Source organism: Aeromonas sp. 11P, assembly GCF_051920165.1.
Taxonomy (GTDB): Bacteria; Pseudomonadota; Gammaproteobacteria; order Enterobacterales; family Aeromonadaceae; genus Aeromonas; species Aeromonas veronii.
In genome coordinates, this window is sequence record NZ_JBQBDJ010000004.1 from 2,830,172 (window position 1) to 2,887,842 (window position 57,671).

49 protein-coding genes and 4 pseudogenes (2 of these 53 running past the window's edge) are annotated in these 57,671 nt (G+C 57.8%); 35 read left to right on the forward strand and 18 right to left on the reverse strand.

Annotated features, from left to right (window positions below):
* Positions 1-938, reverse strand: the 5' portion of a protein-coding gene (locus ACTG1P_RS13055) for a multidrug effflux MFS transporter (protein WP_440001443.1). Its footprint begins 190 nt before the window's first position; 938 of the gene's 1,128 nt are visible here — the first part of the coding sequence; it begins with the start codon at positions 936-938; the stop codon falls past the left edge of the window.
* Between the two features lie 92 nt (positions 939-1,030).
* Here ACTG1P_RS13055 and ACTG1P_RS13060 point away from each other — a divergent pair.
* Positions 1,031-1,855 (forward strand): annotated as a pseudogene (locus ACTG1P_RS13060) (AraC family transcriptional regulator).
* On the opposite strand, the gene ACTG1P_RS13065 reads toward ACTG1P_RS13060, so the two are convergent.
* Positions 1,785-2,018 carry a hypothetical protein gene (locus ACTG1P_RS13065; RefSeq protein WP_440001444.1) on the reverse strand — a complete coding sequence of 78 codons (234 nt, stop codon included), beginning with the start codon at positions 2,016-2,018 and terminating at the stop codon, positions 1,785-1,787. The pseudogene ACTG1P_RS13060 and the gene ACTG1P_RS13065 sit on opposite strands and share 71 nt — an antisense overlap.
* Before the next feature lie 292 nt (positions 2,019-2,310).
* Between ACTG1P_RS13065 and ACTG1P_RS13070 the strand changes: the two genes are divergently transcribed.
* The gene (locus tag ACTG1P_RS13070; RefSeq protein ID WP_440001445.1) at positions 2,311-3,561 is read left to right on the forward strand and encodes a valine--pyruvate transaminase; all 1,251 of its coding nucleotides are present in this window, start codon (positions 2,311-2,313) and stop codon (positions 3,559-3,561) included.
* A 72-nt stretch (positions 3,562-3,633) separates the two neighbouring features.
* Here the strand turns inward: ACTG1P_RS13070 and ACTG1P_RS13075 are convergent, their stop codons facing one another.
* Both ACTG1P_RS13075 and ACTG1P_RS13080 read right to left on the reverse strand, forming a co-directional pair.
* Positions 3,634-4,074 (reverse strand): Hsp20 family protein, encoded by a 441-nt coding sequence (locus ACTG1P_RS13075; protein ID WP_005357182.1) that lies wholly within the window; start codon positions 4,072-4,074, stop codon positions 3,634-3,636.
* A 92-nt stretch (positions 4,075-4,166) separates the two neighbouring features.
* A complete protein-coding gene (locus ACTG1P_RS13080; protein ID WP_005339298.1) occupies positions 4,167-4,580 on the reverse strand; it encodes an Hsp20 family protein in 414 nt (137 codons plus the stop codon).
* A 280-nt stretch (positions 4,581-4,860) separates the two neighbouring features.
* On the opposite strand from ACTG1P_RS13080, the gene ACTG1P_RS13085 reads away from it, so the two are divergent.
* Both ACTG1P_RS13085 and ACTG1P_RS13090 read left to right on the forward strand, forming a co-directional pair.
* Positions 4,861-5,631, forward strand: a complete 771-nt coding sequence (locus tag ACTG1P_RS13085) for an MBL fold metallo-hydrolase (RefSeq protein WP_440001446.1) — start codon at positions 4,861-4,863, stop codon at positions 5,629-5,631.
* Between the two features lie 91 nt (positions 5,632-5,722).
* Positions 5,723-6,682 carry a helix-turn-helix domain-containing protein gene (locus tag ACTG1P_RS13090; RefSeq protein ID WP_440001447.1) on the forward strand — a complete coding sequence of 320 codons (960 nt, stop codon included), beginning with the start codon at positions 5,723-5,725 and terminating at the stop codon, positions 6,680-6,682.
* Between the two features lie 103 nt (positions 6,683-6,785).
* Here ACTG1P_RS13090 and gyrB read toward each other — a convergent pair whose 3' ends face one another.
* The 4 genes from gyrB to dnaA all read right to left on the reverse strand — a co-directional run bounded on the left by gyrB (position 6,786) and on the right by dnaA (position 12,857).
* A complete protein-coding gene (gyrB, locus tag ACTG1P_RS13095) occupies positions 6,786-9,197 on the reverse strand; it encodes a DNA topoisomerase (ATP-hydrolyzing) subunit B (RefSeq protein ID WP_076494165.1) in 2,412 nt (803 codons plus the stop codon).
* The gene (recF, locus tag ACTG1P_RS13100) at positions 9,194-10,297 is read right to left on the reverse strand and encodes a DNA replication/repair protein RecF (RefSeq protein ID WP_005339305.1); all 1,104 of its coding nucleotides are present in this window, start codon (positions 10,295-10,297) and stop codon (positions 9,194-9,196) included. Before recF ends, gyrB begins: the two co-directional genes overlap by 4 nt.
* Before the next feature lie 2 nt (positions 10,298-10,299).
* Positions 10,300-11,403, reverse strand: a complete 1,104-nt coding sequence (gene dnaN, locus ACTG1P_RS13105; protein WP_005339306.1) for a DNA polymerase III subunit beta — start codon at positions 11,401-11,403, stop codon at positions 10,300-10,302.
* An 83-nt stretch (positions 11,404-11,486) separates the two neighbouring features.
* Positions 11,487-12,857 carry a chromosomal replication initiator protein DnaA gene (dnaA, locus tag ACTG1P_RS13110; protein ID WP_005339307.1) on the reverse strand — a complete coding sequence of 457 codons (1,371 nt, stop codon included), beginning with the start codon at positions 12,855-12,857 and terminating at the stop codon, positions 11,487-11,489.
* 311 nt (positions 12,858-13,168) lie between these two features.
* On the opposite strand from dnaA, the gene ACTG1P_RS13115 reads away from it, so the two are divergent.
* From ACTG1P_RS13115 to mnmE, 8 genes are all read left to right on the forward strand, one after another.
* A complete protein-coding gene (locus tag ACTG1P_RS13115) occupies positions 13,169-13,927 on the forward strand; it encodes an amino acid ABC transporter substrate-binding protein (protein ID WP_019445519.1) in 759 nt (252 codons plus the stop codon).
* Positions 13,928-14,596, forward strand: coding sequence for an amino acid ABC transporter permease (locus ACTG1P_RS13120; RefSeq protein WP_013724235.1), 669 nt, complete (start codon positions 13,928-13,930; stop codon positions 14,594-14,596).
* A 12-nt stretch (positions 14,597-14,608) separates the two neighbouring features.
* A complete protein-coding gene (locus ACTG1P_RS13125; protein ID WP_184237116.1) occupies positions 14,609-15,343 on the forward strand; it encodes an amino acid ABC transporter ATP-binding protein in 735 nt (244 codons plus the stop codon).
* A gap of 270 nt (positions 15,344-15,613) precedes the next feature.
* Complete coding sequence (gene rpmH / locus ACTG1P_RS13130; RefSeq protein ID WP_005307156.1) at positions 15,614-15,748, forward strand: 50S ribosomal protein L34; 135 nt, start codon at positions 15,614-15,616, stop codon at positions 15,746-15,748.
* A complete protein-coding gene (gene rnpA / locus ACTG1P_RS13135; protein WP_005339313.1) occupies positions 15,748-16,107 on the forward strand; it encodes a ribonuclease P protein component in 360 nt (119 codons plus the stop codon). Before rpmH ends, rnpA begins: the two co-directional genes overlap by 1 nt.
* Positions 16,074-16,322: a membrane protein insertion efficiency factor YidD gene (gene yidD, locus ACTG1P_RS13140; protein ID WP_010672280.1), complete on the forward strand. Its 249-nt coding sequence runs from the start codon at positions 16,074-16,076 to the stop codon at positions 16,320-16,322. The genes rnpA and yidD overlap by 34 nt, the downstream gene beginning before the upstream one ends.
* 5 nt (positions 16,323-16,327) lie before the next feature.
* Positions 16,328-17,974 (forward strand): membrane protein insertase YidC, encoded by a 1,647-nt coding sequence (gene yidC, locus ACTG1P_RS13145; protein WP_005355794.1) that lies wholly within the window; start codon positions 16,328-16,330, stop codon positions 17,972-17,974.
* Between the two features lie 98 nt (positions 17,975-18,072).
* The gene (gene mnmE, locus ACTG1P_RS13150) at positions 18,073-19,434 is read left to right on the forward strand and encodes a tRNA uridine-5-carboxymethylaminomethyl(34) synthesis GTPase MnmE (RefSeq protein WP_440001448.1); all 1,362 of its coding nucleotides are present in this window, start codon (positions 18,073-18,075) and stop codon (positions 19,432-19,434) included.
* A gap of 69 nt (positions 19,435-19,503) precedes the next feature.
* Here mnmE and fhuB read toward each other — a convergent pair whose 3' ends face one another.
* The 5 genes from fhuB to ACTG1P_RS13175 form a co-directional block, all read right to left on the reverse strand.
* Positions 19,504-21,486, reverse strand: a complete 1,983-nt coding sequence (gene fhuB, locus ACTG1P_RS13155; protein WP_440001449.1) for a Fe(3+)-hydroxamate ABC transporter permease FhuB — start codon at positions 21,484-21,486, stop codon at positions 19,504-19,506.
* On the reverse strand, positions 21,483-22,367 hold the full coding sequence (locus tag ACTG1P_RS13160) for an ABC transporter substrate-binding protein (protein ID WP_440002305.1): 885 nt from the start codon (positions 22,365-22,367) through the stop codon (positions 21,483-21,485). The genes fhuB and ACTG1P_RS13160 overlap by 4 nt, the downstream gene beginning before the upstream one ends.
* Positions 22,368-22,400: 33 nt before the next feature.
* Positions 22,401-23,165: an ATP-binding cassette domain-containing protein gene (locus ACTG1P_RS13165; RefSeq protein ID WP_064339077.1), complete on the reverse strand. Its 765-nt coding sequence runs from the start codon at positions 23,163-23,165 to the stop codon at positions 22,401-22,403.
* A 46-nt stretch (positions 23,166-23,211) separates the two neighbouring features.
* Entirely contained in the window at positions 23,212-24,858 is a 1,647-nt protein-coding gene (locus tag ACTG1P_RS13170) for a multidrug ABC transporter permease/ATP-binding protein (RefSeq protein ID WP_440001450.1), read from the reverse strand.
* A gap of 78 nt (positions 24,859-24,936) precedes the next feature.
* Positions 24,937-27,033, reverse strand: a complete 2,097-nt coding sequence (locus tag ACTG1P_RS13175) for a TonB-dependent siderophore receptor (RefSeq protein WP_440001451.1) — start codon at positions 27,031-27,033, stop codon at positions 24,937-24,939.
* A gap of 396 nt (positions 27,034-27,429) precedes the next feature.
* Between ACTG1P_RS13175 and mioC the strand changes: the two genes are divergently transcribed.
* From mioC to glmU, 15 genes and pseudogenes are all read left to right on the forward strand, one after another.
* Positions 27,430-27,879, forward strand: coding sequence for an FMN-binding protein MioC (mioC, locus tag ACTG1P_RS13180; RefSeq protein ID WP_005339325.1), 450 nt, complete (start codon positions 27,430-27,432; stop codon positions 27,877-27,879).
* 508 nt (positions 27,880-28,387) lie between these two features.
* A pseudogene (gene mnmG, locus ACTG1P_RS13185) lies at positions 28,388-30,275 on the forward strand (tRNA uridine-5-carboxymethylaminomethyl(34) synthesis enzyme MnmG).
* Between the two features lie 8 nt (positions 30,276-30,283).
* Positions 30,284-30,910, forward strand: coding sequence for a 16S rRNA (guanine(527)-N(7))-methyltransferase RsmG (gene rsmG, locus ACTG1P_RS13190; protein ID WP_440001452.1), 627 nt, complete (start codon positions 30,284-30,286; stop codon positions 30,908-30,910).
* Between the two features lie 26 nt (positions 30,911-30,936).
* The gene (locus tag ACTG1P_RS13195) at positions 30,937-31,740 is read left to right on the forward strand and encodes a ParA family protein (RefSeq protein ID WP_440001453.1); all 804 of its coding nucleotides are present in this window, start codon (positions 30,937-30,939) and stop codon (positions 31,738-31,740) included.
* Positions 31,737-32,645, forward strand: a complete 909-nt coding sequence (locus ACTG1P_RS13200) for a ParB/RepB/Spo0J family partition protein (RefSeq protein WP_440001454.1) — start codon at positions 31,737-31,739, stop codon at positions 32,643-32,645. Before ACTG1P_RS13195 ends, ACTG1P_RS13200 begins: the two co-directional genes overlap by 4 nt.
* A 190-nt stretch (positions 32,646-32,835) precedes the next feature.
* Positions 32,836-33,246 carry an ATP synthase subunit I gene (locus ACTG1P_RS13205; RefSeq protein ID WP_440001455.1) on the forward strand — a complete coding sequence of 137 codons (411 nt, stop codon included), beginning with the start codon at positions 32,836-32,838 and terminating at the stop codon, positions 33,244-33,246.
* 8 nt (positions 33,247-33,254) lie between these two features.
* A pseudogene (atpB, locus tag ACTG1P_RS13210) lies at positions 33,255-34,036 on the forward strand (F0F1 ATP synthase subunit A).
* A gap of 58 nt (positions 34,037-34,094) precedes the next feature.
* Positions 34,095-34,337: a F0F1 ATP synthase subunit C gene (gene atpE / locus ACTG1P_RS13215; protein WP_005307205.1), complete on the forward strand. Its 243-nt coding sequence runs from the start codon at positions 34,095-34,097 to the stop codon at positions 34,335-34,337.
* 54 nt (positions 34,338-34,391) lie between these two features.
* A complete protein-coding gene (gene atpF, locus ACTG1P_RS13220) occupies positions 34,392-34,862 on the forward strand; it encodes a F0F1 ATP synthase subunit B (protein WP_005339336.1) in 471 nt (156 codons plus the stop codon).
* A gap of 13 nt (positions 34,863-34,875) precedes the next feature.
* Entirely contained in the window at positions 34,876-35,409 is a 534-nt protein-coding gene (gene atpH, locus ACTG1P_RS13225) for a F0F1 ATP synthase subunit delta (RefSeq protein WP_005339341.1), read from the forward strand.
* A gap of 15 nt (positions 35,410-35,424) precedes the next feature.
* Positions 35,425-36,966, forward strand: a complete 1,542-nt coding sequence (gene atpA, locus ACTG1P_RS13230) for a F0F1 ATP synthase subunit alpha (RefSeq protein ID WP_005339342.1) — start codon at positions 35,425-35,427, stop codon at positions 36,964-36,966.
* A 43-nt stretch (positions 36,967-37,009) separates the two neighbouring features.
* Positions 37,010-37,875: pseudogene (gene atpG / locus ACTG1P_RS13235) on the forward strand (F0F1 ATP synthase subunit gamma).
* A gap of 33 nt (positions 37,876-37,908) precedes the next feature.
* Entirely contained in the window at positions 37,909-39,297 is a 1,389-nt protein-coding gene (atpD, locus tag ACTG1P_RS13240; RefSeq protein ID WP_005339344.1) for a F0F1 ATP synthase subunit beta, read from the forward strand.
* 18 nt (positions 39,298-39,315) lie between these two features.
* Positions 39,316-39,744: a F0F1 ATP synthase subunit epsilon gene (locus ACTG1P_RS13245; protein WP_005339345.1), complete on the forward strand. Its 429-nt coding sequence runs from the start codon at positions 39,316-39,318 to the stop codon at positions 39,742-39,744.
* 93 nt (positions 39,745-39,837) lie between these two features.
* On the forward strand, positions 39,838-41,199 hold the full coding sequence (gene glmU / locus ACTG1P_RS13250) for a bifunctional UDP-N-acetylglucosamine diphosphorylase/glucosamine-1-phosphate N-acetyltransferase GlmU (protein WP_440001456.1): 1,362 nt from the start codon (positions 39,838-39,840) through the stop codon (positions 41,197-41,199).
* Between the two features lie 52 nt (positions 41,200-41,251).
* Here the strand turns inward: glmU and creD are convergent, their stop codons facing one another.
* The 5 genes from creD to blrA all read right to left on the reverse strand — a co-directional run bounded on the left by creD (position 41,252) and on the right by blrA (position 46,276).
* Entirely contained in the window at positions 41,252-42,628 is a 1,377-nt protein-coding gene (gene creD, locus ACTG1P_RS13255) for a cell envelope integrity protein CreD (protein ID WP_440001457.1), read from the reverse strand.
* A 117-nt stretch (positions 42,629-42,745) separates the two neighbouring features.
* The gene (locus ACTG1P_RS13260) at positions 42,746-43,225 is read right to left on the reverse strand and encodes a DUF1566 domain-containing protein (protein WP_429214195.1); all 480 of its coding nucleotides are present in this window, start codon (positions 43,223-43,225) and stop codon (positions 42,746-42,748) included.
* An 83-nt stretch (positions 43,226-43,308) separates the two neighbouring features.
* Positions 43,309-44,103: an OXA-12 family class D beta-lactamase gene (gene blaOXA, locus ACTG1P_RS13265; protein ID WP_181270121.1), complete on the reverse strand. Its 795-nt coding sequence runs from the start codon at positions 44,101-44,103 to the stop codon at positions 43,309-43,311.
* 80 nt (positions 44,104-44,183) lie between these two features.
* Complete coding sequence (gene blrB / locus ACTG1P_RS13270) at positions 44,184-45,605, reverse strand: beta-lactam sensor histidine kinase BlrB (RefSeq protein ID WP_429214197.1); 1,422 nt, start codon at positions 45,603-45,605, stop codon at positions 44,184-44,186.
* On the reverse strand, positions 45,602-46,276 hold the full coding sequence (blrA, locus tag ACTG1P_RS13275) for a beta-lactam response regulator transcription factor BlrA (RefSeq protein ID WP_013724228.1): 675 nt from the start codon (positions 46,274-46,276) through the stop codon (positions 45,602-45,604). Before blrA ends, blrB begins: the two co-directional genes overlap by 4 nt.
* A 122-nt stretch (positions 46,277-46,398) precedes the next feature.
* Here blrA and ACTG1P_RS13280 point away from each other — a divergent pair, with 122 nt between their 5' ends.
* From ACTG1P_RS13280 to ACTG1P_RS13315, 8 genes are all read left to right on the forward strand, one after another.
* Complete coding sequence (locus ACTG1P_RS13280; RefSeq protein ID WP_064335026.1) at positions 46,399-47,172, forward strand: DeoR/GlpR family DNA-binding transcription regulator; 774 nt, start codon at positions 46,399-46,401, stop codon at positions 47,170-47,172.
* Between the two features lie 56 nt (positions 47,173-47,228).
* Positions 47,229-49,061 carry a glutamine--fructose-6-phosphate transaminase (isomerizing) gene (gene glmS / locus ACTG1P_RS13285; protein WP_005355853.1) on the forward strand — a complete coding sequence of 611 codons (1,833 nt, stop codon included), beginning with the start codon at positions 47,229-47,231 and terminating at the stop codon, positions 49,059-49,061.
* A gap of 142 nt (positions 49,062-49,203) precedes the next feature.
* The gene (locus ACTG1P_RS13290) at positions 49,204-50,031 is read left to right on the forward strand and encodes a heteromeric transposase endonuclease subunit TnsA (RefSeq protein WP_041218323.1); all 828 of its coding nucleotides are present in this window, start codon (positions 49,204-49,206) and stop codon (positions 50,029-50,031) included.
* A complete protein-coding gene (locus ACTG1P_RS13295) occupies positions 50,018-52,105 on the forward strand; it encodes a Mu transposase C-terminal domain-containing protein (protein ID WP_440001458.1) in 2,088 nt (695 codons plus the stop codon). The genes ACTG1P_RS13290 and ACTG1P_RS13295 overlap by 14 nt, the downstream gene beginning before the upstream one ends.
* Positions 52,098-53,711, forward strand: coding sequence for an ATP-binding protein (locus ACTG1P_RS13300; protein WP_440001459.1), 1,614 nt, complete (start codon positions 52,098-52,100; stop codon positions 53,709-53,711). The genes ACTG1P_RS13295 and ACTG1P_RS13300 overlap by 8 nt, the downstream gene beginning before the upstream one ends.
* A 1-nt stretch (position 53,712) precedes the next feature.
* Positions 53,713-55,212 (forward strand): TnsD family Tn7-like transposition protein, encoded by a 1,500-nt coding sequence (locus ACTG1P_RS13305; protein WP_440001460.1) that lies wholly within the window; start codon positions 53,713-53,715, stop codon positions 55,210-55,212.
* Positions 55,209-56,810 (forward strand): Tn7-like element transposition protein TnsE, encoded by a 1,602-nt coding sequence (locus tag ACTG1P_RS13310; RefSeq protein WP_440001461.1) that lies wholly within the window; start codon positions 55,209-55,211, stop codon positions 56,808-56,810. Before ACTG1P_RS13305 ends, ACTG1P_RS13310 begins: the two co-directional genes overlap by 4 nt.
* Positions 56,811-56,882: 72 nt before the next feature.
* Positions 56,883-57,671, forward strand: partial view of a hypothetical protein gene (locus ACTG1P_RS13315; RefSeq protein WP_440001462.1) — the 5' portion only. It continues 672 nt past the right edge of the window; only the first 789 of its 1,461 coding nucleotides appear in the window; its start codon is at positions 56,883-56,885; its stop codon lies beyond the right edge, outside the window.

Consider the following 57,671-nt stretch of genomic DNA (forward strand, 5'->3'; position numbering starts at 1 on the left):
GGGATAGCCAGCCCGAAGGCCACCACCACACCCATCATGGGCAACAGGAACCAGAGGCTGGACTGACTCGCCCAGACCAGCGGCCCGGCGACCAGCGCCAGAGCGCAAGCCAACCTGACCAGAGAGGACGGCAGCCACCCCCTCCCCAGCAGATGCTTGTTGAGCAAGCTGCCGAGCAGAGTCGCCAGCGCCAGCAAGATCCCCGAGTAACCAAACTCGCCGGTGCTCAATCCCAATCCGGCAAACAGGAATGGGGCCAGACTGTAGTAGCCAAACAGCATGGTGTTGAACAGGGCGACCAGCATGGTACTGCGCCAGAGTCCGCCATCCTTGATCATCCGACACGCCAGCGGCCAGAGCGCGACTCGCTGGCTGGTGGCCGGACGGGTTTCCGGCAACTGCCAGCAGGTCACCAGCAGCAAACCTACCGCCAGGACCAGCAGACCGCTGAACACCCCGAGATAGCCGAACCCGCTCGCCAGCTGGCCGCCACTGAGCAACCCCAGCACCGGACTGAGTGAGAGCGCAATGCCCATCACCGAAAAGACCCGCGCCAGATCGCTGCCCTGATAGCTGTCGCGCAGCATGGTCTGGGTCACAACGGATCCCACGGCGGCGCCAAAGGCCGAGATGACCCGAGCCAGCAGCAGGGTTTCGAACTGATTGGCCAGCAGCGCCAGCAAGGTGCCGACATCATAGGTGAGCAGACCCGCCAGCATGGCGGGACGGCGCCCAATCAGATCGCAGAGCCGTCCCCAGCAGACCACGCCCACCGCAAACGCCAGAAAATAGACCGACAGGGTCTGGGATGCCTGCCCTTCGCTCACCCGAAACTGGGTAGCAATGTGGGTCAGGACCGGGCTGTAGATGGTCTCCACAATTTGGGGAAACATCATCAATCCCACCACCAGCCAGAGCGGTGGCAACTTGTTGTTCATGACAAACCTCCTTCACAAGAGGTCGCCATTCTAGAGAGATACCGATTGTCTGATTATAATAATCAGGACTATAAACATCAAAAATCGGACATATGGCCTTTATTCTTCCCGATCACCCTTTTGACCCCGACCAGCTGACCGGCAGCGTGATCGGCATCGCCTCCGCCCTCGGTTGGCACGACTCGGGCCTGCATCAACATCAACGCCATCAGCTGCTGTTCGCCCAATCCGGTTGCATGACCATGGAGCTGGAAGGTCGGGTCTGCCTGCTACCACCCACCCGCGCGGCCTGGCTGCCTGCGGGCACTGCCCACCGGGTACTGATGCGTGGTGTGGTGGCCTACCGTTCACTCTACTTCCAGCCGCACCCCGAGTTGTCCGGCACGGTGGAGGTGCTGGCGGTCAATCCGCTGCTGCACGAACTGATCGAGCGGATGGCGCTCTGGCCGTGGGACAAACCGCAAGAGCAGCAACAACGGACGGTGGCACTGTTTATGGAGGAGTTGGGGCAGGCGCCGCGGGAGTCGTAGCAATTGCCGCTGCCGACCGATCACAGACTGGGCGACTGGCTACAGCAGTTGAAACAGGGGGATGCCCTGCCCGATCGGCTCAACCGGCTGGCCGAGCGGGTGGGTGCCAGTGACAAGACCATTGGCCGCATCTTCATGCGAGAGACCGGCATGAGCTATCAGGCGTGGCGTCAGCAGTGGCGGCTGTTGCGCGCCATGGAGCTGCTGGCAGAAAGCGAGCCCATCAGCCGGATTGCCGCTGCGCTGGAGTTCTCCAGCGACAGCGCCTTCATCAGCTTCTTCAAACAACATACGGGACAGACCCCCCTGCGCTACCTCAACTCTCGGGGTGAGTCGCCACAGCCTGACTCGCCTCCACCACCAGGGTATCCAGCGCCAGCGGCTTGAGATTGTGCAGCGCATCCTGCACCACGGCGTGGGATGCCTGTTGCAACTCGCTCTGCACATCCTGCTCCAGCTGGGCACTCTCCAGCTCGGGCCGCGGGTTTTCGTTGGCCATCACGTTCAGGCTCAGGGCACTCACAATCAGGGTAGCGATCAGGCTGTTCATCTGGTTTGCTCCGGTATGGTTGAGATGACCAGATAGCTATTCCAATAGTTGTGCCAATCCTCAAGCAATTCATAACATGATGATTTTGTTTAAATTAACCATCTTTCGATACCAAATTGAGTCGCAAAATGCATCCTGCTCGGTCATTTTTAAACCAACAGTTGGTACTTTTAACCACGCTTGATTTTTGCACCATGTTCCACGTGGAACGTCCCATCTTTTTGATCGACACCCGCTTTTAAACTGAGCTATGGTGCTACATCTTCGTAACTGACTCTGGATCTGTCACCGAATGGAATTTTCCTTGTTCGGCGAGAAGTTCACTCGCCACGCCGGTATTACCCAACTCATGGATGACCTCAATCAGGGGCTGACCAATCCGGACGCCATCATGCTGGGTGGCGGCAATCCGGCCCCCATCCCCGCCATGCTGGAACGCTTTCAGGCCGAGGCCAAGAGCCTGCTCGACAACGGCGATCTGGTCAAAGCGATGGCCAACTACGATGGCCCGCAAGGCAAAGACAGGTTCACCAAAGCGCTGGCCGCCCTGCTCAGCAAGGAGCTGGGATGGGATATCTCGGCTCGCAATATCGCCCTGACCAACGGCAGCCAGAATGCCTTCTTCTACCTGTTTAACCTGCTGGCCGGTGAATTTGCCGATGGCCGCAAGAAGAAGGTGCTGTTCCCGCTCGCCCCCGAATACATCGGCTATGCCGACTCGGCGCTGGCGGACGACTACTTCGTGGCCTACAAGCCCACCATCGAGAAGCTGCCCGATGGCCAGTTCAAATACCATGTGGATTTTGAGAGCCTGCAGGTAGGTGACGATATCGGGGTGATCTGCGTCTCCCGCCCGACCAACCCGACCGGCAACGTGCTGACCGACGAAGAGATCGAACACCTCGACCAGATCGCCCGCGACAAGGGAATCCCGCTGCTGATCGACAACGCCTACGGCGTTCCCTTCCCGGGCATCATCTTCAGCGAAGCCAAGCCGTTCTGGAACGCCAACACCATCCTCTGCATGAGCCTCTCCAAGCTGGGATTGCCGGGCACCCGCTGCGGCATCGTCATTGCCGACGAGAAGATCATCCAGGCCATCACCAACCTGAGCGGCATCATCAATCTGGCACCGGGCAGTCTGGGCCCCGTCATCACCATCCCGATGATCGAGAGCGGCGATATCATCGCCCTCAGCGAACAGGTGGTGAAGCCCTTCTATCAGCAGAAGGCTGAGCTGGCGGTGCAGCTGCTGCGTGAAGCGATCCCTGACCCGCGCTTCCATATCCACAAGCCGGAAGGCGCTCTCTTCCTCTGGCTCTGGTTTGAAGGCTTGCCGATCCACTGTCAGGAGCTGTACGAGCGACTGAAGGCGAAAAACCTGCTGATCGTGCCGGGTCACTACTTCTTCCCCGGCATTGATGACCCCGAGTGGCGTCACAGCCAGGAGTGCATTCGCCTCAACTACTCCCAGAGCGAGGAGCTGGTTCGTCGCGGCATCGCCATTCTGGCCGACGAGATAAACGCTCTCTACGCTGGTTAATCCAATCCGGCGATACAAAAACATAAAGGCCTGCAGATGCAGGCCTTTGTTGTTTCTCGCGATCCGGTTTGTTTAGCCGGGCAGCGCCAGCTGCTCGGGTTTGCCGATGGGGATGGCGCGAGGCTTGAGCGCCTCCGGCAGTTCGCGCGCCAGATCGATGGTCAACAGACCATGCTCCAGCTTGGCGCCCTGCACTTCCACGTGCTGGCTCAGCTTGAAGGCGAGCTCGAAGTCACGCTCGGCAATCCCCTGATGGAGGAACTGACGCTCACCGGCCGCAGCCCCTTTGCGCCCCTTCACCTTGAGGGTGCCGTTTTCGGTCTCGAGCTCCAGCTCTTCGCGCTCGAAGCCAGCCACGGCGACCGTGATGCGATAGCCATCCTGATCGCGCTTTTCAATGTTGTACGGGGGGTAAGCGGCGGTCTTCTGATCGAACAGACCTTCCAGCTCACGGGCCATCCGCTCGAAGCCGACGGCGTTGGAATAGAGATGAGAAAAATCGAGGTTACGCATAATCCTATCCTTCTAATAAGCAACAGGTTCAACTCTCCACAGGCCCGTCATCGGCACCCGGGAAATTTTAAAATTTCAGTAAATTCAGGCTATCAGCCATTGATCTCGATCTTGCGCGGCTTCATCGCCTCGGGCACTTCACGCACCAGCTCGATGTGCAACAAGCCATTTTTCAGGTCAGCCCCTTTCACCCGCACATAGTCGGCCAGCTGGAAGCGGCGCTCGAAACCACGTTCGGCGATCCCCTGATAGAGATAGTTGCGCCCGGTGTCGGCCTGCTTGTTGCCCTTCACCGTCAGCAGATTTTCCTGGAAGCTCAGCTCCAGCTCTTCCTGGGTAAAGCCCGCCACCGCCATGCTGATGCGGTAGTCGTTGTCACCCAGCTGCTCGATGTTGTAGGGGGGATAACCGGCATTGCCATTGCTGGCCGCAGATTCGATGAGATTGGCCAGACGATCGAAACCGATGGCAGAACGATAGAGCGGAGAAAAGTCGATAGAACGCATAGTATTACCCTCTTGTGAGCGATAACGGATTGTTTGCCCTCCTTATGGACGGGCGCCTGGTCGAAACCTCTGTCGAGCGTTCCGGCCTTGTTACCTATATAGGGGCTCACTTTTTCCTTTCAAGGGGATTTTTTCAAATTTTTTAAATGGCCGCGCCGACCTGTAGAACATCAACTTGTTGGCCCGATAGTGATGATAATCGACCCGTGGGCCACTGATGGCAACTCGCTTAGCGCCCCATAATTGGTTGCATATCCACCAGCCAACATGGAGCCATCCCATGAAGATTACCCAGGTTCGCAACGCCACCTTGCTGCTCGACTATGCCGGAACCCGCTTTCTGATCGACCCCATGCTCTCGGCCAAAGGGGCCTTCCCCGGCTTTGAGGGCACCACCAACAGCCAGCTGCGCAATCCGCTGGTCGAGCTGCCGCTGCCGCTCGATGAGCTGGTCGATGTGGACGCCGTGATCGTCACCCACGACCATCCCGACCACTGGGATGACGCCGCCAGAGCCCTGATCCCCAAACATCTGCCGCTCTTGGTACAACATCAGAAAGATGCCGATGCCATTCGTGCCAGTGGCTTTGAGGATGTGCGCCTGCTGAGCGACCAGCCCGAGTTTGCCGGCATTCGCCTGCAGCAGACCGGTGGCCAGCACGGCAACGACCAGTTGATGGCGGTACTGGGCGAGCGCATGGGAGAAGTGTGCGGCGTGGTCTTCTCCCACCCCGATGAACAGTGCCTCTATCTGGTCGGTGATACCATCTGGCATCCCCGGGTCGAGCAAGCCCTGCAACAGCATCAACCCGAGGTCATCATCCTCAACTGTGGCGATGCACAGGTGCCCGGACTCGGTTCAATCATCATGGGCAAGGAAGATGTCGCCGCCGTTTATCAGGCCGCACCGCAAGCCACGCTGATCGCCAGCCATATGGAGGCGGTCAACCACGCCGTGCTGTCACGCCAGGAGCTGCGCAACTATCTGGCGAAACGGGGCATGACGGATCGGGTACGGGTGCCGCAAGATGGCGAGGCGATATGGCTGTGACTCGCAGGAGGGCCATGCCAGACATGGCCCTTCGGCTTTCACTGCCGAACGCTTATGATGAGTGGTCTGAGCGCAGAGAGGAGCCAACACCATGACCACCCCGATCGTTGCCGTGGTGACCTTCGATCACTTCAGCCCTTTTCACTGCGCCGTCCCTTGTCTCATCTTCGGCGACATCCTGCCGGGCCAGCCGCTGTTCGAGCTCAAGATCTGCTGCGGTGATGGCAACCCTCATTCACGCTCGGCGCAAGGCTTCACCATTCAGGCTCCCCATGGGCTGGAGGTGCTGGCCGAGGCGGAGATCATCGTTATTCCCTTCTGGCACGACCCGACAGCACAGCCACCCGCAGCGCTGCTCGATGCCCTTATCGCCGCCAGAGCCAGAGGTGCCCGACTGGTCGGGCTCTGTCTTGGCACCTATGTACTCGCCTACACCGGGCTGCTCAATAGTCGCAAGGCATCGACCCACTGGGAGTATGAGCAGGATTTCTGCCACCGCTTTCCCTGCGTGCAGCTTGATACCAACGCCCTCTATGTGGATGACGATGGGCTGGTCACCTCGGCAGGCACTGCCGCCGGGCTGGACTGCTGCCTCTATCTGGTGCGCCAGTACCACGGCTCGGCCATCGCCAACAAGGTGGCGCGGCGGCTGGTGATCCCGCCCCACCGGGAAGGGGGTCAGGCCCAGTTTATCGAGCAGCCGGTGCCCGCCTCCACCCGCGATGTCCGGATGAACCAGTTGCTCGATCACCTGCGTGCCCATCTGGCCGAGCCTCACACCCTGGACTCTCTGGCGGCCCATACCCTGATGAGCCGACGCACCTTTACCCGCCGCTTTCATCAGGCTACCGGCCTCTCGGTGGGTGAATGGCTGCTGGCGGAGCGGCTCAGGCGCAGTCAGGAGCTGCTGGAGGTAAGCGGCCATTCCATCGAGCGCATCGCCGAGCTGGTCGGCTTCAAGAGTGCCACCTCTCTGCGCAATCACTTCCGCGGCCGCTTTGCCATCTCCCCCAGCGAGTGGCGACGATCTTTTCGTGGCCAAAACCACTGATACACAGACTCGATGTTTCACGTGGAACGTGCAACTTCTTCCGCCCAAAAACAAAAAGCCGCTCACAGGGAGCGGCTTTTTTATATCGGGCTGACAGCGTTGATTAGACGTCGAGGTTGGCCACGCGCAGGGCGTTGGTCTCAATAAAGTCACGACGGGGCTCAACGGCATCACCCATCAGGGTGGAGAAGAGCTGGTCGGCACCGACGGCGTCGTCGATGGTGACGCGCAGCATGCGACGGGCTTCCGGATCCATGGTGGTTTCCCACAGCTGGTCCGGGTTCATCTCGCCCAGCCCTTTATAGCGCTGGATGTAGATGCCGCGCTTGCCTTCGCCCATCAGCCACTCGACGGCTTCTACGAAGTTGGCAACCGGCTTGACCTTCTCGCCACGCTTGATGAAACCACCTTCCTCGATCAGGTTGGCGATCTCCTTGCCCAGCGAAACCAACTGACGGTACTCACCGGACTGCAGGAAGTCGTAGCTGAGCGGATATTCGCGGTCAACACCGTGCTGACGAACCACGGCGTGCGGAACGTACAGGCTGCGCTCTTCATCACGACGAACCTGGATCTGGTACTGAATACCGTGGTTGCTCTCGTTGAGCACGGCTTCCATACCCTGACACCAGGCCAGCAGATCGCTCTCGCTGTTCAGCAGCGCTTCGTTCAGCTCCGGCTGATAGATCAGCTGGGTCAGAACCGCTTCCGGCGCACGACGAGACATGCGGGTGATCAGGTGAGTCACCGAGCGGTGCTGGTTGACCAGACGCTCCAGCGCCTCGCCACCGATGGCCGGGGCAGACTCGTTGACGTGCAGGGTCGCACCATCCAGCGCCATGGCGGTCTGGTACTGCAGCAGCGCATCTTCGTCTTTCAGATACTGCTCCTGCTTACCCTTCTTCACCTTGTAGAGCGGCGGCTGGGCGATATAGACATAGCCACGCTCGATGATTTCCGGCATCTGACGATAGAAGAAGGTCAGCAGCAGAGTACGGATATGTGCACCATCGACGTCCGCATCGGTCATGATGATGATGTTGTGATAACGCAGCTTGTCCGGGTTGTACTCGTCGCGACCGATACCGCAGCCCAGTGCGGTGATCAGGGTGCCCACCTCTTGCGAGGAGATCATCTTGTCGAAACGGGCCTTCTCCACGTTCAGGATCTTGCCCTTGAGCGGCAGAATGGCCTGGTTCTTACGGTTGCGACCCTGCTTGGCGGAACCGCCAGCAGAGTCCCCTTCCACTATGTAGAGTTCGGAGAGTGCCGGGTCTTTTTCCTGACAGTCAGCCAGCTTGCCGGGCAGACCGGCGATATCCAGCGCGCCTTTGCGGCGTGTCAGTTCGCGGGCTTTGCGGGCCGCTTCACGGGCACGGGCCGCATCGATGATCTTGTTGACCACGATCTTGGCATCGCCCGGGTTTTCCAGCAGGAAGTCCGCCAGCTTCTCACCCATCGCCTGTTCAACGGCGGTCTTCACTTCGGAAGAGACCAGCTTGTCTTTGGTCTGGGATGAGAACTTGGGATCCGGCACCTTGACGGAGATAACGGCAATCAGACCTTCACGCACGTCGTCGCCACTTGCGGCAGACTTGGCCTTCTTGCTGTAGTCCTCTTTGTCCATATAGGAGTTCAGAGTACGTGTCAGCGCGGTACGGAAGCCAACGAGGTGAGTACCACCATCCCGCTGCGGGATGTTGTTGGTGAAGCAGTAGACCCCTTCCTGATAGGCGTCATTCCACTGCATCGCCACTTCAACGCCGATACCATCCTGCTCGGTGGTGAAATGGAACACCTTCGGGTGGATCGGGGTCTTGTTCTGGTTCAGGTATTCAACGAACGCCTTGATGCCACCTTCGTAGCAGAAATGCGCCTCACGGCCGTCACGCTCATCCATCAGACGGATGGAAACACCGGAGTTGAGGAAGGAGAGCTCACGCAGGCGCTTGGCCAGGATCTCGTAGTGGAACAGGGTGTCGCTGAAGATGGTCGGGCTCGGCCAGAAGCGAACTTCAGTACCGGTGCCGGTGCTGTCGCCAATCTGCTTGAGCGGCGCCTGCGGCTCACCCAGATGATAGGTCTGCTCGTAGACGTGACCGTTACGACGAATGGTCAGCAACAGCTTGTCAGAGAGGGCGTTAACGACGGAGACGCCGACGCCGTGCAGACCACCGGAAACCTTGTAGGAGTTGTCATCGAACTTACCGCCAGCGTGCAGCACGGTCATGATGACTTCGGCAGCGGAGCGGCCCTCTTCCGGGTGAATATCGACCGGAATACCACGGCCGTTATCGCGCACGGAGACGGAGCCATCGGAATGGATCTTGACCTGAATATCGGAGCAGTAGCCAGCGAGCGCCTCGTCAATGGAGTTATCGACGACCTCGAACACCATGTGGTGCAGACCCGAGCCATCATCCGTATCGCCGATATACATCCCCGGGCGCTTGCGGACCGCATCCAGGCCCTTCAGCACCTTGATATTCGAGGAGTCGTAAGTATTTTCACTCATAGCTTACTCTCTGCCTTCTCTAACGTTTCGGAGATTTTACCCTGTTCCACGTGGAACAACTTGCAGTCATTCGCATCCATCATGTCTGCGAGCTGACCGGTGTCGATGGCGGTAATAAACACCTGGGACGCGCACTGCTTCAGCCTTGCGGCCAGCAAGCGGCGCTTGTCGACATCCAGTTCAGAGGCAAAATCGTCAATTAAAAAAATACAGCCACGGCTGCTATGTTGATTCAAATAGAGCCCTTGGGCCAGTCGCATGGCGCAGACCAGCAACTTCAGCTGACCCCGGGACAAAATATCCTGAGCGGGTACCCCGTTCGCCTTGAGGCGCACATCGGCTTTCTGTGGACCGACACCGGTATAGCCCAGCGCCCGATCCCGCTCAAACCCCGCCTCCAGCAGATCGCCGAGGGGAGTATCTTTCTCCCAGCCCCGGTAAAAGCCGAGACTGATATCGAATTCCGGCAGAAAATCCGCCGTCATCTCCTTGATCAGGGGCGTAATGGCCTGACAATAACTGGCGCGAAACTCGGCCAGCTCCCCCCCGAGCCGCACCAGCTCCTGATCCCAGAACGCCAGCTGGCGGTACTGGGTGCTCTGGCGCAGCAGCGCATTGCGCTGTTTCAGCAGCCGCCGCACTCGTCCCCACAGGGCAAAGAAGGTCGGCTCCTGATGGAAAACGCCCCAATCGAGCCAGGCACGGCGAGCCTGAGGCCCGCCTGTCAGCAGGTTGAAACCATCGGGATGGATCAACTGCACCGGCAACAGCTCCGCCAAATCGGCCAGCCGCTGGGCCTGCGCCCCGGCAATCTTGAGCTGGGTCTCGCCACTCTTGTCTTTGGCAAGACCGATCGGTACCTGACGCCCCTCCAGCTCGCATTGGGCAAACAGGGTAAAGGCCCTCTCCCCCTGGCGGATGACCCGCCCGGTCAAATGAGTGCGAAAGGAGCGCCCCAGACCAAGGTAGTGAATGGCTTCCAGCACGCTGGTCTTGCCGCTGCCATTGCACCCGACCAGAATGTTGAGGCCGGGCGACAGCTTGAGACTGGCTTGCTGGATATTGCGAAAGTCGCTGAGCTGGAGTTTGACCAGGGACACGACTAGATCCGCATCGGCATCACCACGTACTGAGCATCCTGATGTTCAAAATCCTCAATAATGGCACTGCTGATGGAATCGCTCAGGCTAATCCGAATTTGGTCACATTTTAACGTATTCAGCACGTCGAGCACATAAGAGACGTTAAAGCCGATCTCCATCTCGCCAGCGGCATATTGTACGTCAAGCAGCTCTTCGGCTTCTTCCTGTTCCGGGTTGTTGGCGGTGATGCGCAGCAGGTTTTCCTGCAGATTGAGACGCACCCCACGGAATTTCTCGTTGGAGAGGATGGCGGCGCGGGCAAACGCCTGACGCAGATCCTCACGGCCGGCGATCAGGGCCTTGTCGCTGTTGCGCGGAATGACGCGGCGCCAATCCGGGAAGCGGCCATCCACCAGCTTGGAGGTGAAGATGAAGCCGTCCAGCGCAGCACGCAGGTTGCTGCGACCGATCTGCAGACGTACCGGCTTATCTTCCGCTTCCAGCAGACGCACCAGCTCCAGTACCCCTTTGCGCGGCAGGATAACCTGATGATCGGGCAGCGATTCCCCTACTACCTCGCGGCGGCAGGTGGCCAGACGGTGACCGTCGGTCGCCACAGTGCGCAGACCGTGACCTTCGCTCTCGAACAGCATGCCGTTCAGGTAGTAACGTACATCCTGGCTGGCCATGGAGAACTGGGTCGCATCGATCAGCTTCTTCAGCTCCAGCTGGCTGATATCGAACTCGAGCACGGATTCCCAATCCTCGATGTTCGGATATTCGGTCGCCGGCAGGGTCGAGAGGTTGAAGCGGGAACGACCGGAGCGGATGATCAGGCGCTCGCCTTCGGTATTGAGACGGATCTCGGCGCCTTCCGGCAGACCACGGCAGATATCCAGCAGCTTGCGCGCCGGTACTGTGGTGCGGCCATCTTCGCTGGCTCCGTTCAGATAGACCTGACCGATCATCTCTACTTCGAGATCGGTACCGGTCAGTGACAGCAGACCGTTGCTGACATCAAGCAGCACGTTGCCGAGGATCGGCAGGGTCGGTCGGCCGCCGAGGGCGCCGGACACCAGTTGCAGAGGACGTAACAGGGCCTCACGGCTAATTTCGAGCTGCATCTGTGCTCTCCGTTGTGATTAGGAGGAAAAGATTCGGATCAGGTTGGAATATTCACGCTGCATCTGTCCACTCAATTCCGTTATCAGGAAGAAAGGGTACGGATCAGGTTGGAATAGTCCTCCTTGATGTCGTGACTCTCCTCCTTCAGCTGCTCGATCTTGCGGCAGGCATGAAGAACGGTAGTGTGGTCACGGCCACCAAAGGCATCACCTATCTCCGGCAAACTGTGGTTGGTCAGCTCCTTGGCCAGTGCCATCGCCAGCTGGCGCGGACGGGCAACGGAGCGGGAACGACGCTTGGAGAGCAGATCCGCCAGCTTGATCTTGTAGTACTCCGCCACCGTCTTCTGGATATTGTCGATGGTGACCAGCTTCTCCTGCAGTGCCAACAGGTCGCGCAGCGCTTCGCGCACGAAATCGATGTTGATGGCACGGCCGGTGAAGTTGGCGTTGGCGATCACCCGGTTGAGGGCGCCTTCCAGTTCACGGACGTTGGATCGCAGACGTTTGGCAATGAAGAAGGCCACTTCGTCCGGCAGATGGATCTGGTTCTCGTCTGCTTTGCGCATCAGGATCGCGACACGGGTCTCCAGCTCCGGCGGCTCGATCGCAACGGTCAGGCCCCAGCCGAAGCGGGACTTGAGGCGATCCTCGACACCGTTGATCTCCTTCGGATAGCGATCCGAGGTCAGGATGATCTGCTGGTTACCTTCCAGCAAGGCATTGAAGGTATGGAAGAACTCCTCCTGGGAGCGCTCCTTGTTGGCGAAGAACTGGATGTCATCGATGAGCAGGGCATCAACGCTGCGGTAGTAACGCTTGAACTCTTCAATGGCGTTGTTTTGCAGCGCTTTCACCATGTCCTGAACAAACCGCTCGGAGTGCATATAGATGACTTTGGCATCTTTTTTACTCTCCTTGATGGCATTGCCAACGGCGTGCAGCAGGTGGGTTTTACCCAAACCAGTGCCGCCATAGAGGAACAGCGGGTTGTAAGCACCACCCGGATTGTCCGCTACCTGACGGGCAGCCGCACGCGCCAACTGGTTGGACTTACCCTCGACGAAATTCTCGAAGGTATAGTTCACGTTGGTGTTGCTCTTGTGGTTCGGCTCGGGCTTGGCTTCAGCCTTGCTTTCCCAGCTCTTCTGCAAGTTATTCACAGGCGCGGCACCCTGTACCGGCGCTCTGGCGACAGCAACAGGATGGGGACGATTGCCTATATCAAAACGCAGGGCGGGGCCGTCGACCCCGCAGAGTTCGTTGATGATGCCGTTAACCCGGATGAGATACTTGTCTCGTACCCAGTCCAGAACAAAGCGATTCGGTGCATACAGGGTCAGAGTATTGTCACTCAACTCCGCTTGAAGCGGCCGGATCCACATGCTGAATTCTGCCGAGGGCAACTCATCTTGCAGCCGGTTAAGGCACTGCTGCCATAGCGAAGCAGTCACTCTAAACTCCTGTCGATTGATTAACTAAAGACCGGCTATTCTACGTTTTTAGCCGCCGGATCTCCAGCCATCGCCCGGTGGATCCAGCAAATAAGATCCTTGACTTTCAAGGATCCAGCGCCTTTGGATCGGATTTCATCCCCAAAGTTACCCACAGCTTGATCCACCGTCCGGATTGGTCGATCCCGTGCTTCTCTCCTGTTATTTCATATAACCAAATGTCATTTATTTTTTAAATTTTATTCCAATAACATCAGGGCCAAACCAGTTATTACAACTACAAATACAAGACATTGAGAGAGAGAAACACCATGAAAACATCCATCAAACTGATTTCCGGCGCAGCCATCCTGCTCGCCACCCTGTCCGGTCAGGCCATCGCCCAGGAGACCATCAAGGTCGGCATGTCTGGCAAATATTTCCCGTTCACTTTCGTCAAGCAGGACAAGCTGCAGGGCTTTGAAGTGGATATGTGGAACCAGATCGGCGAGCGCACTGGCTACAAGGTCGAATTCGTGACCGCCAGCTTCTCCGGCCTGTTCGGCATGCTGGAAACCGGCCGCATCGATACCATCTCCAACCAGATCACCATCACCGACGAGCGCAAGGCGAAGTACGACTTCTCCCAACCTTACGTCTATGACGGCGCCCAGATCGTAGTACGCAAGGGCAACAGCACCATTCACGGTATCAAGGATCTGGAAGGTAAGAGCGTTGCCGTGAACCTGGGTTCCAACTTCGAAGAGCTGCTGCGCAAGAACGACCCGAACAAGAAGATCGACATCCGCACCTATGACTCCGCCTTCGAGCAGGATGTCGCCCTGGGTCGCATTGATGCCTTCGTGATGGACCGCGTCTCCACTGCCCAGCTGATCAAAGAGTCCAAACTGCCGCTGCAACAGGCTGGCGCACCGTTCGAGACTATCGAGAACGCCCTGCCCTTCCTGAAGACCCCGGAGAAACAGGCGCTGCTGAAGAAGGTCGACGAGGCCCTGACCGCCATGCGCAAGGATGGCTCCCTGCGTCAGATCTCCGAGAAATGGTTCGCTTCCGACATCACCGACAAATAAATGATGGAATTTGACCTCGAATACACGCTGGGGCTGTTTCCCATCCTGCTCAAATATCTGGGCACCACGATGGAGATGGCCCTGTGGGGATTCGTGCTGGCACTCGTACTCTCGCTGGCCCTGGCGATAGTACGGGTGTTTCGCGTCCCCGCGATCCACTGGCTGGCGATGCTCTATATCTCGTTCTTTCGGGGTACACCGCTACTCGTTCAGCTGTTCCTGCTCTACTACGGACTGCCGCAACTGTTCCCGATCTTCGTGGGGATGGATGCCTTTACTGCCGCCATCGTCGGTCTGACCCTGCACTTCGCCGCCTACATGGCCGAGTCGATCCGCGCAGCCATCCTCGGCATTCACAAAAGCCAGATGGAAGCGGCGCTCAGTATCGGCATGAGCCGTTATCAGGCGATGCAGCGGATCATCCTGCCGCAGGCGGCCCGTATCGCCACCCCGTCGCTGATGAACTACTTCATCGACATGATCAAGAGCACCTCGCTGGCCTTTACCCTGGGTGTGGCCGAGATCATGGGCAAGGCGCAGATGGAAGCCTCCTCCTCCTTCAAGTTCTTCGAGAGCTTTATGGCGGTGGCGCTGATCTACTGGGTAGTGGTGATCTTCTTTACCCGCTTGCAGCATCTGCTGGAAATTCGTCTCAACCGTGCCTATTAAAGGAGGGCTCTCATGATCAAGCTAACCGGCCTCTCCAAGGCATATCACGGCAATCAGGTGCTCAACGGCATCGATCTGGAGGTCAAAAAGGGGGAAATTGTCGTCATCATCGGCCCCTCCGGCACCGGTAAGTCGACCCTGTTGCGCTGCCTGAATCTACTGGAGACCCCGGATGCGGGCTCGCTTGCCATCGACGATCTGCAGCTCAATCTGGCAGATGCCAGCGAGCAGCAGGCGATCGAGCTGCGCAAGCGGGCCTCCTTCGTGTTCCAGAACTACGCCCTTTTTGCCAACAAGACGGCGCTGGACAACATCGCTGAAGGGCTGATCACCGTCTGGAAACAGCCGAAGGCGGAAGCTCGTGCTACCGCCCTCGGCATCCTGGAGGACATTGGTCTTGCCGAGAAGCGGGACGCCTATCCGGCCTCCCTCTCCGGCGGCCAGCAGCAACGGGTCGGCATCGGCCGCGCCATGGCGGCCCACTCCAAGGTAATCCTGTTTGACGAGCCCACCTCGGCGCTCGATCCGGAGTGGGTCGATGAAGTGCTCGGGCTGATGAAAAAGCTGGCTAGCCAGCACCAGACCATGGTGGTGGTAACCCACGAGATTGAATTCGCACGGGATGTGGCCGATAGGGTGATCTTCATGGAAGGTGGCCGGATCGTCGAGCAGGGCCCGCCGGATCAGATATTGGTCGATCCCAAGGATCCCCGTACCCGGGAGTTCTTGCGGAAAGTACTTAAATAGCTCTCTCTTTGGCGGCCTGGCCGCCTTTTTTATTGAGGGATCCCTTGTTTAACCCCGGGTTGCCAGTATAATCCGGAGCCCTTGATCCTCTGGATCCTCACGCTCGGCAGCGGCCTTTTCAAGACCACGGCAGGATGAGAGGGAACGGCGGATTGACTAAAAGCCGAACTCTGTTTAGAATTCGGCCTCTTTTGCTAGTCGTCACACGCTATAGCTGGCGCGTCGGCTAAGTGTGACAATCAAAACTGTACAGAAATACGGAATCGAATCATGAAACGTACTTTTCAACCGTCCAACCTGAAGCGCAAGCGCTCTCACGGTTTCCGCGCCCGCATGGCAACTGCCAACGGTCGTAAAGTTCTGGCCGCTCGTCGTGCCAAGGGTCGTGCCCGTCTGGTAGTTTAATGCCTACCCAGCACACCTTCTCTCGGGAGTTACGTCTGTTAACTCCCGAACACTTCAAACGCGTTTTCGCCGAGCCTGTCCGGGCTGCTTCCCCGCAAATTACGCTTCTCGCCTGCCCCAATTCACTCGAACACTCTCGTCTTGGTCTCGCTGTGCCCAAAAAAGCACTCAAGCGTGCCGTCTGGCGTAACCGTGTCAAACGGGTGGTCCGGGAAAGTTTCCGCCTCAAACAACATCAGCTGCCCGCTATCGACATCGTGGTGATCGCCAAAGCCGGTGTGAAAGAGATGGATAACGAGGAACTGTTCAAGTTACTGGAAAAGCTATGGCGCACTCTGTCACGCCGTTGCAATGGGTAGCTATCAAACTGATACGCCTGTATCAGCTAATCATTAGCCCTCTGCTCGGGCCGCGCTGCCGTTTTACTCCAACTTGTTCCCAATTTGCGATAGAAGCCATCCGACTTCACGGTTTCATAAAAGGCGTTTGGTTAGCTAGCAAACGTCTATTAAAATGCCATCCCTTATCCGAGGGTGGTTATGACCCGGTTCCGCAACCAAAGCGAAGAAACTGAAGACTATGGAATCACAACGCAATCTACTCCTGATCGGTTTGCTGTTCGTGAGCTTTCTGCTCTGGCAACAGTGGGAGTCCGACAAGGCTCCGAAGCCGGCCCCGACTACCGTGGCCCAAACCGAACATTTCGTACCTGAAGCCGGTCAGACCGGTGATATTCCTCAGGTTTCCGAGCAAGCCAACGCGACTGCCGCACGCAAGCTGATCACCGTCTCCTCTGACGTGCTCAAGCTGACCCTGGATACCCAGGGTGGTGACGTCGTGTCTGCCGAACTGCTGTCTCACAAACTGGAAGAGGGCAAGGACCAACCGTTCGTGCTGCTGACCAGCAAGCCTGAGCACCTCTATATCGCCCAGAGCGGTCTGGTGGGTCGCAACGGTCCGGACAGTCAGGCCGAAGGTCGTCCTACCTATGAAGCCGCCCAGACCAGCTATCAGCTGGCCGATGGTCAGGATCAAGTCGTCGTTCCGATGACCTGGACCGACAGCAAGGGCGTGGTCTTCACCAAGGAGTTCATCCTCAAGCGTGGCGACTATGCCGTTGGCGTTGATTACAAGATCGACAACAAATCTGCCGAGCCGGTTCAGGTGCAGTTCTATGGTCAGCTGAAGCAGACCGTAGCCACACCGAAGGATCAGGAAGGTCATGCCATGGTAGCCAGCGCTTACCGTGGTGGTGCCTTCTCCACTGAAGATACCCGTTACAAGAAGTACACCTTCGACGAGATGAAGGATGCCGACCTGAACAAGACCACCAAGGGTGGTTGGGTCGCCATGCTGCAACACTACTTCGTCTCTGCCTGGGCACCGAATGCCGACGATACCAACAGCTTCTACAGCCGTGTGATCCCTGGTAAAGGCCAGGCCATCATCGGTTACAAGGCGCCGCTGGTTGACGTGGCTGCCGGCCAACAGGCTGAAGTAACCAGCAAGCTGTGGGTCGGTCCCAAGCTGCAAGACCAGATGGCCAAGGTGGCTAACCACCTCGACCTGACTGTCGACTACGGCTGGCTGTGGTTCATCGCCCAACCGCTGCACTGGCTGCTGACCGTGTTCCACGGTTTCGTCCAGAACTGGGGTCTGGCCATCATCATGCTGACCCTGCTGGTGCGCGGCATCATGTTCCCGCTGACCAAGGCCCAGTACACCTCCATGGCCAAGATGCGCATGCTGCAACCTAAGATTGCGGCCCTGCGCGAGCGCTTCGGCGATGACCGCCAGAAGATGTCTCAGGGCATGATGGAGCTGTACAAGAAGGAGAAGGTCAACCCGCTGGGTGGCTGCCTGCCGATCCTGGTTCAGATGCCGATCTTCATCGCCCTTTACTGGGCACTGATGGAATCCGTTGAACTGCGTCACGCGCCGTTTGCCCTGTGGATCACTGACCTGTCAGTGAAGGACCCCTTCTTCGTGCTGCCAATCCTCATGGGTGCCTCCATGTGGTATCTGCAGAAGATGAGCCCGACCACCGTAACCGACCCGATGCAGCAGAAAGTGATGCAGTTCATGCCGATCATCTTCACTTTCATGTTCCTCTGGTTCCCGGCTGGCCTGACTCTCTACTGGCTGGTGAGCAACGTCATCTCCATCATCCAGCAGACCATCATCTATCGTCAGCTGGAGAAGAAAGGACTGCATTCACGCAGCTAATCTTCCCGTGATGACAAAAGAGGCGGCCTTCGGGCCGCCTTTTTTATTACAATGTCCCCACTACGTTTTCCTATCAGCGAACAAACGAGCCAAGCAAGATGACAACAGATACGATCGTGGCCCAGGCCACCGCGCCAGGCCGTGGTGGCGTCGGCATAGTCCGGGTCTCCGGCCCCGCCGCCGAACAGGTCGCCGGGATAGTGCTCGGCAAGCTCCCGCGGGTGCGCTACGCCGAATATCTGCCGTTCAAGGATGAGCAAGGCCAGGTACTGGATCAGGGCATCGCCCTGCTGTTCAAAGCTCCCAACAGCTTCACCGGCGAGGATGTGCTGGAGCTGCAGGGCCACGGCGGCCCCGTCATCATGGACATGCTGATCCGCCGCATTCTGAAAATCGATGGCATCCGCCCTGCCCGCCCCGGCGAGTTCAGCGAGCGTGCCTTCATCAACGACAAGCTGGATCTGGCCCAGGCCGAAGCTATCGCTGACCTTATCGAAGCCTCCAGCGAACAGGCGGCCCGCAGCGCTATGCACTCCCTGCAGGGGCAGTTCTCCAGCAAGATCCAGCAGCTGGTGGAAAACCTGACCCGGCTGCGCATCTATGTGGAAGCGGCCATCGACTTCCCGGACGAGGAGATCGATTTCCTCTCCGATGGCAAGGTGGCGGGCGACCTCTACGCCATCATGTCCGAGCTGGACGACGTGCGTGGTGAAGCCAAGCAGGGCGCCCTGCTGCGGGAAGGGATGAAGGTGGTGATCGCCGGTCGTCCCAACGCCGGCAAATCGAGCCTGCTCAACGCACTGGCAGGCCGTGAGTCTGCCATCGTTACCGAGATTGCCGGTACCACCCGCGACGTGTTGCGCGAGCACATCCATCTCGATGGCATGCCGCTGCACATCATCGACACCGCCGGCCTGCGCGACACCCAGGACAAGGTGGAGCAGATCGGTATCGAGCGCGCCTGGGCCGAGATCGAGCAGGCCGATCGGGTGCTTTTTATGGTAGATGGCACCACAACAGACGCAGTAGACCCGCGCGAAATCTGGCCGGAATTTGTTGATCGGTTGCCAAAAAACATCGGTCTTACCGTCATTCGCAACAAGGCCGACCTGACCGGCGAGGATCTGGCACCGAGCCAGGAGCAGGGCCACGCCGTCTATCGCATCTCCGCCAAGACCGAGCTGGGGCTGCCTGCCCTGCGCGAGCACCTGAAAGCCTGCATGGGCTTCCAGGGCAACACCGAAGGGGGCTTTATGGCCCGCCGCCGCCATCTGGATGCGCTGGAGCGCGCCACCGAGCGCCTGCTGGTGGCCAAAGAGCAGCTGGAAGTGTTCGTGGCTGGCGAGCTGGTGGCCGAAGAGCTGCGCCTCGCGCAAGAGTCCCTCTCCGAGATCACCGGCGAATTCAGCTCAGACGATCTGCTGGGCCGCATCTTCTCCAGCTTCTGCATCGGCAAATAAGCCGGTTTGGCAGACAATAAAAAGCCCGGGTTCGCCCCGGGCTTTTTTGTGCATTTTTCGACCACAAACCTAGAGGCGGCGCAAACACCACATGAAGTAAGCGCCCCCTAACAGGGTGGAGACCAACCCGACCGGCACCTCCTGCGGGAAAAGGATCTGCTGGCCGACCCAGTCCGCCGATACCATCAACAGGGCGCCGGAAGCGGCGGCCCCAAGCAGGTGCCAGCGTGCCCGCACCAGCCCCATCAGCTTGGCCATATGTGGCGCCAGAAGACCGACGAATGAGAGCGGCCCGACCACCAGGGTGGCACTGGCGGTGAGCACGGCCACCAGCAGCAGGATGGCGAGCTGGGCACGGTTGAGGCGAATGCCAAGCGCGGTCGCTACAGCACTCCCCATCGGCAGCAGATCGAGCCAGCGGCTCACCAGCAGGCAGGCGGCCAGCATCAACAGCGCCAGCCCCACCAGCCCATAGGCCACCGGCAGGGTGACGTAGTAGGTGGAACCGGACATCCAGGAGAGCAGTTGCTGCACCCGCATGTCGCCGTTGGCCAGCGCGATGGCCTGCAGCGGTTCAAACAGTGCCGTGATGGCGATACCGGATAGCAGGATCCGCTCCGGCTGGAAGCCGTGTTTGCGATTGACCAGCACCAGCAGCAACAGGCAGCCGAAGGCACCGAGCAGGCCACCGGACAGCATCAGCGGCAGGGGCAATGCAGGCAGCAACAGCGCCGTCGCTATCACCCCCATAAAGGTGCCGCCGCTCACCCCCAGCAGCTCCGGGCTCGCCATCGGGTTGTTGCTGACCCGTTGCAACAGGGTGCCCGCCAGCGCCAGCAGCACGCCAGCAGCCCCCGCAGCCAGAGTGCGCGGCAACCGCCACTCCAGCTGGGCCTGCCAGTGGAGCCAGCTTGGCCAGCTCCAGCCCGCCATTCCCTGCCCAAACAGTAGGGAGGTGACCACGGCCAGCATCAACCCGACCAGCAACAGGCCAATAAGGCGAGCCGGTGCCGGATGGCGGGCCACCAGCAGGCCGGCATTTGCCTTCGGCGTACCCGACTTGATGCCAAGGCGCGGGATCAGCCAGAGCAGCAGCGGGGCCCCCAGCAGGGCGGTCATGGCGCCGGTGGGGATCAATACCGGCCAGAAGCGGCTCAGGCTCTGCAGCAGCAGATCGGTGGCTGCCAGCAACAGGGCGCCGAGGATTGGAGCCCACAGCAGCCGCTGGCCAAGCTGGCGGATCCCGAGCAGCCGCACCATGGCGGGCGCCGCCAGCCCGATAAAGCCTATCAGCCCCACCACGCTCACCACGCAAGCGGTGACAAATACCGCCAGCCCCAGTCCGGCAAAACGCAGATGCTGAAGAGAGACCCCCAGACTGCGGGCGCTGGCATCATCCAGCTCCAGTACCGCCAACGGGCGTACCAGTACCGCAGCCAGCGCAGCGGCTGCCAGCAGGCGGGGTAACAGGTAACTCACCCCGCTCCAGCTGTTCTGCACTAGCGAGCCACTGCCCCACACCAGCAAGCCTTTCAGCTCCTCCTGAAAGAACAGCAATAGCCCCATGCTGATGGCCGCCAGATAGAGGTTGATCACCAACCCGGCAAAGACGATGACCACCGGATTGAGCTGGCGACGCCAGGCCAGGGCAAACACCAGTGCCATAGCAAGGCTACCGCCAGCCATGGCGATCCACTCCCGCCCCAGCAGCAGCCAGGAGGGGGCAAACAGGGTCACCATCATCAGCGCCAGCTGGGCGCCGGAGGCCACCCCCAAGGTGGTCGGTGACGCGAGCGGGTTGCGCAGCACCTGCTGCATCAGGGTGCCCGCCAGCCCGAGCGCCGCCCCGGCCAACAGGGTGACAACCAGGCGGGGTAGCCAGCTGAAATGCACCACCGCTTGGCTGACGTCATCCAGATTGGGGGCGAAGATACTCTGCCACCAGAGCGCACCGGGCAGCTGGCGAGCCAGCTCCCAACACGCGAGCAAGAGGGTCAACCCCAGCAGGATCGAGACCGGCCGCAGCAGCGGCGATGTGAGCAGTCGCTTCATCGGCTAGCCCCCATACGCTCGGCATCTTGCAGCAATGCATCGCTGAGCAGAGCGGCGAAACGGCGGGCGGCAAGTACGCCACCAAAACTCCAGACCGCAGGCAGATGCAGCACGGGCGCCTGTCGTACCTGCGGCAGATGCTGCCACAGCCCAGGCTCCTGCAGCCGTTCGCTCACCCCTACCGGGATGGGATCGACCACCACCAGCCGCGCGGTTGGCAAGGTCATGAACTGCTCGATACTGACCACCGAGAAACCCCAGTCATTGGTCTGCTCCTGCCAACCATTACGCAGCCCGAGCCGCGTCATCACCGCATCGAACAGGCTGTGGCGACCAAACACCCGCACATGGCGCTCATCGATAAACTGCACCACCAGCAGGGGCGGCAGATCCGCAGGCAATCCGGCCTGCATGCTGGCGAGATCCCGATCCAGCCCGGCCAGCAGCCGTTCGCCCTCGGCGGTTTTGCCCACCATACGGGCGAGAGTCAGGGTCACCTCGTGCAACCGCTGCCACAGATCGGCTTGCCCATCATAAAGGGCAATGGTGCTCACCGGTGCAATGCGGGAAAGAGTTGGCGCCAGCGGGGCCGCCAGCGGCGAGATGAGGATGCGATCGGGTTTGAGTTCCGCCAGCAGCTCGCGGTTGGGCTGGGTGCGCAGGCCGATATCCACCACCCCGGCGGGTAGCCGTGGCTCGCCGACCCATGCCTGATAGGGGCCTGCATCCCCAACGGCCAGCGGCGTCACCCCGAGCGCCAGCAGGGTCTCGGCAATGGTCCAGTCGACGGTGGCGATACGGGGTAGCGGCGCAGAAGCGATCGAGGATGTGTCGGCCTGCGCCACAAGTGGTAACAACAGGCTGATAAGGCAGGGAGCCATCTTCTTCAATAAAAGGTTCAAGGATGCCCCCGGTCAGACGATGGCGATGGGATGAGCATGAGCCGGGTGGCGAATGACCTCCATCGGGATGCCATAGATAGCGTGCAGGGTCTCGCTGGTCATGAGCCCCTCAGGTTCACCGTGGGTAAGCAGGCGGCCGGAGTGGAGCGCCACCAGCCGATCACAGAAGCGGGAGGCCATATTGATGTCGTGAATGACGATGATGACCCCGAGGTTGAGCTGACGGCTCAACTGCTTGACGAGCGTGAGCACCTCCACTTGATGGGCCACATCCAGCGCGGCCAGCGGCTCATCCAGCAGGATGAAGCGGCTCTCCTGGGCCAGCAGCATCGCCAGCCAGACCCTGCCCCGCTCGCCGCCGGAGAGGGTATCCACCAGCCGTTCTGCAAAGCGTTCGGTATGGGTAAGGGCGATGGCCCGCTCGACCTGACGGTGATCCTCCGCCCCCATCCGGCCCAGCAGGCCGCGCCAGGGGTAACGGCCCATCTCCACCAGCTCCCGCCCGAGCAGATTCTCGGCGCTCGGCAGATGCTGGGGCAGATAGGCCACCTGACGGGCAAACTCCCGATTGCCCCAGTCGGGCAGCGGCTTGCCATCGAACAGGATCTCGCCGTCGCTGAGGGGTTGCTGGCGTGCCAGCAGCTTGAGCAGGGTCGATTTGCCCGACCCATTGTGGCCGATGAGGCCATAGACCTGTCCCTGCTCGAAACGCAGGTCGGTGGGGTGCAGCAGCGTGCGGTCATTGACCGTGAAGCTGGCTGATTTCATCTCGAACATAAGCAATTCCTGTGCTGGCTTGCCGCCAGTCTCATCGGTGCCGGCATCAAGCCGGCACCTCGCAATCCAGATGAGCGATCGCATCGCGGCTCACCTCAGTACGGCGCGCGCCGGTCAGTTCGGTTAGCTGGCCCTGACGCATCTCCAGCAGGCGATCGGCCAGCGGGAAGTAGTGATCGTCGTGACTGATGGCAATCACCGTCTTGCCCATCTCCTTGAGGCGCGGCAGCAGCACCTGATAGAAGATGCGGCGGAACTGGGGATCCTGATCCGCGGCCCACTCATCAAACATCATCACCTCGCGCTGCTCGGCCAGCGCCAGCAGCAGGGCGACCCGCTTGCGCTGCCCTTGAGAGAGATCGATATCGGCGATAAAGCCATCCTCGATGGTGAGCTTGCTGCCCATCTGCAACCGCTCCAGCCACTCGGCCACCAGCTCATCCTTGGGTTCCGGCCCCAGCAGGTGCTGGAACAGGTGATAGTCGGTAAAGATGGCGGAGAAGAGCGCCAGATAGCCGTTGCGATCGGTGATCGGCTCACCATCCAGCAGGATCCGGCCCGATACCGGCTGGTAAAGGCCGGTCAGCAGCATGGCCAGGGTCGACTTGCCGGAGCCATTGCCGCCGATGATGAAGATCTGCTCCCCCTTTTCGATGACCAGATCGATGGGGCCAACGGCAAAACCGCCCTCCCCCTGATAGTGAAAGCTCACCTGCTCCAACTCGATACGCTGCCAGGGGCGGATGGCGGGCGGCAGCGGGAAGTCCGCATCCGGCTCGGCCAGATTGAGGGCGGCGATCTTGTCGAACGCCACCTGAGCGGCAAGCAGGGTCGGCAGGGCGCCAATCCCCTGCAACAGCGGGGTGCGCAGGAACAGCAGGGTCAGGGCGAAGGTGGCGGCCACATTGGTGTTGGCCCAGCCAAGGCCGTTGGCCAGAAAGAAGACCAGACCGATGGCCCCCAGCATCATGATATTCGACCAGTTCACCGCGCTCAGGTGATAGGTGTCGGCGCGGATGATCTGCTGGCGGTAGTCACGGGCATTTTGCTCATAGAGCTGGTGGTAAACGAAGTGAGCCCGCTCACGGTTGAGCGCCAGCTCCTTGCTGCCAGCGATGATGGCCTGATAGTTCTGATAGAGCCGATCTTCGGCCTGACGCATGTGGGAGAGATGGCGATAAACACGGTTCACCAGCAACCAGCCCACCACCATGGTGACGGTGACCCAGAGTGCGGTCACCCCGAGCAGGGCCGGAGAGAGCCAGCCGAGGTAAAGGGCAGAACCCAGCGTGAGCACCAGCCCCTGCACCAGCTCCGGCAGGCGCACGAAGGCGATGGTGATCTGGCCGATATCATTGGAGAGGGATGCCAGCAGCGGCCCCTGACCAATCTGGCGGATGCGGGCGACATCGGTATCCAATAGTTGCTTGAGCAGACGGCCACGCAACCGGTAGACAAAATGGTGACCGAGAGTGGTCAGGGCCAGCTGAGATCCGAGCGTGATCACCAGCAGCAACACAATCAGGCCGACCAGCTGACCGAGGATCGGCAGCGGATCACCTATAGATTCGATAAGAGACTGATTGATAAAAGCAATGACGCCAATCCCGCTGACGGCACTGAGCAGACTGAGCAGGGTAATGGCAATAAAGGGCCAACGATATTGGCGATAAACCAGAGACAAGAGTTCCATAACGGACCGGTATTCCAGAGAGATCAGAACAACTGCGGGTGAAAAAAGGGCGGGAATCCGGTTCCCGCCCGACTTCGATTACCAGCGGTAGTTGATGCTGCCCACTACGCTGCGCGGCTCGCCGTAGTAGCAGTAGTAGTCACAACTGGCCACGTAGGTTTCACCCAGCAGGTTGTTGACGTTGAGCTGGGCACGCCAGTTCTTGGCAAAGTCATACCCGATCATCGCATCCCAGACGGTATGGGCCGGCACCTCGGCAGAGCCGTAGATGGGGGTGAAGTCCGCATTCACGGCGCCAATACCCACGCTGGAACCGATATAACGTACACCGGTACCCAGCTCCAGACCCGAAGCCACCCCTTGCTGCACCTTGTAGTTGCCCCAGAAGGAGGCCTGGTGGCGCGGGATCAGGCTGGCACGGCGATCGCCACTGCCGGTGTCGTTGGTTTTGGCATCGGTGTAGGTATAAGCAGCTGTCAGACGCAGTGCATCGGTCACCTGCACACTCCCTTCCAGCTCAATCCCCTGAGAGGTCACTTCACCCGCCTGGGTCTGCTGGCCGGAACCGGTAGAGACCAGCGAGTTGGTCTGGGCCAGATCGAACAGCGCCAGATTGATGTAACCGTCGAGGAAGGCAGGCGCATACTTCACGCCGGTCTCGTAGAGCTTGCCCTTGAGCGGCTTGTAGGAGTTTCGGGTGTTAGGATCGATCCCCGGCAGTACCTCAAACGACTCGGCATAGGCAAAGTAGGGAGAGAGGCCGTTATCAGCCAGATACATCAGGCTGCCCGAGAGGGATAGCTCGTGATCGTACTGGCGCTCGTCCTTGCTGGTATTGGTGTTGTGGGTCTCCACATAGTCGAAACGACCACCGGCAGTCAGCAACCAGCGATCGTCCCAGCGGATCTGGTGCTGGGCATAGAGGCCGCTCTGGCCCTTGGTGCTCTTCTGGTGAGTGGCGGTCGACTCGTCAAAACCGGGGAAGCCGCTGTAATCCGGGTTCATGGTATTGATGGTGCCCATACCGTAGTTGTCGGCCTCGACACCTTCATTGACGTGACGCTGCAGATCTACCCCCAGCAGCAAGGTCTGCTCGGTGCTGTCGGTGTTCCAGTAGCCCACCATCTGGTTATCCATGGTGGCACTCTTGGTATTGCCATCGCGGTAAACCAGGCCACGACTGGCGGTTGTGCCTTCATAGGTCGGGAAGATATAGGTCTGGCGCAGCAGCAGATCGTTATAGTTGAAGCGGACGTTCTGCTTGAACTCCCAGGTCTGGTTGAGCTGGTGGGCCAGCTCGTAACCGGTGGAGATCTGGGTATTGCGGTTGCGATCGTAATCCGGCTGGCTCAGGTTGGTGGAGGGATCAATCTGGCCACCTGACGTATTCAGGGTGCCATAGACCGGGAAGAAGCCGTTGGTCGGGACCCCTTCGTCGTGCAGGAAACTGGCCAGCAGGGTCAGGCTGGTACGATCCGAAAGATCGAAGGTAACGCTGGGCGCCAGATAAACCCGATCGTTGTAAGTACCGGTAAGCACACCATCACGCTCTTTATAAAGAGCAACCATGCGGTAGCGGCTGTTGTCGGAGAGCGCATCAGAGACGTCCACCCCGACCTGACGATGATCCCGGCTGCCAAGCTGCAGATCCACCTGCCCTTGCGGCGTGGCGGTCGGTCGCTTGCTGATGGCATTGATCACCCCGCCCGGAGGCGCCTCACCGTAAAGGATCGAGGCTGGCCCCTTCAGCACTTCCACACTCTCCAGACCGAACGGTTCCGGCGTCCAGACGTAGTAGCCGGTGCCAAACAGCCGGTTGCCATCAAGATAAGAGGCGGCATCGAAGCCACGCACCTTGAACCAGTCGGTGTTGTTGTCTGAGCCATAGAGGCCGGTCAATACGCTGGAACGGTAGCGAATCGCTTCATCCAGCTGCAACACGGCGTGCTGATCCAGCTCCTCGCGATTAACCACTGAGACGGCGCGAGGGGTCTCGGCCATCGGCACTTCCACCTTCATGGCCGTACCGGTCACCACCATGGTTTCGCTGGCTTTGGGCAGCTCAGCGGTGGTTTGTTCGGCCATCAGCGGCAGGGAGACGAGCAAACCGGAGAGCGAAAGCACGCCGAAGGCGCCCTTCTTGCCGGGTCCTGTAGTGTATTTTTGCGCAATCATATTAAAGTCTCGTTTATCAATGAGTTATGTTGTTTTAATTGTTATTTGTGGTCGTTTGTCACGACATCACCCTGTTCCATGGGCGAATAAAGCAGCGCAATCCTACTACAGGAGCCGTGATCGAATCGATTCAATAATTGCTAATCATTTGCATCTACATTGTTATCTGGCTGCATCGTTGGCAGGATTTCGCGGGAGATGGGAGCCATCAGGAGAGCTATTAGCGGAGAATAAAATGGAGAGGAATATAAAGAAGCAGAAAAAAGATCGGCAGGATGGATCCGGTGGCATTATCTGACTGGATCCATTATCCCCAAGCTTTATCCATATTTATCCACACCCTTTGGCGGTAGAATCCGGCTTTCCGTTTCTTTGTCTGAAATCAGGATCCATTCCATGGCCAAACTCAATCTCGTCGTCGGCTCCATGCTGGGCGCCGCCGAATATGTCGCAGACCACGTCGCCAACCTGCTGGAACAGGCTGGCCACCAGACCCGGATCCACAACCCGGCCAAGCTGGCAGAGGTACTGGATGATGCGGGATCCATCCTGCTGGTGATCACTTCCACCCATGGTGCCGGGGATGTGCCCGACAACTTGCAACCCTTCGCCAAGGATCTTGCCGAGCAGCATCCGGATCTTAATTCATTGAAATATGGCGTGATCGCCCTTGGCGACAGCAGTTATGACACCTTTTGCCAGGGCGGCAAGACGCTGGATCGCCTGCTGGCCGAGTGCGGAGCCAGCCGGATTGGCGAGCGACTCGACATCGATGTGACCCAACACGAGATCCCCGAAGATGCCGCAGAAGTGTGGATCCGCGACTGGATGACGATGATCGCCTGATCAGCGTGCGGGAGATCCTGAAAAAAAGCTTGATCTCCCCACTTATCCCCAGATCGACTATCCACCATGTTATTAACAGATTGATCCGGGGGAGTTGTTCTACAAGGTTACCCACAACGCCCAGGGGTAATGTGCATAACTACGGTGTAAAGCTCTGCAAAACCTATAGTTATCCATGTATTAGATCCAGACCGACAGACCTCTGTGTATAAAAGTCCTGGTTATCCCCTCGTTCACCGGGCCAGGATCCAAGCTTTTCCACAAGCTAGGATCGTCCTTAAATTAATGATCTTTATGATCAAAAAGTGCTTATCAACAGAAAGGGCGGATCCTAATAAGAGATCCAGTAAAAGATCGATCTAAAGATCCTTAAGATCTAATTAGTGGATCCTCCCTTCATACTGAACGTTAAGTAGACGTTCCCCTCAGGACGCGAAACAGATAGAATGTTCCGCCCTTTAGCCCAGGCAAATAAAGATCTTCAGGCGTGCAGATCAAGGTGATCCCAATGCAATACCATGAACAATTTGATGTGATCGTCGTCGGTGGCGGTCATGCCGGAACCGAAGCAGCAACAGCGGCAGCCCGTATGGGCATGAACACCCTGTTGCTGACCCACAATATCGATACGCTGGGACACATGTCCTGTAATCCGGCGATCGGCGGGATCGGCAAGGGACACCTGGTCAGGGAAGTTGACGCACTCGGCGGGATCATGGCGCGTGCCATCGATCTTGGCGGGATCCAGTTCCGCACCCTCAACTCCTCCAAGGGCCCGGCAGTACGAGCCACTCGTGCCCAGGCGGATCGCCTGCTCTACAAGGCTGTCGTTCGCCAGATGCTGGAGAACTACCCGAACCTGAAGATCTTCCAGCAGGCTTGTGACGATCTGATCATGGATGGGGATCGTGTTGCCGGTGTGGTCACCCAGAGCGGGATCCGCATCAGCGGCAAGACTGTGGTGCTGACGGTCGGTACCTTCCTGAATGGTTTGATCCACATCGGGATGGAAAACTACAAGGGCGGCCGCGCTGGGGATCCTCCGTCGATCGCCCTGGCCCAGCGCCTGCGTGAACTGCCGCTGCGCATCGATCGTCTCAAGACTGGCACCCCGCCGCGCATCGATGCCCGCAGCGTCGATTTCTCCGTAATGCAGGAACAGCACGGCGACGATCCGCGTCCGGTCTTCTCGTTTATCGGCAATGCCAGCCAGCATCCCCGTCAGGTGCCCTGCTACGTCACCCACACCAACGAGCGTACCCACGAGGTGATCCGCAATAACCTGGATCGCAGCCCCATGTACGCCGGGGTGATCGAGGGGATCGGCCCGCGCTACTGCCCGTCGATCGAGGACAAGATCACCCTTCGCCGACAAGACTGCGCACCAGATCTTCGTCGAGCCGGAAGGCCTGACCACCCACGAACTCTATCCGAACGGGATCTCCACCAGCCTGCCGTTTGACGTGCAGGTGCAGATCGTCCGTTCCGTGCGCGGCTTCGAGAACGCCCACATCACCCGTCCGGGCTATGCCATCGAATATGATTTCTTCGATCCGCGGGATCTCAAAGCCAACATGGAGAGCAAGTGCATTCCAAACCTGTTCTTCGCCGGCCAGATCAACGGCACGACCGGTTACGAAGAGGCTGCGGCACAAGGCCTGATGGCCGGTTTGAACGCGGCCTTGCGTGCCCAGGACAAGGATCCCTGGAACCCGCGTCGGGATCAGGCATACATGGGCGTGATGATGGACGATCTCTCCACCCTGGGAACCCGCGAGCCTTACCGCATGTTCACCAGCCGCGCCGAATATCGCCTGTTGCTGCGTGAAGACAACGCCGATATCCGCCTGACCGCCATCGGTCGCGAGCTGGGTCTGGTGGATGACGAGCGCTGGAGCAAATTCAACGCCAAGATGGAACAGGTCGAGCTGGAGCGTCAGCGCATGCGTTCAACCTGGATCCACCCGCAACATCCGTCACTGGAAGCGGTCAACGCCCTGGTCAACACCCCGCTGACCCGCGAACAGAGTCTGGAAGAGCTGCTGCGTCGCCCCGAGGTGACCTATGATGCGCTGATGGCCATCGAAGGGGTTGGCCCCTCCGTGACTGATTCTGCCGCGGCCGAACAGGTTGAGATCCAGATCAAGTACGCCGGTTACATCGAGCGTCAGCACGATGAAGTGGAAAAGCAGCTGCGCAACGAGAACACCCTGCTGCCGCTGGATCTGGACTATCGCGAGGTGAACGGCCTCTCCAACGAGGTGAAAGCCAAGCTGAACGATGCCAAACCGCAGACCATTGGTCAGGCTTCCCGTATCTCCGGCATCACCCCGGCGGCCATCTCCATCCTGCTGGTTCACCTGAAAAAACACGGCCTGCTGCGTAAAACCGCCTGAGGAATACCATGTTGGAAAGATTGAACGGCCTGCTCAAGCAGGCCGAAATTGTTATCACCGATACCCAAAAGAGCCAACTGGTGCAGTTGGTCGAGTTGCTGCACAAGTGGAACAGGGCTTACAATCTCACCTCGGTGCGAGATCCGGACGCCATGCTGGTCAAGCATATCCTCGATAGCCTGGTGGTAAGCCCCCACTTGCACGGTGAGCGCTTCATCGACGTGGGGACTGGTCCCGGCCTGCCTGGACTGCCTCTGGCCATCATCAACCCGGACAAGCAGTTCGTTCTGCTCGACAGTCTGGGTAAACGGATCAACTTCATCCGCCAGGTCATTCTGGAGCTGGGGTTGACCAATGTGACGCCGATCAAATCCCGGGTGGAAGAGTATCAACCCGAAGTCGGGTTTGATGGTGTACTCAGCAGAGCGTTCGCTTCGCTGGAGGACATGCTGAGCTGGTGTCACCACCTGCCGTCAGAACAGGGCTGCTTCCTGGCGCTCAAGGGACAATATCCCGAGCAGGAGCTGGCCCAGTTGCCTGCCAATATCCGTCTGGTAGCCTGTCATGAGTTGCGGGTGCCGGAGCTGGAAGGCGAACGTCATCTGCTGGAATTCAAACATATCCAGCCCGAATAGGGTCGCAGTTTCATTTAGGGGATAGTGTGGGAAAAGTCATTGCCATAGCCAACCAGAAGGGTGGAGTGGGTAAAACCACCACCTGTGTGAACTTGGCCGCCTCCATGGCCGCCACCCGGCGCAAGGTGCTGGTGATCGATCTGGATCCGCAGGGCAATGCCACCATGGGCAGCGGCGTCGACAAGTACGAAGTCGAGCGCACCGCCTATGAGCTGCTGATCGAGGATGCCCCCATCAGCGAGGTGATCATCCCCGAAACTTCCGGTGGTTATCACCTGATCGCCGCCAACGCCGATGTGACCGCGGCCGAAATCCGCCTGATGGAGTTTTTCGCCCGCGAGATCCGCCTGCGCAATGCGCTGGCCTCGGTGCGGGACAAGTACGACTACGTCTTCATCGACTGTCCCCCTTCCCTCAACATGCTGACCGTGAATGCCATGGCTGCCGCCGACTCCGTGCTGGTGCCCATGCAGTGCGAATACTACGCGCTGGAGGGGCTCACTGCCCTGGTCGACACCATCAGCAAGCTGGCCGCCGTGGTTAATCCGGATCTCAAGATCGAAGGGGTGCTGCGCACCATGTTCGATCACCGCAACCGGCTGGCCAATGATGTGTCCGATCAGCTAAAACAGCACTTCGGCGACAAGGTCTACCGCACCATCATTCCCCGCAACGTCAGACTGGCAGAGGCGCCGAGTTTTGGTGCGCCGGCCATGCACTATGACAAATCATCGGTGGGCGCCAAGGCCTACCTGGCACTGGCTGGCGAGATCCTGCGCCGCCAGGAGCAGGAACGTCAGGCGACCATCGCAGACCGAGAGAGCGTATGACTCCGAAAAAACGTGGACTGGGCAAGGGGCTTGACGCTCTGCTCAGTACCAGCACGGCTGCCCGCCAGAAACAGGTGATGAGCGATCAACGTACCGAAGAGGCCATGCTTCCAGCCCATCAGACCGAACTGCGCAAGTTGCCGGTTGAGTGGCTGCACTCGGGCAAGTATCAGCCGCGCAAGGACATGTCGCAGGATGCGCTGGAAGAGCTGGCCAACTCCATCCGCGCCCAGGGGGTTATCCAGCCCATAGTGGTGCGTCCGGTTGCCGAACACTCTTTTGAAATCATCGCCGGTGAACGGCGCTGGCGCGCGTCCCAATTGGCCCGGCTCGAGGTGGTACCCTGCATCGTCAAGGATGTACCTGATGAAGCTGCGGTGGCCATCGCGTTGATTGAAAACATCCAGCGGGAAGATCTCAACGCCATCGAAGAGGCGGTTGCCCTGCAGCGATTGCTGACCGAATTTGAACTCACCCACCAGCAGGTGGCCGAGGCGGTGGGCAAGTCCCGCACCACAGTGACCAACCTGCTGCGCCTTAACCAGCTCAACGATGATGTGAAGCGCTTCGTCGAACACGGCGATCTCGACATGGGCCACGCCCGTGCCCTGCTGGCTCTGAGCGGTCAGGCCCAATCCGAACTGGCCAAACTGGTTGCCCAGAAGGGGCTGACCGTGCGCGATACCGAAAAACTGGTGCAAAAGGCGCTGGAGCCGGCAAAAGCCAGGGTCGAGCCGGTCCGCGATCCCCAGTTTGGTTACCTGGAACGCCAGCTGGCTGAAAAAATTGGCAATCAGGTACAACTTCAGCCCGGCAAGCGGGATAGCGGAAAGTTAGTAATTAGTTACGAGAACTTGTCCGATTTGGACCGTATATTGGGCTATTTTGGCATGTCGGAATCGTGATTTTTACGCTTTTTGTAGTAATAAAACATCCATTCCTTTTGATATGGCCATAACCTTGATTTGCCGCGGAAAGCCGCAAAAATTAAGGATTTTTGTCATATTGCAATAGCTGTCTTCAAGGGTATAATTTGACCGGCTTTAAGAGCTGTTAACATGGGGTCTTCGGATCCCGATTTTTTACAGTTCTGTAATGTTCAGGGGTAGGTTGGTGAAGCAGAAATTAGCCTTGGAAGGTTTGACACTGGCCTTGGTTATGCTCGTTTGTCAGCTCATCCTGATCCTGGCGGTGAGTGCTGTCTGGTTTTATCTGACGGGTGCCAACGCCGGTTATTCCGCCCTCTACGGAGGGGGGATGTACTGGGTTCCTCAAGCCTTGTTTACCGTCTGGGTGCTGCGCCGCAAGGCAACCACCGAGAGTGTGGGCTTGGTTTTGCGGGACTTTTATGGTGGGGCAGGGATTAAGCTCATTTCTACAACAGGTCTATTCGCCCTGATGTTTGGTGCGGGAGTCGAGGTCGTTACCGTCTCGTTTTTCGCCACTTATATCCTCGCCCTCGTTGTACAGTGGATGGTTTCATTCACGCTTAACAACCACTATTAGGAAAACTCATGTCTGCAACCGGAGAAGTCCTGACTCCTCAGGGATATATCTCCCACCACCTGACCCACCTTCAAGTCGGGTCCGGGTTCTGGACGGTCAATATCGACTCAATGGTATTTTCCGTCGTGCTAGGCGCCCTGTTTATCCTGCTGTTCCGCAAAGTAGCCGTTAACGCTACCAGCGGGGTGCCGGGTAAGCTGCAGTGCTTTGTGGAGATGCTGGTCGAGTTTGTGAATGGTAACGTCAAAGACATCTTTCACGGTCGCAACAAGGTCATCGCACCTTTGGGACTGACGGTGTTTGTGTGGATCTTCCTGATGAACCTGATGGATCTGATCCCCGTTGACTTTATCCCTCACGCTGCACAATTGATGGGTATTCCCTATCTGCGTGTGGTTCCCTCTGCTGACGTTAACATCACCATGTCCATGGCTTTGGGCGTGTTCTTCTTGATCCTGTATTACAGCATCAAGGTCAAGGGGATCGGCGGGTTTGTAAGGAGCTGACGCTTCAGCCTTTCAACCACCCGGCGGCCATCCCGGTTAACCTCATCCTGGAAACTGTAACGCTGATTTCCAAACCTGTTTCTCTGGGTCTTCGACTGTTCGGCAACATGTATGCTGGCGAACTGATCTTTATCCTGATTGCGGGTTTGTTACCCTGGTGGTCACAGTGGATCCTGTCCGTGCCTTGGGCAATTTTCCACATCCTGATCATCACTTTGCAGGCATTCATTTTCATGGTTCTGACCATCGTATATCTGTCGATGGCGCAGGAAGACCATGGTTGATGCAACTCAAATAATCCTTTTTATACAATCAATTACATCTAAATAACTGGAGATCCTCATGGAAAACTTGAACATGGACCTGCTGTACATCGCTGCTGCAATGATGATGGGTCTGGCTGCTATCGGCGCTTCCATCGGTATCGGTATCCTGGGTGGCAAGTTCCTGGAAGGCGCTGCTCGTCAACCGGATCTGATCCCTGTTCTGCGTACCCAGTTCTTCATCGTAATGGGTCTGGTGGATGCGATCCCGATGATCGCCGTTGGTCTGGGTCTGTACGTGATGTTTGCGGTTGCTGGCTAAGTCGTTACGACTCTCCAGGCATAACCCATTAACTAACTTAAGAGGACATCGGCTGTGAATATCAATGCCACCCTCCTCGGCCAAGCAATTGCTTTTTTCTTCTTCGTAGTGTTTTGCATGAAGTACGTATGGCCGCCGCTGATTGCAGCCATCGAAGCCCGTCAGAAAGCTATTGCTGACGGTCTCTCTTCTGCCGAACGTGCCAAGAAAGATCTGGATTTGGCCAAGGCCAACGCCACCGATCAGCTGAAAGAAGCCAAGCTGCAGGCTGCTGAAATCATTGAACAGGCTAACAAACGTAAAGCCCAGATCATTGATGAAGCTGCCGCTGGTGCCCAGTCTGAGCGGGAAAAAATCCTGGCTCAGGGCCGTGCCGAGATCGAAGCTGAACGTCATCGTGCCAAAGAAGAACTGCGTAAGCAGGTTGCTGCTCTTGCCATTGCTGGTGCAGAGAAGATCCTGGCGCGTCAAATCGACCAGGCTGCCAACAGCGACATCGTCGACAAACTGGTAGCAGAACTGTAACGGGAACGGGGCTATGTCTGAACTGACTACAATCGCTCGCCCCTACGCCAAGGCTGCTTTCGAGTTTGCCGTTGAGCACAAGGCGGTTGACCAGTGGCTGGGTATGCTCGGTTTCGCTGCGCAAGTAGTGGAAAACGAGACCATGCACAACCTGGTAAACGGCTCTGTGGCCGCCGAAGAGCTGGCAACGCTGTTTGTCGGTGTCTGCGGTGAGCAACTCGACGTGCATGGCCAGAACCTGATCCGGGTGATGGCCGAGAATGGTCGCTTGGGTGTGCTGCCGGCGGTCGTTGCTGAATTTGTAGCGTTCAAAGCTGAACTGGATAAAGAGGTTCAGGCTGACGTGATTTCGGCGATCGAACTGACCGACCAGCAGAAAGCCAATATTCAGGCTTCTCTGGAACAACGTCTCGCGCGCAAAGTGAAGCTGAATTGCAGCATCGATGCGTCCTTGATGGCCGGGGTGCTCATCAAGGCCGGTGATCTGGTAATCGACGGCACAGTCCGCGGTAAGCTGGATCGCATGGCTGACGCGCTGCAATCTTGATTGGGGTATTAGAGCATGCAACTGAATTCCACTGAAATCGCCGAGCTGATCAAGCAGCGCATTGCGCAGTTTGATGTAAAGAGCGAAGCGCGTAACGAAGGTACTATCGTCTCTGTGAGCGACGGTATCATTCGTATTCACGGCCTGGCTGATGCCATGCAGGGTGAGATGATCGAGCTGCCGGGCAACCGCTACGCTCTGGCATTGAACCTGGAGCGTGACTCCGTCGGTGCGGTGATTATGGGTTCCTATGACGGTCTGTCAGAAGGAATGAAAGTAAAAGGTACTGGCCGTATTCTGGAAGTGCCGGTAGGTCGTGGTCTGTTGGGCCGGGTGTTGAACACCCTGGGTCAGCCGATCGACGGTAAAGGTCCGATCGACAACGACGGCTTCTCGCCGATCGAAGTGATCGCACCGGGCGTTATCGAGCGTAAGTCTGTTGACCAGCCGGTCCAGACCGGTCTGAAAGCCATCGATGCCATGATCCCAATCGGTCGTGGCCAGCGTGAGCTGATCATCGGTGACCGTCAGGTTGGTAAGACCGCCATCGCGATCGACACCATCATCAACCAGAAAGATTCCGGCATTAAGTGTGTCTACGTTGCGATTGGCCAGAAGGCCTCCACCATCGCCAACGTGGTGCGCAAGCTGGAAGAGCACGGCGCCCTGGCCAACACCATCGTGGTGGTAGCCTCTGCCTCCGAAGCTGCTGCCCTGCAGTACCTGGCTCCGTATGCCGGTTGCTCCATGGGTGAGTACTTCCGTGACCGCGGTGAAGACGCGCTGATCATCTATGATGACCTGTCCAAGCAGGCCGTAGCTTATCGCCAGATCTCCCTGTTGCTGCGCCGTCCGCCAGGACGTGAAGCCTACCCGGGTGACGTTTTCTATCTGCACTCCCGTCTGCTGGAGCGTGCTGCTCGCGTTAACGCCGAGTACGTAGAGAAGTTCACCAAGGGTGAAGTGAAAGGCAAAACCGGTTCTTTGACCGCGCTGCCGATCATCGAAACCCAGGCTGGTGACGTATCTGCGTTCGTTCCAACCAACGTGATCTCCATCACCGATGGTCAGATCTTCCTGACTTCACAGCTGTTCAACTCCGGTATTCGTCCGGCGGTTGACCCGGGTATTTCTGTATCCCGTGTAGGTGGTGCTGCTCAGACCAAGATCGTCAAGAAGCTGTCCGGTGGCATCCGTACCGCGCTGGCCCAGTATCGCGAACTGGCGGCATTCGCCCAGTTCTCTTCCGATCTGGACGAGGCGACTCGCAAGCAGCTGGATCACGGTGTGAAAGTGACCGAGCTGATGAAGCAGAAGCAGTACTCTCCGCTGAGCGTGGCTCACCAGTCTCTGGTGCTGTTCGCCGCCGAGAAAGGCTATCTCTCCGATGTCGAGCTGAACAAGATCGTCGACTTCGAAGCCGCTCTGCTCTCTTACGCCAATACCCAGCATGCCGAGCTGATGGCTGAAATCAATGCCAAAGCCGACTACAACGATGCGATCGTTGGCAAGCTGACTGCGTTGCTGGATAGCTTCAAAGCAACCCAGACCTGGTAAGCGTGTGTGGCAGCGTGAGCTGCCACTTGATGGAGAGTAAGAGATGGCCGGCGCAAAAGAGATACGTAACAAGATCGGGAGTGTGAAAAACACTCAGAAGATCACCGGCGCTATGGAAATGGTGGCAGCAAGCAAAATGCGCCGTGCGCAGGAACGCATGTCTGCCAGCCGTCCGTACGCTGAAACCATGCGCAAGGTGATCGGCCATATCGCTCAGGGGAACTTGGAATACAAGCACCCCTACCTCATCGAACGTGAGGTCAAGCGAGTGGGTTACATCGTCGTCTCCACCGACCGTGGCCTGTGTGGTGGTCTGAACATCAACCTGTTCAAGGCAGCCCTCAATGATATGAAGCAATGGAGCGCGAAAGGTGCCAAGGTTGACCTGGCTCTGATCGGTAACAAGGCCTCCAACTTCTTTGAACGGCACGGCGCCAAGGTTAAAGCTCATGTCGCAGGACTGGGCGATAGTCCGAGCGTCAATGACCTGATTGGTTCAGTCAAGGTCATGCTGAAGGCTTACGACAACGGTGAGATTGACAAGCTGTATCTGGTGTACAACAAGTTCGTCAACACCATGGTGCAGCAACCACGGGTCGATCAACTGCTGCCTTTGCCCGTAACTGAAGACAGCAAGCTCGCCAAGAAACACCACTGGGATTACCTCTATGAGCCGGATCCCAAGAAGCTGCTGGATACCCTGCTGGTTCGCTATGTCGAATCTCAGGTTTACCAGGGTGTAGTGGAAAACTTGGCAAGTGAACAGGCAGCCCGATGGTTGCCATGCAAGCCGCGACTGACAACGCCGGTAACCTGATTAACGATCTGCAACTGGTATACAACAAGGCCCGTCAGGCCAGTATTACCCAGGAGCTGACAGAGATCGTATCCGGTGCTGCTGCGGTGTAAGGCAAGGGTTATCAAAGGTTTAGAGGATTTGACATGAGTAACGGTTTCATCGTCCAAATCATCGGCGCTGTGGTGGACATCGAGTTCCCGCAGAATGCCGTGCCCCAGGTGTACGATGCACTGAAGGTCGTTAGCGAAGGTCAAGGCCAGGGTCTGGTGCTGGAAGTTCAGCAACAGATCGGTGGCGGCGTCGTTCGTTGCATCACCATGGGCTCCTCCGACGGTCTGCGTCGTGGGTTGGAAGTAGTGAATAGCGGTAAATCCATCCAGGTTCCGGTCGGTACTGCGACTCTGGGTCGGATCATGAACGTACTGGGCGAGCCAATCGACGAAAAAGGTCCGATCGGTGAAGAAGAGTGCTGGTCTATCCACCGTGCTGCCCCCAGCTACGAAGATCAGTCCAACAGCAACGATCTGCTGGAGACCGGCATCAAGGTTATCGACCTGGTATGCCCGTTCGCCAAGGGTGGTAAGGTTGGTCTGTTCGGTGGTGCCGGTGTAGGCAAAACCGTAAACATGATGGAGCTGATCCGTAACATCGCGATCGAGCACAGTGGTTACTCTGTGTTCGCCGGTGTAGGTGAGCGTACCCGTGAGGGTAACGACTTCTACCACGAGATGATGGAGTCCAACGTACTGGACAAAGTATCTCTGGTTTACGGTCAGATGAACGAGCCGCCCGGAAACCGTCTGCGCGTTGCGCTGACCGGCCTGACCATGGCCGAGAAGTTCCGTGACGAAGGTCGTGACGTGCTGTTCTTCGTGGACAACATCTACCGTTACACCCTGGCCGGTACTGAAGTATCCGCACTGCTGGGCCGTATGCCTTCCGCAGTAGGTTACCAGCCGACCCTGGCCGAGGAGATGGGTGTTCTGCAAGAACGTATCACCTCCACCAAGACCGGTTCCATCACCTCCGTACAGGCCGTTTACGTGCCAGCGGATGACTTGACTGACCCGTCTCCGGCGACCACCTTCGCCCATCTGGATGCGACCGTCGTACTGTCCCGTCAAATCGCGGCACTGGGTATCTACCCGGCCGTTGACCCGCTGGACTCTACCTCTCGTCAGCTGGATCCGCTGGTGGTTGGCAAAGAGCACTACGAGACCGCTCGTGGCGTTCAGACCGTACTGCAGCGCTACAAAGAGCTGAAGGACATCATCGCCATCCTGGGTATGGATGAACTGTCAGAAGAAGACAAACTGACCGTAGCCCGTGCCCGTAAGATCGAGCGTTTCCTGTCCCAGCCGTTCTTCGTAGCAGAAGTGTTTACCGGTTCTCCGGGTAAATACGTGCCGCTGAAAGAGACCATCCGTGGTTTCCAGGGCATCCTGAAAGGCGAGTATGACGATCTGCCCGAGCAGGCGTTCTACATGGTTGGCGGTATCGACGAAGTCGTCGAGAAATCCAAGAAACTGTAAGCCTCGACAGGAGGGCCCATGGCAGAGATGATCTCCTTTCACCTGGACGTGGTGAGCGCCGAAGGAAAACTGTTTTCCGGTCGCGTGCAATCCGCTCAGGTATCAGGCTCCGAAGGTGAGTTGGGTCTCCGCCACGGTCATGCTCCGTTGCTGACTGCCATCAAGCCGGGCCTGGTCCGCTTGGTGAAGCAGAACGGAACTGAAGAGGTGCTGTACATCTCCGGCGGTATGCTGGAAGTACAACCTGAATCCGTGACCGTGCTGGCGGACACTGCGATTCGTGCTGACGACTTGGATGAGGCGAAAGCCCAGGAAGCCAAGCGCGCAGCCGAAGAGCGGATCCACAGCTCCCATGGTGATATCGACTACGCCCAGGCCGCCACCGAGCTGGCCAAGGCGATGGCTCAACTGCGAGTCATCGATATCGTCAAAAAGAATTACCGCTGATAACGGTGATGTAAAAAGCGACCTTCGGGTCGCTTTTTTTTTACCCGTTGGATAGACTCCGCCGAGTATTTCTCATGTTCCAAAGGTCAATTTATGTCCCTCAACGTCGTGATCCTGGCGGCGGGTAAAGGTACCCGCATGCGCTCTTCCCTGCCCAAGGTACTCCACCCGGTAGCCAACAAACCCATGGTTTCCCATGTGATCGATACTGCCCGTCAGGTCGGTGCCGAGCAGCTGCATCTGGTTTATGGCCACGGTGCCGAGCTGCTGAAAGAGCGGATCGTGGCGGCCGATGTGAACTGGGTGCTGCAGGCGCAACAGCTGGGGACTGGTCACGCCGTCGCTCAGGCCATCCCGTTTTGGAAGGATGAAGACGACGTGCTGGTGCTCTACGGCGATACCCCGCTGATCCAGCCAGAGACCCTGCAGCGACTGCTGGCTGCCAAGGCGGAAAACGGGATGGCACTGCTGACCGTGGTGCTCGACAACCCCACCGGCTATGGCCGCATCGTCCGTGAAAATGGTCAGGTGGTCGGCATCGTCGAGCAGAAGGATGCCAATGCCGAACAGCTGGCGATCCGCGAAGTGAACACTGGTGTGCTGGTGGCCAATGGGGGCCAGTTGCGTCAATGGTTGTCTCGTCTCGATAACAAAAATGCCCAGGGCGAGTTCTATCTGACCGATGTGATTGCCATGGCGCACGCTGATGGCTGCCCGATCGCAGCGGTCCATCCGGAGCGCGCCGCCGAGGTGGAAGGGGCCAACAATCGGGTGCAATTGGCCCAGCTTGAGCGCAGCTATCAGCAGATGCAGGCTGAGAAACTGATGATTGCAGGTGCAACCATGATCGACCCCGCACGCTTTGATTTGCGTGGGGTTTTGGAAATTGGTGAAGAGGTCGTTATTGATGCAAACGTCATCATTGAGGGCAAGGTGACTCTCGGCAATCACGTTCGTATCGGCGCCGGTTGCGTACTTAAGGATTGTGTCATTGGCGACCACACCGAGGTGAAACCCTACTCGGTTATCGAGGGTGCACAGGTGGCAGATCAGTGCTCAGTGGGCCCGTTTGCCCGCTTGCGTCCGGGGGCGGTTCTGGAGCAGGATGCGCACGTTGGCAACTTCGTCGAGATGAAGAAGGCCCGTCTGGGGGTTGGTTCCAAGTGCGGTCATCTGACCTATCTGGGTGATGCCGAGATCGGGGCCGGGGTTAATATCGGTGCCGGTACCATCACCTGCAACTACGACGGGGTCAACAAATTCCAGACCATCATCGAGGATGATGTGTTTGTCGGTTCCGATACCCAGCTGGTGGCGCCAGTGCGCATCGGCAAGGGGGCGACTCTGGGGGCGGGTTCTACCATCACCAAGGATGTGGCCGAGAACGAGTTGGTGATCACCCGGGTGCCCCAGCGTCACATCAAAAACTGGGCTCGTCCGGTCAAGAAGAAGTGATGCCCGATCAATAAAATAGAACCGGCGCCTGATGGCGCCGGTTTTTTTTGGCTTATGACTGATGGTTGGTGTCACTGGTCGATGACTGGGGGGCCGCCCATGTGGTCGCGGGTGCGCTGTAGTCCATCACCTGATACCAGTCGAGCTTGCGGGTCAGCAGCATGATTAGCGCCTGGGTGGCGAACAGCAGCAGGGCTCCGAGCAGCAGGGCGATCTCTTCGGCCTGCAGCAGGCTGTAGAGGATGGCATAGACCAGCCCGAGCAGCGCCGCGAAGCCGATCCCCTGCTTCGGGCCACCCAGCACATGACTGAGGTAGAAGCCGTTGAGCAGCACACTGGCCAGTGCGGCCACCAGATAGGCCCAGCCAAAGCCGAGGTGCTCGGTCAGCGCCAGCAGTACCAGATAGAAGATAGCCAGCCCCATGCCCACCAGCGCGTACTGGATCGGGTGAACCCGCAACCCCTTGAGCAGCTCGAACATAAAGAAGCTGATAAAGGTGAGGCCGATAAACAGCAGGGCATATTTGGCCGCACGCTCGTTGAGCTGATAGTGATCCACCGGCTGCACCAGACTGACGCTGAAGGTGGAGAGATTGCTATCGCCCCCGTTCATCATCCGGTTGAAGCGGGTCTCCATGTCGCTGGCGAACCAGCTGGTTTGCCAGTTGGCCTCAAACCCTTGTGGGCTCAGGGTGCGACTGCCCGGCAGAAAGTCACCGATAAAGTTGGGGTGGGGCCAGTTGCCCGCCAGCTGCAGGGTGCTCTCCTTGCCCAGCGGGACTATGTCGAGGGCGTTCATCCCCTGTAGATTGAGCTCCAGATGGAAGGTGCCATCCTGTTGCGGCAGGCTGTCGATCGGGGCATGGATACCCGCCAGCGCATCACCGAGGCGGGCGCCGGGGGCAAACGGGATCCGCTGTGTGCCGAGTTGCAGTTCGGGCACGCTGTTGATACCGCGGGCATCGGAGAGCACCAGGCTCAGGTAGGGTTTGCCCGCCACCAGCTCGGCCGTTTCACCGAGCGGTGAGGTCGCGTCATTCAGCAGACTCTGTCGGGTAGGCAGGTGGCCCGATAGGGTGAGTCGGGTCTGGTAGACCTGCGCCTGATAGATGCCCAGCTTGCGCGGGGTGACCTCCATGTTGGCCTTGATATCCAGCTGCTCCGGCAGCAGGTAGCGGTAGATCTGCTCCTGACGGACGAAGCGCTTGCCCTCCTGCTCGACCGTCACCGAACGGGTATAGGGCTGCACGATAATGGGCCCCATCAGTCGTTGCGGGCCGCTGCTGCTGGCCATGATGCTGTGAATGGCCTGACTGCGGTAAGCCTGACGCTCCCGGTTCAGCTCCATGATGGATTGCACCGGTACCATCAGCAGCAAGCTGAGCAACAGCAGCAGAAAGATCTTGTGGGTAAATATCTGTTTGACCATGACACGTCTCCTTGTTGGATGGAGTGAGTCTGTCAGTCCGGCGTGAAGTGGTGATGGGCTTGTGTGAAGTGGTGGTGAACTGTTGAAAAACGGCGCCATCAGGCGCCGTGGGATTGTTCAGGGGCGGGAGCGCACCAACCGAGCGGCTTGGGCGAAACGATCGGTATGGCCGTCGATGAGCCCGTGTATAAAGTCGATGTAGTAGACCAGTTCCGGCATCTCCTCGATGGAGCTGGAGGTCCAGTAGGGGGCTGCATTTTCCCCGTTGTCATGGATATCGGAGAAGAAACGCGGGTCTGTCATTGGCATCCGGCAATTTTCGTCGAGCAGGGTGAAGAGCTCCTCGATGGTGGGGAGTCGCCACCCCTCGCCAAGGCGGGCAGCTTCATCTTTGGCTTCAAGCAGTGTCAGCAGGGCCGGTGTGCCCACGCACCCTTTCCCCTCCAGCCACTGGCTGCCGAGGCTGCACGCCTGCCATTCGAGGTGGTTTAGCCGATCATGGATGACTTCTCCCTGCCGCGTCAGGCGGTCGGAGAGATCACAGGCAGCCAGCGCCATGCTGGCCGGAAGCCAGAGCAGCAATAGAAATAATTTCATGTTTGTCTCGTTTACGAATGACGGTCAGCCCGTTGCTGGTGGGCTGACCGTGGTTATCGGGGGTTATCTGGCGGGAAGCGAGCTCACTGCTTTTTAAGTTGTGCAGGCAGGGCGGCCAGCACCTCTTCTTTCGCTTTGAGGGAGGCGAACTGCTTGCCGGGCTTTTGCACCACGGTATGGACGAAGATCAGCTGCTTGCCCGGTTTGCTGGCCCAGCCGACGAACCAGCCGATCTGCTGATCGCGGTTGAGGCTGCCATCCAGCTTCTTCGGGTAGCCCATGCCGGTCTTGCCGTGGATCTGCCAGCCGTCGATCTCGCTCACCTTGAGGATATTGGCGGTGTACTGCAGGGTCTGCGCCGAGACCGGCAGCTTGCCGCTCACCATCTTGCCGAGGAAGCGAGCCTGCTCCTCCGGACTGATGGCGAGGCTGGAGCTGAGCCAGGCCTGGGTCAGGCCGTCATGCTTGCCCGGATTGCCAGAGAGATCCCGGTTGCCGTAGTCGAAGCGGTCGACGTATTGCTGGAAGCGCTCCATCCCCAGCCACTCGGTGATCTGCTGGGAGAACCAGACCACCGAGTAGGTTTCCCAGCGGCGCGGGGTGGTGGTTTCACGCCAGGCGGGCAGCCAGCCATCGTAGTTCGGCTTGTAGGGCAGCGCCGGATGCTCTTCATCCACCAGATAGCCACTGTCGTAACCCATCAGCGCCAGCGGGATCTTGAAGGTGGACGCGGGCGGCAGCTGGCTGGAGCAGTCCCCTTCGCTGGAGAGGGTCTGGCCGTTGCCGTCAGCATAGAGAAAGCAGCCGCTGGCGGCGGAGGCAGGCAGGGCTGCGAGCAGACCGGCAGCCAGCAGGCTGGAGAGAAGCAGGCGGGACATAGCATTTCCTTGAGCAAATGGATGAGAGAAAGCGGCAGTCTAATGCCGCTTTGTGTGGGGAATGTGAAGTTGCGGGGGGACTAGGCGAACGGCAGCCAGAGTTCCGCCAGCGCGCCCCCTTCCGGCCGGTTGCTCAGGGTCAGACGGCCGCCATGCTGGTGGGCCACCTCATGGGCGAAGCTGAGCCCGAGACCACTGCTCTTGCCTTTGTCCGGGCGCGGCAGGGAGTAGAAGCGCTCGAAGATGCGTGGCAGGGCGTAGTCGGGAATGCCGGGGCCGCTGTCGGTGACCCGAAAACAGTAGCCCTCCTCCTGCTGGCTGCCGCTCAGGGTGACCTGCCCGTTGGCGGGAGAGAAGTCGATGGCGTTGTCCAGCAGGTTGCCGATGGCCTGCTCCACCAGCAGCGGATCCCACTTCTGTTTCGGCGCGCTGGCCAGCTCGGCCACCAGCACCACCTGACGGCGCTGGGCAATGATCTGGCGGGCGTCGAGGGTGCGCTTGCCCAGTTTTGCCGGTTCCACCGACTGGCGATCCAGCCCCTGCCCCGACTCCAGCCGCGCGAGTTGCAGCATTCGCTCGATCAGCTGCTGCATGCGGGCGGTTTCCAGATTGATGTTGCCGATAAAGCGTTTGGCAATTTCGGGGGGCGGCGTTTCGGCCAAAATCTCCCCTGCCCCGCGAATGGCGGCCAGCGGGCTCTTCAGCTCGTGGGTCAGGCTGTGAACATAGGCTTCGATATAGCTTTTGCCATCGAGCTGGTGGCGCATGGTCTCCAGCGAGCGGCCGAGCCGATCCAGCTCGACGGTGTGCAACTGCGGCAGCGGTGCCGCCTCCCCCTTGCTGACCGAGTCGGCGTAGTGCACCAGCTTGCCGATGGCGCGGTTGAGCCACCACACCAGCAGGCTGCCGATCAGCAGCGAGATGAGCAGCATTTGGCCGCCAGCCCGCAGCAGCTCCTGTTCCCCCCGCTCAATGGCGGGCATCAGGGTGCGATTGGGTTTGGCGACGGTGAGGGAGCCGATGATCTCTGCCCCCTCCCGCAGCGGCGCCGCCACATACATCGTCGAGCTGGCGGCATCGTCGGGATCGGAGCGGGTGCTGCGGGCGCCATATTGGCCGCGCAGGGTGCGGTAGACATCGTTCCAGCGGGAATAGTCCTTGCCCAGATCCGTGCCGTCGGAGTCGTAAATCACCATACCCTTCTGGTCAGTGACATAGATGCGGTACTCCGCCTGCTGCTTGAGGTGGCCATCGATCATCGCATTGATGGGATTCTGGTTGAGGCGGGCGAAGGCGCTGGCCAACCGCCCGTTCATCATATTGCCCTCTTTCAGATCATCGAGGGCGAGCGGCGCCAGCAGCTGGGTCATGTCGACCAGAGTATCCTCGGTGGCGCTGCGCACTCCCGGTTTTATCTCCTCGACGAAGATTTCCAGCACGAACCAGGCGGCCAGCGCGAAGATCAGCAGCAGGCCGCACAGCAGTTGCAACCCGAGTCTCATGCCAGCTCCAGGCTGTAGCCCAGCCCGCGATGGGTGAGGATCAGGTTGGCTTCGGGATCATGTTCGCGCAGCTTGGCGCGGATGGTCTTGATGTGGGTATCGACGGTGCGATCCAGACTCTCCTCCGCATCCTGCCACACCAGATCCATCAGCTGTTGGCGGGAGTAGACCCGGCCCGGCGCAAGCATCAGGGTCTTGAGCAGCAGATATTCGTAGCGGGTGAGGGCCAGCGGTTGGCCGCGAAAATGGATGCGGGCCCGCTCCTCATCCAGTACCAGCAGGGCGCTGGGCTGGGGGGCGACGGGCTGGCTGCGGCGCAGGATGACCCGCACCCGGGCACACACTTCCCGTGGCGAGAAGGGTTTGGCCACATAGTCGTCGGCACCGATCTCCAGTCCGATCAGCCGGTCTATCTCCTCGCTGCGGGCGGTGAGGAACATCAGAGGAATATCGGTCAGCGCCCTCACCTGCTTGCAGAGTTCGAAGCCGCTGATGTCGGGCAGCCCCACATCGAGGATCAGGAAGTCGGGTCGCGTCTGTTCCAGTCGTGTCAGCAACTGTTGGCCCAGCATGAACCACTCCACCTCGAACCCGTCGGTCTGCAGGGCGTAAATCAGGGTGTCGGCAATGCTGGCCTCATCCTCCACCAGCCAGATGACTCTCTTTTGCATGGCATCCTCGTCGCAAATTGGCACCCCATTCTGGCATCGAACCAAATCGGATCCTATTTGCTGTTTTATTTTTCCGAAAAAGGGGCTAATATTTCGATGTTCTTTCGAATCGAAACTTAAAAATGACCAAACGTAATACTCAACAACGCCGACACACCATAGTGACCCTGGTACAAGAGCAGGGTGAAGTGAGCGTCGACGCCCTCGCCAAACACTTTTCTACCTCCGAAGTGACCATCCGTAAAGATCTGGCGGTACTGGAGACCGGCGGTCTGCTGCTGCGCCGTTATGGTGGTGCCGTCCCCTTGCCGAACGAGATGGTGGTCGAGGTCAACCCTGAACAAGTTTCGAACCGAAAGTTAGCCATTGCCCGTGCGGCGGCCGAGCGGCTGCGTGATCACAACCGTGTCATCATCGACAGCGGCAGCACCACCAGCGCCATGATCCCCATGCTGGGCAACAAGCGCGGCCTCATCGTGATGACCAACTCCCTCAATGTGGCCGGTGCCCTGCGCGAGCTGGAAAATGAGCCTACCCTGTTAATGACCGGTGGCACTTGGGACCCTCACTCCGAATCCTTCCAGGGGCAGGTGGCGGAACAGGTGCTGCGCTCCTACGACTTCGACCAGCTCTTTATCGGTGCCGACGGTATCGACCCGGAACGTGGCACCACCACCTTCAACGAGCTGGTGGGCCTGTCGCGGGTCATGGCCGAGGTATCGCGGGAGGTCATTGTGATGGTCGAATCGGAAAAGATCGGCCGCAAGATCCCCAATCTCGAACTTCCCTGGTCGAGCATCCATACCCTGGTGACCGACGAGGGGCTGGCCAGCGAGGCCAGAGAACAGATTCAAGCCCAGGGGGTGACGCTTATCTGCGCCCCGGTCACTTGCTGACATCGAGCTCTGAACCATCCAACTGACTTTACGATTTGCATCTCAAGGAGAAGTGTATGTGTGGCATCGTCGGGGCTGTTGCCCAACGTGATGTGGCTGAAATTCTGGTAGAGGGCCTGCGCCGTCTGGAGTACCGCGGTTATGACTCAGCCGGTGTGGCCGTGTTCAGCGCCAACCAGCCGTTGCAGCGGGTTCGCCGTCTGGGCAAGGTGGCCGAGCTGGCCAAGGCGCTCGACGAGCAGTCCGTCCACGGTGGTACCGGCATCGCCCATACCCGCTGGGCCACTCACGGCGAGCCCTCCGAGCGCAACGCCCACCCCCACGTCTCCGAGCATATCGTGGTGGTGCACAACGGCATCATCGAGAACCACGAAGAGCTGCGGGAAGAGTTGAAGGCGCTAGGCTATGTGTTCAGCTCCGACACCGATACCGAGGTGATTGCCCATCTGGTCCATCACGAGCTGAAGAGCGCCGGCAGCCTGCTGGCCGCCATGCAAACTGCGGTGAAGCAGCTGCGCGGTGCCTATGGTACCGTGGTGATGGACAGCCGCGACGACAGCCGCGTGGTGGTGGCCCGCTCCGGTTCACCGCTGGTGATCGGCCGCGGTATCGGCGAGAACTTTATCGCCTCCGACCAGATGGCGCTGCTGCCGGTGACCCGTCGCTTCATCTTCCTGGAAGAGGGTGATGTGGCCGAAGTGACCCGCCGCGATGTGCATATCTTCGATACCAACGGTAACGCCGTGGTGCGTGAAGAGCAGGAGTCCGAACTCTCCCACGATGCCGGTGACAAGGGCGAATACCGTCACTACATGCTCAAAGAGATCCACGAGCAACCCAAAGCGATCACCAACACCCTGGAAGGGCGTCTGGGCAGCGATCACGTGGTGGTCGAATCGTTCGGTAACGGCGCGCGCGCCATCTTTGACAAGGTCGAGCACGTGCAGATCGTCGCCTGCGGCACCTCCTATCACTCCGGCATGGTGGCTCGCTACTGGTTCGAAGAGATCGCTGGCGTCTCCTGCGATGTGGAGATCGCCTCCGAGTTCCGCTATCGCAAATCGGTAGTGCGCCCCAACAGCCTGCTGGTGACCCTCTCCCAGAGCGGCGAGACCGCCGATACCCTGGCGGCGCTGCGTCTGGCCAAGGAATCCGGCTACATGAGCTCGCTGGCTATCTGCAACGTGCCGGGATCCTCGCTGGTGCGTGAATCGGATCTGGCCTTTATGACCCGCGCGGGGGCAGAAATTGGTGTGGCCTCCACCAAGGCATTCACCACCCAGCTGGCTGGCCTGCTGATGCTGGTGGCCTCCGTCGGTCACTGCCGTGGCCACCTGAGCGCCGCCGCCGAGGCTGAACTGGTCAAGGCGCTGCAAGCCCTGCCGCTGCGTATTAAAGAGAGTCTGGCGCTGGCCAAGGATATCGAAACCCTGGCCGAAGAGTTTGCCGACAAGCAGCACAGCCTGTTCCTCGGCCGTGGCAGCCAGTACCCCATCGCCATGGAGGGGGCGCTCAAGCTCAAAGAGATCTCCTACATTCACGCCGAAGCCTATGCCGCTGGCGAGCTGAAGCATGGCCCGCTGGCGCTGATCGATGCCGAGATGCCCATCATTGTGGTGGCGCCGAACAACGATCTGCTGGAGAAGCTCAAGTCTAACGTGGAAGAGGTGCGCGCCCGTGGCGGTATCCTCTACGTGTTCGCCGATGCCGACACCGGCTTCAAGAGCGACGAGACCATGCGGGTCATGAACCTCAACCATGTGGAAGAGGTGATCGCCCCCATCGTCTATACCGTACCGCTGCAGCTGCTCTCCTATCACGTTGCCCTGATCAAGGGCACCGACGTGGACCAGCCGCGCAACCTGGCAAAATCGGTGACCGTTGAGTAAGTCACTATCTGAAATGAAAAAGAGCTGTGGGATGAAAATAAAGTTTCATCCCTACAAATAAAGTTTCATCCTTGAAAATAGAGTTTCACCCTAAGCCAACGTGCGCTATGTTGATGGTATCAACTAGGACGTTGGCTTTGTTATGGCTGGAACATTCAAGGGCCTGACTCAGGCTCAGATCGATAGAAGGCTGAAGGAGGGGCGCGGTCAAGGCCGGGGATCTGACTACAAGCCGTTCATCTACACCAGGGATGTCTCTTCTTTGGGGCGTTCTCACCGCTTATTCGGCAATAAATGCCGACGTATGCATCACCTCCTCTCCGACTTAGAACTCGCCGTCTTCCTCACTCTGGATTGGTCTCCGAAGGTCATCGATATCCGGGAGCAATTTCCCCTTCGTGTCGAGGATACTGTCCGCCTTGCCGAAACGTATGGGCTTCCCCATAGTAAGTTTCAGGGAGTCCCGCAGGTGCTTAGTGCCGACTTTCTGGTGGACTTCGACGATCCCACACACCCGGCTATGGCGCTCCAAGCAAAATACAGCGCAGACCTCGAGAAACCTGAAGTCATCGAGCGACTGGAGCTCGAGAGGCGTTACTGGGAAGAGAAAGAGATCTCCTGGGCCATTGTCACCGAGAGGGAGATCTCCCGGACGGCATTCGCCAACATCCAGTGGCTCTACCCCGCCCAGGCCGAGGAAGATATTGTCCTCAACGACCTCGAACGCTACTACAGCTTGTTCCTGTACGAGTTCCAACGCCACCCTGATCAGACACTGACGAGCATTGTCCAGAGCCTGGATGTGGCTTACGAGCTCGAACCAGGGCTGGCGCTCTATTGGCTACGTCAGTTGCTTGCTCGCCACTATTTTCTCTTCGATATCAACAAGCTCTATAGAGAGCTCAAGCCTGGTGATTTATCCAGCAATCCCCATCAAGAACAGCAGGAGATACGCCATGTTCCCGGTTAACTTGGTACTCCAGATGGATGAGGTACGCAGACGTTTGCTCTGGTGTGACGCAGATCACGCTATCTGGATCGATATTGATTCGAGTTTGGCATTTCCAGAATCGACCCCAGTAGCAGAGCTGGAAAGGCTGCTTATCGCCGGGGAGCTGAAACGCATGGATGACCCTTTTCTGGATGTGACCCTTCGGGAGGTCGAGGAAGGGTCAAGTGACCAGCAAAAACGCGATTCTGCCTGGGAATTACTGGCAGAGACAGTTCGTGACACAGGTCTGTTTGAGCGCCGTTCCAGAGGGGAAATCGTCAAGGGCATAACTGAGCGCCACGGTGTCACCAAGCAGACGGTATACCGGCTTCTCAGGCGCTACTGGCAACGGGGCATGTGCAAGAATGCCTTACTGCCGGATTACGCCAATTCGGGAGGCCGTGGCAAGAGACGCAAGCCCGATCAGGCCAAGCTGGGGCGGCCTAGAGTGGTCAGGGATGGGCGGGGAAGCAACGTTACTCCCGAGATAGAGCGTATTTTCAGGCGCGTCATAGAGGAGCGCCTGCTCAAGGAAAAACATCCGCCGATTCCCGATGTCTACTCTTCCAGCCTGAACCTGCTCGGTGCCATGTTTCCCGGCTTGCCGGCACATGATCTGCCGACACTGGAGCAGTTTCGCTACTTCTACAAGCGTGAGTACCACTTTACCGAGACCTTGGAGCGCCAGACATCTGCGGTAGATTTCGCTAAGGACATCCGGCCGATCAGGGGGACGTCGACGACAGAGACTCTAGGACCAGGTTACCGCTACCAGATCGACGCCACCATAGCCGATATCTACCTAGTATCGGAGCATGATCGTAGCCTGATCGTTGGCAGACCTGTGGTTTACATGGTGATCGATGTGTTTAGCCGGATGGTGACGGGCATGTACGTCGGGTTCGAGGGGCCATCCTGGATTAGTGCCATGGTGGCCCTGGCTAATACCATTGCCGATAAGGTGGAATACTGTCGCCAGTATGGTGTGGAGATTGACACTGGAGATTGGCCTGTGCAGGGCTTGCCCGATGTGGTACTGGCGGACAAAGGTGAGCTGAACGGCACCAAGGTCGAGGCGTTCGCCGAATCCTTCGGAGTTCGCATTGAGAATGCGCCAGCCAGGCGTGGGGATGCCAAGGGTATTGTCGAGCGTCAGTTCAGGACGGTGCAGGAACGTTTTAAGCCCTACGTCAGCGGTGTGGTCGAGGGTCAAACCAGCCGCAAGCGCGGTGGCCATGACTATCGACTCGACGCCAGCCTGACACTGCCGGAATTCACCAGGAGCATCATTGCTGGCATCCTCTGGCACAACAACTTTCACGTCCTGAGTAAATATGACAGGACTGCCGGTATGCCCGGTGACCTGCCCGCTATACCCGCTAGGTTGTGGCATTGGGGACTGGGTAACCTAACGGGCCGGTTGCGGGTTGCACCTCAGGATCTGGTCCGCATCAACTTGCTGCCCCATGAACAGGCCACAGTTTCGGAACTGGGTATAAGGCTATTCGGTTGCTTCTACACCTGCCAGGAGGCTCTGAAGTCTGGCTGGTTCCACCGGGGGCAAGGCCATAGACCCGAAAAGGTGATGGTGGCCTATGACCCGCGCAGCGCAGACCATATCTACATCCGTCCCTCTAATAGCCTCAAAGAGTACTGGATTTGTGATCTCGCCGATCGCAGCAGGCGCTACCGGGGGATGACCTTCTGGGACGTCTGGCTGCTGTCCAGGGAGGAGCGCAGAAGTGATGCCAACGCTGCAATGGAGGGGGTGAAGGAAAGGGGCAGGCTACTCGAGAAGATCGAGGCCATTGCCGCTTTGGCGGAGGATGCTAGTCCCATCAAAACCGGTATGTCCAAGAAGGACTTGGGAACCCAGATCCGCGAGAATAAGCAGGATGAAAAGCGCTATGAGCGTCACCAAGGGGCCTTCAGGCCTGCGAGAGAACAGTCAGGCAAACCTGCCGATGTGGTTCCGCTGAGGGGTGAGAAACCCGACGACTATGCCTATCCGGATCTTGGTGATCTTATCTTTGGGGAGGGGGAGAATGACTGACGAAATCCACCGCGGCGCCATCCCCTTAGCCCAATACTTTGAGCAACAACTACCTGAATATCAGGACAATCCGCTTATTAGCGCCTTGCCTCCCATATCTGACCTACAAGAGGTGGTTACCCAGCTTCAGGCTGTACCAAGCTTCGATCCTCAAGAGGCATTCCTTGACGGGCGGCTCAGGGCCCACGCCATTGCCCGCCTGTTGCATGGGTTCTTTCAGCCTCTGACCCACCACCTTGAGTTGGAAGCCAAGATCAGCCTGATGATCCGCCAGGGTTACATCGGTCGGAACCCTGCCAATGGTGCCTGGTATTCCCACCTACAAAACGGTTACCGCCGCGTGGAGGAAGAGGATTTAGAGGCTGCGGTCTACCGGAGCGTTTCTTCGACGGCCAGCAGTCTGTCGCTGTTCGGCTGCTCTGGCTGCGGCAAGACCCGCACCCTAGAGCGGATCCTGAGTATGTACCCCCAGACCCTCCATCATCACGACTACAACATCACCCAGCTGACCTACCTGAAAGTTGACTGCCCCATTGATGGCGATCTGGACGAGCTTTGCCTGAGCTTCTTCAACCAAGTGGACAGGGTTCTGGGAACTCATTACAGCCGCAGTCATGGTCGTAAGAAACTGGGTACCAAGCGCCTGCTGGCCAGTATGTGTCAGATCGCCAATCTTCATGCTCTTGGAGTACTGATCATCGATGAGGTTCAGAACCTCAACGAGGCCCGGTCTGGCGGGGCCGAGAAGATGCACAATTTCTTCGTATCCTTGGTCAACACCATAGGAGTGCCCATCATTCAGGTGGGCACACACAGGGCCAGCAAGTTCTTCCAGCGCACATTCAGGGCTGCTCGACGTATCTCCGGCTTGGGTAGCATCCGCTGGGACAGGTTGCCAAGAGACGAGCACTGGAAACGGCTCTTGAAACGGCTTTGGAAATATCAGTGGGTGCGGGAGGCCTCTCCCCTGGACGATGAGCTTGAGGCGACCATGTACGAGCTCACTCAGGGGGTCATGGATATCGTCATCAAGTTGTTCGCACTGGCGCAGATCCGGGCCATAGTGACGGGTGCTGAATGTATCAAGCCAATGTTGCTGCGCAAAGTCTACGAGGATGAGTTCAAGCCGGTCCATCCCATGCTGGCAGCATTACGGAGCAACAGGCCGGAACTCATCGCCAAATACGACGATCTTCTGATGCCAGAGATAGAAGGCAAGCTGCTCTCCCTTACACAGTCATTGGACAGAATTACAGAATCCAAGCCACTGGCCCCACCGGTTGATGACAGGGCTAAAAAGCTGGCTGCCTTGCTCGAGGGAATGGAGATCCCCAAGGATATTGCCATTCCCATGGCGGACAAGCTGCTGGCCGAGTATCCCGAGATCCCCTTGGCAGTCTTGATCCACAAGGCGACATCCTACCTAGTTCAGGACAAACCCAAAGCTTCTGGATTTTCCAGAGTGAAGCGGACGGAATGGAGTCAGTTACCTCAAGACGACCTGCGGCGACGCTATGCCAACGGACAAGAGGGCGAGGTTTACGGCAGGTTCAAAGAGGCTGGCCTGGTGTTCGAGCTGCAGGTGTTGCTGGGCAAGGCAAGCTGACATGTATTTCCCCAGACTTTATCCAGACGAACTCCTCTACAGCGCCGTAGCCCGCTGTCGGGTTCATTTGGGTGTTGACAGCCATAAGAGCCTATTGAGGGAGCTGTTTGGCGATACCAAAGTAGCGGCGATTACCGACCTGCCCAGCCATTTGGAAAGCCTAGCGAGCAACACCGGCTTGGACACCGGTGATCTGGTGGTCAACCACACCCTCTTCCCGCTTTATTCGCCTTTCATCCCGCAGGAGCGCCGGCAAAGGCTTCTCCAGGCCATGTTGGCTCCAAACATGCCCGTAGTTATAGGCCTAGCTGGTGCCTCCACAGCATTGGTCAAATGGCCCGAGTGGTTGCGTTATTGCCCGTTCTGTATAGAGGAAATGGTGGCAAAATTCGGGGAGCCCTATTGGCTGCGAAGTTGGCAGGTTCAGGGTGTGGACGTCTGCTCGGCCCATGGTTGCGCGCTGGTAGATTCGCCCATCCCATTCAGGCGGGCACAGAGACACGAATTTCATGCTGCCTCCTCCCTGTTTCTGCCCCCTAGCTCCACTGTCCAGCCTTGTGGGGAAGATGCCGTTAGGCTAGCGGACGCATTAACGCAGCTCCTGGCCTTCAGGGGAACAAGCCCCTCCGGTTACGAGGTGTGGACCAACTTCTACCGGCATCTGGCTGCTGAGTGTGGAGCCATGAAGGGTAAGCAAATTAAGGCCAGGGTCATATGGGAAAGGCTCCTTGAGCTTTATCCGAGAGATTATCTTGCGGTCAATAGTCTATGGGCGACTGAACCGCCGCTTTGGTTACAATCAATGTTCAGAAAGCACCGCAAGGCATTTAGCTTTCTGCAACATCTCATTGTTTGGACAAGTCTAAGACCTGGGCAAACCGTCCATGATCTCATCGCTGAAGCAGCGACCTGCATCGCGGAAGTCGCTTCCCATCGATCTATTCCGCAATTACCTGCTGATGCTCGCAGGAAGAGAAAATACCGATCTCAGTGGCTTGTTGCCCTGAATACATATGGTGGAGCCAAGGCTGCCAGAAGTGCAGGTTTCCAAGCTGTTTATGCTTGGATCTACAGGCATGACAGGGTATGGCTGCTGAATGTCGACAAGACCAAGCACGCTCGGCAGGGTAACAACAGCTGCATCAATTGGGCAGCCAGAGATAGAAAGTTGGTGCGACTCTTGGTACGAATAGGGGAGCGCGCTGAATCGGATCTAAGCCTGCCACGCAAGAGCCGTAGCTGGTTCCTACGCCAGCTTCCTCATCGATCATCCGTCGAGCGCCACCTAGATGAACTACCTCTCTGTCGGGCTTATCTGGATCGATATGCCGAGTCTGTCGGGGAGTACCAGATCCGTCGTTTGACCAATGCCATGATCGAAGATGCTATGACAGGCCAGCATTCAATGGGTTGGCAATTGGCAAGACGTTGTGGATTGCAGAAGGGAAAGATTGCGTCCCTGACAGCCTCATTTATAACAATCATAGGAGGATTGGATTGAGTCGTATCTTGTTCCGCCAGATCCCTAAAAATGCCAAATTGCTGGCTGTAGGTAATTTTTTCAGAGCTAATTCAGCAGGAGCATCGTGGCATTTAGCGTCGATTTTCAGTCAAAAAGACGAGTTGGAGCAACGTCAGTTCGGCTTGGAGATGAGCTGTATTTTGGGCATTGGACGTGAGTTTGTTGCAGAGGATGAGGCTCCTTATCGCTCGAATGGCTTCCAGAAAAAAGTCAAGTTGCCACCAATAGCTGAATGGCGCGAAAAGCAACTGGGTGAATGTCCACGATTGGCAAAAAGGCTTGCTCGCAATCCTGAAGTGGCCAGCCAACGCTGTTTTGTGTTCGAGGTGGATGGCCTTACTATCTGGCTCCCCAAGTTCGAGCTGGCTCGCAAACTCTTCTTTCATACCACTTTCCTGGCCCGGTCAGCCTTTGAACCCAATGGCTTAGACATGATCTTTTCTGTGCAAAGGGATCAGGATGCAATCCATATCCACACCCCAGCTAAGACCGGTGCTCCGGCCCGTCTACTCCAGATGGAATCGTATCGTGATCTCTTCAGTTGGCTGCTGCTAAGTGATGGTGTTAAGCAGTCTTTTGAATCTATATGGCGATGCCTCAATCAGGAGCAGTTTTCATTTGGTGGGCGGTATACACGTTGGCAGTTCAACTTTGAGCCACCGGCGACCATTTCTGGTGCCTGTATGGATGTTCTTGGCCCCTTAGATTGGGACAGTAAAGAAATGCTGGTTTGGGAGATTAAAACCCTACAAGGGCTCGAGTTGAATTGTTTTCAACCTATATCGTTTCATCACCCAGCCCTCAAGCTTTCAGTTAGTGGCGATAGGGGTGGAACCAGAAATCCAAGCTCATCGAATGATGACATCATATTGGATGCTGAGGAGGATACTGATGAGAGCAAGGATCGCCAACTCTTGGACCTACCGATGGAAGGTTTGTCCTTCCTTGGCCAGCGGAATATTCGGGCAGTCTACCAAGGGCAGCGAGTCAGCCATTTTGGTCAGAAGTTGGAAGGAGAAGACCTTTCCGGTCATGGCTCCCTTCTTGGATTATGTGACGACGTCGCCGGAGGCGATATCCCCCCGACAGAATTACAGCAACTGGAAGAGCAACGAGAGGCGGAGGAGTACCCGAATTGCTTTGAAGTACTCAGAGAAATCATAAGGCAGATTTCCCATGAGCCTGATATCGATTTGCTGGAACTTGAAGTGAAGCCTTTACCTCAAGTCCTCCGTCGTAGCTATCATCAGATGGAGGATGGTTCATCACGTTGCTATTTGATGGCTCGGTTCCGGCTGTCTGATCGCCAAGAGAAATATCTGTTGGAGATAGATACGAGCGATAATAAGAAGAGTATGTCCACACGAGTGATTGTGATGAGACCAGGTATCGACCCAGTACAAGGTATCACCCAGATATTAAAAGATGTCGTAAAAAGCTCACTGCGGTGGCCTGTGAGTATGAGGTTGCACTGTGCTACTAATGAGTCAATCCATCATCCTAAAAATGATTTCAATCTGTCAGAACGTCAACTGAGCTGGCTGCAGCGAGTTTTGACGTGCTTGAGACAAGCTTGACTGTTAAAATGTTTTTTATGATGGAAATTGTATTAACTAAAAAATAAAATTAAAAAATTTCAAGGGGTTGTTATGAAAAGAGTTATAAAGTCTATACCCTTAGACCTGATAAAGTTGGATCAAGATAACGTACGTTTTGGTGGCGATGTTGCACAGAGTCAGAGAGAAGCTATAGAGTTAATAATGGCTGATCCTGATGATGGGAAAAAACTGCTGAGATTAGCCAATCATATTGCTGAGAATGGATTAGATCCTACAGAATTACAATTGGTTACTCCAGATGGTGATTCAAACTATGTCGTTCTAGAAGGAAATCGAAGACTGACAGCGTTGAAACTACTTCAAAAGCCTGATTTGTGCCCGGATGAAAAATTATTAAAGGGGTTTATTGAGGCACAAAAAAAATTGAATGGAGGTATTCCAGCTGAGATTGAATTTAGTGTTGTTCCATCAAGAGCTGCTGGCGATATATGGATAGAGCTAAAGCATACGGGTGAAAATGCTGGTGTTGGTCGTGTAAATTGGAACAGTGATATACGAGATGAGCGACGAGCGCGTCAGACTGGTATTGAGTCGATTGGGCGACAAGTGAGGAATTTAATAAAAGATAATTCAAGGTTGTTTTCTCCTCATACAGTTAAAGATGTTTTTTCTATCCATGTGACGACACTGACACGTTTATTTTCATCTAAACCTGCTCAGGATACTTTTGGTTACAAGATAGAGGACAAAGAAATTGTTCTCCTTTATCCATTATTGAGCGTGGTTCCTAGTATAGAATTTGCTATTAATTTGTTCTGTAATGAGGGGTATAACGTTAACGACATCCGAAGTGATGCGGATAGAAAGCACTTTGTTCAA

What these genes read in the sequence shown, in the direction of transcription:
- ACTG1P_RS13065 (WP_440001444.1), bottom strand. Translation starts at nt 2,018, where the DNA reads ATGAACAGCCTGATCGCTACCCTGATTGTGAGTGCCCTGAGCCTGAAC.
- ACTG1P_RS13070 (WP_440001445.1), top strand. Translation starts at nt 2,311, where the DNA reads ATGGAATTTTCCTTGTTCGGCGAGAAGTTCACTCGCCACGCCGGTATT.
- ACTG1P_RS13075 (WP_005357182.1), bottom strand. Translation starts at nt 4,074, where the DNA reads ATGCGTAACCTCGATTTTTCTCATCTCTATTCCAACGCCGTCGGCTTC.
- ACTG1P_RS13080 (WP_005339298.1), bottom strand. Translation starts at nt 4,580, where the DNA reads ATGCGTTCTATCGACTTTTCTCCGCTCTATCGTTCTGCCATCGGTTTC.
- ACTG1P_RS13085 (WP_440001446.1), top strand. Translation starts at nt 4,861, where the DNA reads ATGAAGATTACCCAGGTTCGCAACGCCACCTTGCTGCTCGACTATGCC.
- ACTG1P_RS13090 (WP_440001447.1), top strand. Translation starts at nt 5,723, where the DNA reads ATGACCACCCCGATCGTTGCCGTGGTGACCTTCGATCACTTCAGCCCT.
- gyrB (WP_076494165.1), bottom strand. Translation starts at nt 9,197, where the DNA reads ATGAGTGAAAATACTTACGACTCCTCGAATATCAAGGTGCTGAAGGGC.
- dnaN (WP_005339306.1), bottom strand. Translation starts at nt 11,403, where the DNA reads ATGCAGCTCGAAATTAGCCGTGAGGCCCTGTTACGTCCTCTGCAACTG.
- ACTG1P_RS13115 (WP_019445519.1), top strand. Translation starts at nt 13,169, where the DNA reads ATGAAAACATCCATCAAACTGATTTCCGGCGCAGCCATCCTGCTCGCC.
- ACTG1P_RS13120 (WP_013724235.1), top strand. Translation starts at nt 13,928, where the DNA reads ATGATGGAATTTGACCTCGAATACACGCTGGGGCTGTTTCCCATCCTG.
- ACTG1P_RS13125 (WP_184237116.1), top strand. Translation starts at nt 14,609, where the DNA reads ATGATCAAGCTAACCGGCCTCTCCAAGGCATATCACGGCAATCAGGTG.
- rpmH (WP_005307156.1), top strand. Translation starts at nt 15,614, where the DNA reads ATGAAACGTACTTTTCAACCGTCCAACCTGAAGCGCAAGCGCTCTCAC.
- rnpA (WP_005339313.1), top strand. Translation starts at nt 15,748, where the DNA reads ATGCCTACCCAGCACACCTTCTCTCGGGAGTTACGTCTGTTAACTCCC.
- yidD (WP_010672280.1), top strand. Translation starts at nt 16,074, where the DNA reads ATGGCGCACTCTGTCACGCCGTTGCAATGGGTAGCTATCAAACTGATA.
- yidC (WP_005355794.1), top strand. Translation starts at nt 16,328, where the DNA reads ATGGAATCACAACGCAATCTACTCCTGATCGGTTTGCTGTTCGTGAGC.
- mnmE (WP_440001448.1), top strand. Translation starts at nt 18,073, where the DNA reads ATGACAACAGATACGATCGTGGCCCAGGCCACCGCGCCAGGCCGTGGT.
- fhuB (WP_440001449.1), bottom strand. Translation starts at nt 21,486, where the DNA reads ATGAAGCGACTGCTCACATCGCCGCTGCTGCGGCCGGTCTCGATCCTG.
- ACTG1P_RS13160 (WP_440002305.1), bottom strand. Translation starts at nt 22,367, where the DNA reads ATGGCTCCCTGCCTTATCAGCCTGTTGTTACCACTTGTGGCGCAGGCC.
- ACTG1P_RS13165 (WP_064339077.1), bottom strand. Translation starts at nt 23,165, where the DNA reads ATGTTCGAGATGAAATCAGCCAGCTTCACGGTCAATGACCGCACGCTG.
- ACTG1P_RS13170 (WP_440001450.1), bottom strand. Translation starts at nt 24,858, where the DNA reads ATGGAACTCTTGTCTCTGGTTTATCGCCAATATCGTTGGCCCTTTATT.
- ACTG1P_RS13175 (WP_440001451.1), bottom strand. Translation starts at nt 27,033, where the DNA reads ATGATTGCGCAAAAATACACTACAGGACCCGGCAAGAAGGGCGCCTTC.
- mioC (WP_005339325.1), top strand. Translation starts at nt 27,430, where the DNA reads ATGGCCAAACTCAATCTCGTCGTCGGCTCCATGCTGGGCGCCGCCGAA.
- rsmG (WP_440001452.1), top strand. Translation starts at nt 30,284, where the DNA reads ATGTTGGAAAGATTGAACGGCCTGCTCAAGCAGGCCGAAATTGTTATC.
- ACTG1P_RS13200 (WP_440001454.1), top strand. Translation starts at nt 31,737, where the DNA reads ATGACTCCGAAAAAACGTGGACTGGGCAAGGGGCTTGACGCTCTGCTC.
- ACTG1P_RS13205 (WP_440001455.1), top strand. Translation starts at nt 32,836, where the DNA reads ATGTTCAGGGGTAGGTTGGTGAAGCAGAAATTAGCCTTGGAAGGTTTG.
- atpE (WP_005307205.1), top strand. Translation starts at nt 34,095, where the DNA reads ATGGAAAACTTGAACATGGACCTGCTGTACATCGCTGCTGCAATGATG.
- atpH (WP_005339341.1), top strand. Translation starts at nt 34,876, where the DNA reads ATGTCTGAACTGACTACAATCGCTCGCCCCTACGCCAAGGCTGCTTTC.
- atpA (WP_005339342.1), top strand. Translation starts at nt 35,425, where the DNA reads ATGCAACTGAATTCCACTGAAATCGCCGAGCTGATCAAGCAGCGCATT.
- atpD (WP_005339344.1), top strand. Translation starts at nt 37,909, where the DNA reads ATGAGTAACGGTTTCATCGTCCAAATCATCGGCGCTGTGGTGGACATC.
- ACTG1P_RS13245 (WP_005339345.1), top strand. Translation starts at nt 39,316, where the DNA reads ATGGCAGAGATGATCTCCTTTCACCTGGACGTGGTGAGCGCCGAAGGA.
- glmU (WP_440001456.1), top strand. Translation starts at nt 39,838, where the DNA reads ATGTCCCTCAACGTCGTGATCCTGGCGGCGGGTAAAGGTACCCGCATG.
- creD (WP_440001457.1), bottom strand. Translation starts at nt 42,628, where the DNA reads ATGGTCAAACAGATATTTACCCACAAGATCTTTCTGCTGCTGTTGCTC.
- ACTG1P_RS13260 (WP_429214195.1), bottom strand. Translation starts at nt 43,225, where the DNA reads ATGAAATTATTTCTATTGCTGCTCTGGCTTCCGGCCAGCATGGCGCTG.
- blaOXA (WP_181270121.1), bottom strand. Translation starts at nt 44,103, where the DNA reads ATGTCCCGCCTGCTTCTCTCCAGCCTGCTGGCTGCCGGTCTGCTCGCA.
- blrB (WP_429214197.1), bottom strand. Translation starts at nt 45,605, where the DNA reads ATGAGACTCGGGTTGCAACTGCTGTGCGGCCTGCTGCTGATCTTCGCG.
- blrA (WP_013724228.1), bottom strand. Translation starts at nt 46,276, where the DNA reads ATGCAAAAGAGAGTCATCTGGCTGGTGGAGGATGAGGCCAGCATTGCC.
- ACTG1P_RS13280 (WP_064335026.1), top strand. Translation starts at nt 46,399, where the DNA reads ATGACCAAACGTAATACTCAACAACGCCGACACACCATAGTGACCCTG.
- glmS (WP_005355853.1), top strand. Translation starts at nt 47,229, where the DNA reads ATGTGTGGCATCGTCGGGGCTGTTGCCCAACGTGATGTGGCTGAAATT.
- ACTG1P_RS13290 (WP_041218323.1), top strand. Translation starts at nt 49,204, where the DNA reads ATGGCTGGAACATTCAAGGGCCTGACTCAGGCTCAGATCGATAGAAGG.
- ACTG1P_RS13295 (WP_440001458.1), top strand. Translation starts at nt 50,018, where the DNA reads ATGTTCCCGGTTAACTTGGTACTCCAGATGGATGAGGTACGCAGACGT.
- ACTG1P_RS13300 (WP_440001459.1), top strand. Translation starts at nt 52,098, where the DNA reads ATGACTGACGAAATCCACCGCGGCGCCATCCCCTTAGCCCAATACTTT.
- ACTG1P_RS13305 (WP_440001460.1), top strand. Translation starts at nt 53,713, where the DNA reads ATGTATTTCCCCAGACTTTATCCAGACGAACTCCTCTACAGCGCCGTA.